This window comes from Bacillus sp. SIMBA_074 (assembly GCF_046534555.1).
Classification (GTDB): Bacteria; Bacillota; Bacilli; order Bacillales; family Bacillaceae_G; genus Bacillus_A; species Bacillus_A mycoides.
In genome coordinates, this window is record NZ_JAWRYM010000033.1 from 1 (window position 1) to 57,671 (window position 57,671).

General features: G+C 35.9%; 62 protein-coding genes, 2 tRNA genes, 1 pseudogene and 4 riboswitches (1 of these 69 running past the window's edge). Of the genes and pseudogenes, 46 read left to right on the top strand and 19 right to left on the bottom strand.

All coding sequences use genetic code 11. The annotated features are described in order from the left end of the window. Window position 1: 1 nt before the first annotated feature. The 4 genes from SB773_RS24775 (at window position 2) to SB773_RS24790 (ending at window position 2,275) form a co-directional block, all read left to right on the top strand. Window positions 2–76, top strand: a tRNA-Asn gene (locus SB773_RS24775). A 1-nt stretch (window position 77) separates the two neighbouring features. Continuing rightward, window positions 78–149, top strand: a tRNA-Glu gene (locus tag SB773_RS24780). 131 nt (window positions 150–280) lie between these two features. Continuing rightward, window positions 281–700, top strand: coding sequence for a CBS domain-containing protein (locus tag SB773_RS24785; RefSeq protein ID WP_002125317.1), 420 nt, complete (start codon window positions 281–283; stop codon window positions 698–700). Window positions 701–1,123: 423 nt separating this feature from the next. Continuing rightward, complete coding sequence (locus SB773_RS24790; protein WP_002125318.1) at window positions 1,124–2,275, top strand: DUF3965 domain-containing protein; 1,152 nt, start codon at window positions 1,124–1,126, stop codon at window positions 2,273–2,275. A 240-nt stretch (window positions 2,276–2,515) separates the two neighbouring features. On the opposite strand, the gene SB773_RS24795 is transcribed toward SB773_RS24790, so the two are convergent. Then, window positions 2,516–2,848, bottom strand: coding sequence for a hypothetical protein (locus SB773_RS24795; protein WP_002186761.1), 333 nt, complete (start codon window positions 2,846–2,848; stop codon window positions 2,516–2,518). Window positions 2,849–2,853: 5 nt separating this feature from the next. Continuing rightward, the gene (locus tag SB773_RS24800; RefSeq protein ID WP_002010641.1) at window positions 2,854–4,014 is read right to left on the bottom strand and encodes an SH3 domain-containing protein; all 1,161 of its coding nucleotides are present in this window, start codon (window positions 4,012–4,014) and stop codon (window positions 2,854–2,856) included. Window positions 4,015–4,273: 259 nt separating this feature from the next. Further along, window positions 4,274–4,386, top strand: a riboswitch (TPP riboswitch). 60 nt (window positions 4,387–4,446) lie between these two features. Then, a riboswitch (TPP riboswitch) is annotated at window positions 4,447–4,550 on the top strand. 89 nt (window positions 4,551–4,639) lie between these two features. On the opposite strand from SB773_RS24800, the gene tenA reads away from it, so the two are divergent. From tenA to kdpDN, 18 genes are all read left to right on the top strand, one after another. Beyond that, window positions 4,640–5,335, top strand: coding sequence for a thiaminase II (gene tenA / locus SB773_RS24805; protein ID WP_131247264.1), 696 nt, complete (start codon window positions 4,640–4,642; stop codon window positions 5,333–5,335). Beyond that, entirely contained in the window at window positions 5,304–6,053 is a 750-nt protein-coding gene (locus SB773_RS24810; protein ID WP_002134471.1) for an ABC transporter ATP-binding protein, read from the top strand. The genes tenA and SB773_RS24810 overlap by 32 nt, the downstream gene beginning before the upstream one ends. Then, window positions 6,053–6,805 carry an ABC transporter permease gene (locus SB773_RS24815; RefSeq protein ID WP_410592806.1) on the top strand — a complete coding sequence of 251 codons (753 nt, stop codon included), beginning with the start codon at window positions 6,053–6,055 and terminating at the stop codon, window positions 6,803–6,805. Before SB773_RS24810 ends, SB773_RS24815 begins: the two co-directional genes overlap by 1 nt. Then, a complete protein-coding gene (locus SB773_RS24820; RefSeq protein WP_060749968.1) occupies window positions 6,802–7,803 on the top strand; it encodes an ABC transporter substrate-binding protein in 1,002 nt (333 codons plus the stop codon). The genes SB773_RS24815 and SB773_RS24820 overlap by 4 nt, the downstream gene beginning before the upstream one ends. 10 nt (window positions 7,804–7,813) lie before the next feature. Further along, complete coding sequence (gene tenI / locus SB773_RS24825; RefSeq protein WP_061675217.1) at window positions 7,814–8,434, top strand: thiazole tautomerase TenI; 621 nt, start codon at window positions 7,814–7,816, stop codon at window positions 8,432–8,434. Then, complete coding sequence (thiO, locus tag SB773_RS24830; protein WP_410592747.1) at window positions 8,427–9,536, top strand: glycine oxidase ThiO; 1,110 nt, start codon at window positions 8,427–8,429, stop codon at window positions 9,534–9,536. Before tenI ends, thiO begins: the two co-directional genes overlap by 8 nt. 15 nt (window positions 9,537–9,551) lie before the next feature. Beyond that, a complete protein-coding gene (gene thiS / locus SB773_RS24835; RefSeq protein WP_002010653.1) occupies window positions 9,552–9,755 on the top strand; it encodes a sulfur carrier protein ThiS in 204 nt (67 codons plus the stop codon). 2 nt (window positions 9,756–9,757) lie between these two features. Further along, window positions 9,758–10,528, top strand: a complete 771-nt coding sequence (gene thiG, locus SB773_RS24840) for a thiazole synthase (RefSeq protein ID WP_002186754.1) — start codon at window positions 9,758–9,760, stop codon at window positions 10,526–10,528. Next, on the top strand, window positions 10,521–11,540 hold the full coding sequence (thiF, locus tag SB773_RS24845) for a thiazole biosynthesis adenylyltransferase ThiF (protein WP_410592750.1): 1,020 nt from the start codon (window positions 10,521–10,523) through the stop codon (window positions 11,538–11,540). The genes thiG and thiF overlap by 8 nt, the downstream gene beginning before the upstream one ends. Before the next feature lie 15 nt (window positions 11,541–11,555). Beyond that, window positions 11,556–12,368: a bifunctional hydroxymethylpyrimidine kinase/phosphomethylpyrimidine kinase gene (gene thiD / locus SB773_RS24850; RefSeq protein WP_060749972.1), complete on the top strand. Its 813-nt coding sequence runs from the start codon at window positions 11,556–11,558 to the stop codon at window positions 12,366–12,368. Between the two features lie 118 nt (window positions 12,369–12,486). Then, a riboswitch (cyclic di-AMP (ydaO/yuaA leader) is annotated at window positions 12,487–12,634 on the top strand. Between the two features lie 93 nt (window positions 12,635–12,727). After that, a complete protein-coding gene (locus SB773_RS24855; protein ID WP_060749973.1) occupies window positions 12,728–13,114 on the top strand; it encodes a hypothetical protein in 387 nt (128 codons plus the stop codon). 16 nt (window positions 13,115–13,130) lie between these two features. After that, window positions 13,131–13,361 carry a hypothetical protein gene (locus SB773_RS24860; protein ID WP_060749974.1) on the top strand — a complete coding sequence of 77 codons (231 nt, stop codon included), beginning with the start codon at window positions 13,131–13,133 and terminating at the stop codon, window positions 13,359–13,361. Between the two features lie 262 nt (window positions 13,362–13,623). Further along, window positions 13,624–13,769: riboswitch (cyclic di-AMP (ydaO/yuaA leader) on the top strand. A gap of 94 nt (window positions 13,770–13,863) precedes the next feature. Further along, entirely contained in the window at window positions 13,864–13,968 is a 105-nt protein-coding gene (locus tag SB773_RS24865; RefSeq protein ID WP_000887888.1) for a SipW-dependent-type signal peptide-containing protein, read from the top strand. Then, window positions 13,965–14,045: a K(+)-transporting ATPase subunit F gene (gene kdpF, locus SB773_RS24870; RefSeq protein WP_000972378.1), complete on the top strand. Its 81-nt coding sequence runs from the start codon at window positions 13,965–13,967 to the stop codon at window positions 14,043–14,045. Before SB773_RS24865 ends, kdpF begins: the two co-directional genes overlap by 4 nt. A gap of 19 nt (window positions 14,046–14,064) precedes the next feature. Continuing rightward, complete coding sequence (gene kdpA, locus SB773_RS24875; RefSeq protein WP_131247270.1) at window positions 14,065–15,732, top strand: potassium-transporting ATPase subunit KdpA; 1,668 nt, start codon at window positions 14,065–14,067, stop codon at window positions 15,730–15,732. A gap of 13 nt (window positions 15,733–15,745) precedes the next feature. After that, window positions 15,746–17,836, top strand: a complete 2,091-nt coding sequence (gene kdpB, locus SB773_RS24880; protein ID WP_283749596.1) for a potassium-transporting ATPase subunit KdpB — start codon at window positions 15,746–15,748, stop codon at window positions 17,834–17,836. 16 nt (window positions 17,837–17,852) lie between these two features. Further along, window positions 17,853–18,434: a K(+)-transporting ATPase subunit C gene (kdpC, locus tag SB773_RS24885; protein WP_410592755.1), complete on the top strand. Its 582-nt coding sequence runs from the start codon at window positions 17,853–17,855 to the stop codon at window positions 18,432–18,434. A gap of 56 nt (window positions 18,435–18,490) precedes the next feature. Continuing rightward, window positions 18,491–19,645, top strand: coding sequence for a KdpD-like non-kinase potassium sensor (kdpDN, locus tag SB773_RS24890; protein ID WP_410592757.1), 1,155 nt, complete (start codon window positions 18,491–18,493; stop codon window positions 19,643–19,645). 22 nt (window positions 19,646–19,667) lie between these two features. Here kdpDN and SB773_RS24895 read toward each other — a convergent pair whose 3' ends face one another. Further along, entirely contained in the window at window positions 19,668–20,849 is a 1,182-nt protein-coding gene (locus SB773_RS24895) for an MFS transporter (protein WP_410592759.1), read from the bottom strand. 140 nt (window positions 20,850–20,989) lie between these two features. On the opposite strand from SB773_RS24895, the gene SB773_RS24900 reads away from it, so the two are divergent. After that, window positions 20,990–21,451 carry a MarR family transcriptional regulator gene (locus tag SB773_RS24900; RefSeq protein ID WP_088033982.1) on the top strand — a complete coding sequence of 154 codons (462 nt, stop codon included), beginning with the start codon at window positions 20,990–20,992 and terminating at the stop codon, window positions 21,449–21,451. A gap of 128 nt (window positions 21,452–21,579) precedes the next feature. After that, window positions 21,580–22,434: a patatin-like phospholipase family protein gene (locus SB773_RS24905; RefSeq protein ID WP_410592762.1), complete on the top strand. Its 855-nt coding sequence runs from the start codon at window positions 21,580–21,582 to the stop codon at window positions 22,432–22,434. 72 nt (window positions 22,435–22,506) lie between these two features. Here SB773_RS24905 and SB773_RS24910 read toward each other — a convergent pair whose 3' ends face one another. Further along, window positions 22,507–23,808: an NCS2 family permease gene (locus SB773_RS24910; RefSeq protein ID WP_002029878.1), complete on the bottom strand. Its 1,302-nt coding sequence runs from the start codon at window positions 23,806–23,808 to the stop codon at window positions 22,507–22,509. 224 nt (window positions 23,809–24,032) lie between these two features. Between SB773_RS24910 and SB773_RS24915 the strand changes: the two genes are divergently transcribed. The 3 genes from SB773_RS24915 to SB773_RS24925 all read left to right on the top strand — a co-directional run bounded on the left by SB773_RS24915 (window position 24,033) and on the right by SB773_RS24925 (window position 26,297). Beyond that, entirely contained in the window at window positions 24,033–24,899 is an 867-nt protein-coding gene (locus SB773_RS24915; protein WP_060750054.1) for an SDR family oxidoreductase, read from the top strand. A gap of 221 nt (window positions 24,900–25,120) precedes the next feature. Then, window positions 25,121–25,882 carry a L,D-transpeptidase gene (locus SB773_RS24920; RefSeq protein ID WP_113768958.1) on the top strand — a complete coding sequence of 254 codons (762 nt, stop codon included), beginning with the start codon at window positions 25,121–25,123 and terminating at the stop codon, window positions 25,880–25,882. Between the two features lie 163 nt (window positions 25,883–26,045). Beyond that, window positions 26,046–26,297: a hypothetical protein gene (locus SB773_RS24925; protein WP_002029881.1), complete on the top strand. Its 252-nt coding sequence runs from the start codon at window positions 26,046–26,048 to the stop codon at window positions 26,295–26,297. Window positions 26,298–26,328: 31 nt separating this feature from the next. On the opposite strand, the gene SB773_RS24930 is transcribed toward SB773_RS24925, so the two are convergent. The 9 genes from SB773_RS24930 to SB773_RS24970 all read right to left on the bottom strand — a co-directional run bounded on the left by SB773_RS24930 (window position 26,329) and on the right by SB773_RS24970 (window position 33,130). Then, a complete protein-coding gene (locus tag SB773_RS24930) occupies window positions 26,329–26,544 on the bottom strand; it encodes a DUF1540 domain-containing protein (protein ID WP_002029883.1) in 216 nt (71 codons plus the stop codon). A 72-nt stretch (window positions 26,545–26,616) separates the two neighbouring features. Next, window positions 26,617–27,069 carry a thioredoxin family protein gene (locus SB773_RS24935; protein ID WP_410592766.1) on the bottom strand — a complete coding sequence of 151 codons (453 nt, stop codon included), beginning with the start codon at window positions 27,067–27,069 and terminating at the stop codon, window positions 26,617–26,619. Between the two features lie 12 nt (window positions 27,070–27,081). Then, the gene (locus SB773_RS24940; protein ID WP_131247288.1) at window positions 27,082–27,501 is read right to left on the bottom strand and encodes a disulfide formation protein C; all 420 of its coding nucleotides are present in this window, start codon (window positions 27,499–27,501) and stop codon (window positions 27,082–27,084) included. Between the two features lie 166 nt (window positions 27,502–27,667). Beyond that, a complete protein-coding gene (locus SB773_RS24945; protein WP_002150460.1) occupies window positions 27,668–27,919 on the bottom strand; it encodes a YhdB family protein in 252 nt (83 codons plus the stop codon). Between the two features lie 118 nt (window positions 27,920–28,037). Then, complete coding sequence (locus tag SB773_RS24950; protein ID WP_044444610.1) at window positions 28,038–28,547, bottom strand: PCYCGC motif-containing (lipo)protein; 510 nt, start codon at window positions 28,545–28,547, stop codon at window positions 28,038–28,040. A gap of 45 nt (window positions 28,548–28,592) precedes the next feature. After that, window positions 28,593–29,702 carry a GerAB/ArcD/ProY family transporter gene (locus SB773_RS24955; protein ID WP_410592769.1) on the bottom strand — a complete coding sequence of 370 codons (1,110 nt, stop codon included), beginning with the start codon at window positions 29,700–29,702 and terminating at the stop codon, window positions 28,593–28,595. Window positions 29,703–29,714: 12 nt separating this feature from the next. Continuing rightward, window positions 29,715–30,797 carry a spore germination protein GerYC gene (gerYC, locus tag SB773_RS24960; RefSeq protein WP_113768962.1) on the bottom strand — a complete coding sequence of 361 codons (1,083 nt, stop codon included), beginning with the start codon at window positions 30,795–30,797 and terminating at the stop codon, window positions 29,715–29,717. Then, the gene (locus SB773_RS24965; RefSeq protein ID WP_088033964.1) at window positions 30,794–32,299 is read right to left on the bottom strand and encodes a spore germination protein; all 1,506 of its coding nucleotides are present in this window, start codon (window positions 32,297–32,299) and stop codon (window positions 30,794–30,796) included. Before SB773_RS24965 ends, gerYC begins: the two co-directional genes overlap by 4 nt. Window positions 32,300–32,533: 234 nt before the next feature. Then, window positions 32,534–33,130 (bottom strand): hypothetical protein, encoded by a 597-nt coding sequence (locus tag SB773_RS24970; protein WP_410592772.1) that lies wholly within the window; start codon window positions 33,128–33,130, stop codon window positions 32,534–32,536. Window positions 33,131–33,361: 231 nt separating this feature from the next. On the opposite strand from SB773_RS24970, the gene SB773_RS24975 reads away from it, so the two are divergent. The 3 genes from SB773_RS24975 to SB773_RS24985 all read left to right on the top strand — a co-directional run bounded on the left by SB773_RS24975 (window position 33,362) and on the right by SB773_RS24985 (window position 36,824). Further along, window positions 33,362–33,922 (top strand): nitroreductase family protein, encoded by a 561-nt coding sequence (locus tag SB773_RS24975; RefSeq protein ID WP_002087479.1) that lies wholly within the window; start codon window positions 33,362–33,364, stop codon window positions 33,920–33,922. A gap of 117 nt (window positions 33,923–34,039) precedes the next feature. Next, window positions 34,040–35,455, top strand: a complete 1,416-nt coding sequence (gene spoVR, locus SB773_RS24980; protein ID WP_044444616.1) for a stage V sporulation protein SpoVR — start codon at window positions 34,040–34,042, stop codon at window positions 35,453–35,455. Between the two features lie 106 nt (window positions 35,456–35,561). Then, entirely contained in the window at window positions 35,562–36,824 is a 1,263-nt protein-coding gene (locus tag SB773_RS24985) for a neutral/alkaline non-lysosomal ceramidase N-terminal domain-containing protein (RefSeq protein WP_410592775.1), read from the top strand. A 128-nt stretch (window positions 36,825–36,952) separates the two neighbouring features. Here SB773_RS24985 and SB773_RS24990 read toward each other — a convergent pair whose 3' ends face one another. Further along, on the bottom strand, window positions 36,953–37,426 hold the full coding sequence (locus tag SB773_RS24990) for a MarR family winged helix-turn-helix transcriptional regulator (RefSeq protein ID WP_012260356.1): 474 nt from the start codon (window positions 37,424–37,426) through the stop codon (window positions 36,953–36,955). Between the two features lie 152 nt (window positions 37,427–37,578). On the opposite strand from SB773_RS24990, the gene SB773_RS24995 reads away from it, so the two are divergent. The 10 genes and pseudogenes from SB773_RS24995 (at window position 37,579) to SB773_RS25040 (ending at window position 45,114) form a co-directional block, all read left to right on the top strand. Beyond that, window positions 37,579–38,163, top strand: coding sequence for a DUF3238 domain-containing protein (locus SB773_RS24995; protein ID WP_410592778.1), 585 nt, complete (start codon window positions 37,579–37,581; stop codon window positions 38,161–38,163). A gap of 136 nt (window positions 38,164–38,299) precedes the next feature. Further along, window positions 38,300–38,884, top strand: a complete 585-nt coding sequence (locus SB773_RS25000; RefSeq protein WP_410592780.1) for a DUF3238 domain-containing protein — start codon at window positions 38,300–38,302, stop codon at window positions 38,882–38,884. A 267-nt stretch (window positions 38,885–39,151) separates the two neighbouring features. Next, window positions 39,152–40,816, top strand: a complete 1,665-nt coding sequence (gene cdr, locus SB773_RS25005) for a CoA-disulfide reductase (protein WP_410592782.1) — start codon at window positions 39,152–39,154, stop codon at window positions 40,814–40,816. Between the two features lie 185 nt (window positions 40,817–41,001). Continuing rightward, on the top strand, window positions 41,002–41,265 hold the full coding sequence (locus tag SB773_RS25010; protein ID WP_000456201.1) for a metal-sensitive transcriptional regulator: 264 nt from the start codon (window positions 41,002–41,004) through the stop codon (window positions 41,263–41,265). Window positions 41,266–41,353: 88 nt separating this feature from the next. Continuing rightward, window positions 41,354–41,914, top strand: coding sequence for a sulfurtransferase TusA family protein (locus tag SB773_RS25015; RefSeq protein ID WP_410592785.1), 561 nt, complete (start codon window positions 41,354–41,356; stop codon window positions 41,912–41,914). 38 nt (window positions 41,915–41,952) lie between these two features. After that, window positions 41,953–43,088: pseudogene (locus SB773_RS25020) on the top strand (MBL fold metallo-hydrolase). A gap of 21 nt (window positions 43,089–43,109) precedes the next feature. Next, on the top strand, window positions 43,110–43,340 hold the full coding sequence (locus SB773_RS25025; protein WP_060749996.1) for a sulfurtransferase TusA family protein: 231 nt from the start codon (window positions 43,110–43,112) through the stop codon (window positions 43,338–43,340). Window positions 43,341–43,378: 38 nt separating this feature from the next. Beyond that, window positions 43,379–43,738 (top strand): rhodanese-like domain-containing protein, encoded by a 360-nt coding sequence (locus tag SB773_RS25030; protein ID WP_131247307.1) that lies wholly within the window; start codon window positions 43,379–43,381, stop codon window positions 43,736–43,738. An 89-nt stretch (window positions 43,739–43,827) separates the two neighbouring features. After that, window positions 43,828–44,307, top strand: a complete 480-nt coding sequence (locus tag SB773_RS25035) for a DsrE/DsrF/DrsH-like family protein (RefSeq protein ID WP_410592788.1) — start codon at window positions 43,828–43,830, stop codon at window positions 44,305–44,307. A 33-nt stretch (window positions 44,308–44,340) separates the two neighbouring features. Further along, the gene (locus SB773_RS25040) at window positions 44,341–45,114 is read left to right on the top strand and encodes a sulfite exporter TauE/SafE family protein (protein ID WP_044444629.1); all 774 of its coding nucleotides are present in this window, start codon (window positions 44,341–44,343) and stop codon (window positions 45,112–45,114) included. 33 nt (window positions 45,115–45,147) lie between these two features. Here SB773_RS25040 and SB773_RS25045 read toward each other — a convergent pair whose 3' ends face one another. Then, entirely contained in the window at window positions 45,148–45,588 is a 441-nt protein-coding gene (locus tag SB773_RS25045) for a hypothetical protein (protein ID WP_002029912.1), read from the bottom strand. 148 nt (window positions 45,589–45,736) lie between these two features. Next, window positions 45,737–46,939, bottom strand: a complete 1,203-nt coding sequence (locus SB773_RS25050; RefSeq protein ID WP_410592791.1) for an LCP family protein — start codon at window positions 46,937–46,939, stop codon at window positions 45,737–45,739. A 314-nt stretch (window positions 46,940–47,253) separates the two neighbouring features. Between SB773_RS25050 and SB773_RS25055 the strand changes: the two genes are divergently transcribed. Continuing rightward, window positions 47,254–48,252 (top strand): YhdH/YhfP family quinone oxidoreductase, encoded by a 999-nt coding sequence (locus tag SB773_RS25055; protein ID WP_410592793.1) that lies wholly within the window; start codon window positions 47,254–47,256, stop codon window positions 48,250–48,252. A 34-nt stretch (window positions 48,253–48,286) separates the two neighbouring features. Here the strand turns inward: SB773_RS25055 and SB773_RS25060 are convergent, their stop codons facing one another. From SB773_RS25060 to SB773_RS25070, 3 genes are all read right to left on the bottom strand, one after another. Further along, window positions 48,287–49,942 carry a Na/Pi cotransporter family protein gene (locus SB773_RS25060; protein WP_410592795.1) on the bottom strand — a complete coding sequence of 552 codons (1,656 nt, stop codon included), beginning with the start codon at window positions 49,940–49,942 and terminating at the stop codon, window positions 48,287–48,289. Window positions 49,943–50,453: 511 nt separating this feature from the next. Next, the gene (locus SB773_RS25065; RefSeq protein ID WP_410592797.1) at window positions 50,454–51,443 is read right to left on the bottom strand and encodes an NAD(P)-dependent alcohol dehydrogenase; all 990 of its coding nucleotides are present in this window, start codon (window positions 51,441–51,443) and stop codon (window positions 50,454–50,456) included. Window positions 51,444–51,628: 185 nt separating this feature from the next. Beyond that, entirely contained in the window at window positions 51,629–52,831 is a 1,203-nt protein-coding gene (locus SB773_RS25070) for an MFS transporter (RefSeq protein WP_002010745.1), read from the bottom strand. 474 nt (window positions 52,832–53,305) lie between these two features. Here SB773_RS25070 and SB773_RS25075 point away from each other — a divergent pair, with 474 nt between their 5' ends. The 5 genes from SB773_RS25075 to SB773_RS25095 form a co-directional block, all read left to right on the top strand. Next, the gene (locus SB773_RS25075; RefSeq protein WP_060750004.1) at window positions 53,306–54,394 is read left to right on the top strand and encodes a DUF871 domain-containing protein; all 1,089 of its coding nucleotides are present in this window, start codon (window positions 53,306–53,308) and stop codon (window positions 54,392–54,394) included. A 78-nt stretch (window positions 54,395–54,472) separates the two neighbouring features. Beyond that, a complete protein-coding gene (locus SB773_RS25080) occupies window positions 54,473–56,413 on the top strand; it encodes a BglG family transcription antiterminator (RefSeq protein WP_410592800.1) in 1,941 nt (646 codons plus the stop codon). Between the two features lie 109 nt (window positions 56,414–56,522). Beyond that, a complete protein-coding gene (locus tag SB773_RS25085) occupies window positions 56,523–56,843 on the top strand; it encodes a PTS lactose/cellobiose transporter subunit IIA (protein ID WP_002087442.1) in 321 nt (106 codons plus the stop codon). Window position 56,844: 1 nt separating this feature from the next. After that, window positions 56,845–57,150 carry a PTS sugar transporter subunit IIB gene (locus SB773_RS25090; protein WP_002188397.1) on the top strand — a complete coding sequence of 102 codons (306 nt, stop codon included), beginning with the start codon at window positions 56,845–56,847 and terminating at the stop codon, window positions 57,148–57,150. Between the two features lie 77 nt (window positions 57,151–57,227). After that, window positions 57,228–57,671: the beginning of a PTS sugar transporter subunit IIC gene (locus SB773_RS25095; protein ID WP_001013048.1), read on the top strand. It continues 867 nt past the right edge of the window; the window shows 444 of its 1,311 coding nt (coding positions 1–444); it begins with the start codon at window positions 57,228–57,230; its stop codon lies beyond the right edge, outside the window.

A 57,671-nucleotide genomic window follows, 5' to 3' on the forward strand; every position in this document is an offset into this window, starting at 1 on the left:
TTCCGCAGTAGCTCAGTGGTAGAGCTATCGGCTGTTAACCGATCGGTCGTAGGTTCGAGTCCTACCTGCGGAGCCATGGCCCGTTGGTCAAGTGGTTAAGACACCGCCCTTTCACGGCGGTAACACGGGTTCGAATCCCGTACGGGTCATAAAAAAAGAGTCAGCATATTGCTGACTCTTTTTTATTATGTATAAGCCTCTTTTTATCACCTTATTTTCCTGAAATAAATAAAGGGATTTAGGAAAAGCTATGGTATGTAGTAAAAGGAGGAGATGAAAAATGACGCAAGTTAGAGAACTTATGAGTACTCATATCGTACATTGTACACCATTAGACAATGTATATGAGGCAGCTGTAAAAATGAAGGAAGAATCGGTTGGATTGATTCCTGTTATTGAAAATAAACAAGTTGTTGGGCTTGTTACTGATCGAGACTTAGTTGTTCGTGGGATTGCTGAAAAACATCCTGGATCTAATCAAATTACAAATGTAATGACAACAAACATTGTTTCAGTTTCTCCAGATGATTCTATTGAAAAAGCTACAGAATTAATGGCACAATATCAAATTAGACGGTTACCGGTTGTTGAGAGCGGTCAACTTGTTGGGATGCTAGCACTAGGTGATTTAGCTATAAGAAAATCAGCAGATGATCAAGCAGGGTTTGCTTTAAGTGAAATCTCAGAGCATACGGAATAAACTATTTATAAAGATCAGATACATTATTCTAGTATATACGGATTAAACTAATATGTTAGCGTGATGTATCTGAGACATTATATAATAAGTATAGCGTCAATATGTTTGACATTTTTTTAAAATTTGTCATTCCTGATTTTTAATAAGAGAAAAAATGATATACTGAGAGATATAAGTATTATGATAGATTTTGAATATAACAATATTCATTGTTAATGATGTAATAATGAATTAATATTTCCTACATAGATAAAGTGAAACTTTAATTATTGGGGGGTGTCCATCCCAAAATAATTATTAGTTGAACCAATCGGGCTTTTATGGGCAGTTTTATCTCCTACCTAACTTCCTCACATTCGCAGAATTTTGAGGTGGGAGTCTTACTGCCCGCAAATAGCGGGATAAAAAGGGAAGGGGAATTATATGAGGGCTGTACAGGGCGATCCAAATTGGAATTTGGTTACAGATACATATATAGAACCAAATGATTTCGCTGAGTTATTTTCTTTGCTTGTACCTTGTCATCCAAAAGGTGAAGGGAAAGAGCGAACTATATTAGTATGGAAAGAAAAAGAATTTTATAAAGAAGAAAATTTAGCGCCATTTATCGTATATGGCATGAATAAAGTAAAGAATTTACCGCAGTTTCATAAAGATGAAATTCCAACTCTAGTACGTATTCTTCGTTTATGTCAAGAGATTGGTTGGTATGAAGAGGCAAATGCTTTTATGATAACCCAAGGGCTAGATGAATTTGTCCGAACTTCATTGGAGTATGAAACATGGGATCTTTTGACGAAAGCAGTTGCTTTAAACTATTTAATTATTAAATATCGTATTGGTGAATTAACAGCTGAGGATGTAGAAATTTGGGATCGAGTTAAATTTAATGAGAAATGTATAACAGATTGCAAACATCTATTATCTCATAAAGAAGTATTGGAATTTACATTCTTTTATATGTGTAAGCGAGCTAAGCTACTGTCAAAAGAGCAATTAAATAGTGATATGATGAGTCTGGCAATGTATTGTAATACTTTTGTGTATGATTTATATACACATGACTTATTACGAAAGTATCGTAAGTGTACAGACTTCCTATCATATTATGGACCTAGTCAAGCGGTGTTAGCTTGTCAAAGAGCTGTACTTTCACAAATTTCCGATCGATTAGACCCTTTAAAGACAACTCATGTAGATGATTATTTATATGTGATGAAAGAAATGATGGAGCATATGACGATAGGGGTAATGGATCGGTATGGTCATTTTATTGGAAAGCTACTATCATATGTACCATTTTTCGAAATGATCCAAGTTCCACAGCATGCATATTACTGTGAAGAATTACTGTATATTTGTAAGGGAATTGAATACAAAGAAGAAATACTACGCAATTATATATTTATACAATTACATGATTGTTTACCATCATTCTTTAAACTATTTCTTAAAAATAAGCGTTATGCAACGATTCATGATATTCTTTTCTATTGGTGCGACGATGAACAAAGAATGAGCTTAGAGAAAAAATATAATCTTAGTTTCATTTATGAAAAATATGCTTGTGGATAAACCATATTTTACATATTAAAAATTAATATAAATTAAAAAGGATCTCAAGTTTATGTGAGATCCTTTTTTTTTAGTAAAGTAAGGAGAAAGTAACTAAGATAAGAAATAACATTCCATAAAGGAGAAATTGTGCAGTATAACTTCCTTGTATACCAAAAAAAGTATTCATTTTTTCATATAAATTCAATGTATATTTCATTGGATTATCTTTGAAAGATTGGTACACAGTGTCTCCTCTTTCTAAGCTTCTTGTTCATGTTTTTGGTTATTAGGAATATGAACGTATCTAGCTATGAATAATAAAACACCTATAAAGAATACAGGAAGTACGGTAGATAAATAAAAACCATTACTAATTATATTTGTTATAAGAGCACTTAAAAGAAAAATTACATTATAAATATGGGCAATTTTTTGTTTTAGCCGCATTTGTAATGCTTCCATAATGATTTCTAAAGCAACAAAAGCAATAATAATAGATAAAAATACAGTGTTCGTATTATAAATGATTAAACAACAGATTAAACCTAAAAAGGCCAGGTATTCAATAAAGAGAGGTATATTGCGTGGCATATAATTTACCTAACTAAATATGGCAGTGGGTTTACTGCATTTGTTTTTTCAAAATTCCATTCCCCATTATGTAATTCAAAATGGAGATGTTGCCCGTATGAATGACCTGTGTTTCCCATATGACCTACTAATTGTCCAGTTTGTACTTGATCACCAGCTTGTACAGTGCGATCCTTCATATGAGCATAAACTGTTGTATATAATTTCCCATTTATTTGATGGGCGATGAACACGACATTGCCGTAGCTAGCCGAATAATAAGATTTCACAACCTTACCTGCAGCAGCAGCTTGAATAGAGACATTTCCTTGTGCTGCTATATCTATACCATAATGCATTTGCTCCCAGCGCATATCAAAAGTGGAGCTGATTTTCCCTTGAGTAGGGAATTTGAAAACTGCTGGAATTGATGCAGGTGGAGCTGTTTTAGCGTGTGCTTGATTTTGATTTTGCACTACATAGTGTTTTGCTACATATCCGTATCCTGTGCCAAAACGAATTTTATACCAAGTACCTACCGTTTCTACTACTTGTACTTGTGTACCATTTTGTAATGAGCCAAGTAGAGTGCCACTTGTGCTAGCATTACTACGTACATTTAATTTTGGTGTTGCAACAGTATACGAAGGAGAACCTTGTACTGTTACACCTTTTACTAGAGGTGTGGATCCATTAGATACAAATGTTTTTTGTACGTAACCAATTTGACCGTTATGTAATATTTTGTACCAATCTCCTTGTTCACCTTGAATGGTAATGAATTGACCATTTGGTAATATATCTAGAATAGAAGACTCTGTATTAGGTTCAGAACGAACGTTTAATGCGTTTGCATTTACGATATATTGAGACTTTGGTTGAACATTTTTTTTGAATAGAATTGCATCTTTTTTCATATAGCCTGTTTTGTTGTTAACAGATACTTTATACCAATCTTGAACTGTTTCAAGAATAGTAACCGGGCTATTAAATCGAATGGTATCAATTATTGCACTGTCTGTATGGCTATTTTGATGTAGTGCAACGTTGTCAATTTTTACATATCCAGTTTTTACTGTAGATGGTTGCTTAGCAGCCGCTGTTTGTATATCGGATTCTCCCATAGAAGGAAGTAAAGAAGCAATTGCGATAGTAGTTGCTGTTAAAGCTGTGGCTTTCATATTCATGTAATAAAGACCTCCTCTAGTTGTATAGTTGTAATTTTATTATAGTATAAAGATATAATATATTGGTCGTATTCACATAAATGTAATATGAAATCAATAAAAATAATGTCAGAAGAGAGATTCGTATATAAATATTGTATATATCATTTGTGAGGTCGCATTTATATTTGTTTAACATGTTAAGAATTAATTCTCAATTAAGAAAATTAAAACAGTTGATGATGTCTTATGGCGGTGTTATACTGACAGTGATAATTTTATAGTTTGCTAGGAGGGCTGGTGTTGCCAGCTGAGAGTAGGGCCGTAAGCCTTTGATCCTTTTTATTACCTGATCTAGATTATGCTAGCGTAGGGAAGCAATTCGGACATTAACAATGAGTCCCCGTTTCTTTGCGTATAGAAACGGGGCTTTTTTATTTGAAAATTTCATATTAACACCACTAGGGGTGCTTTTCGTGCTGAGAGAGGAATAATCCTTAACCCTTACAACACCTGATCTAGATAATACTAGCGAAGGGAAGTGGAACAACGAATAAATTATAATTTTATTTGCTGTAACCACTTCTTTTATACAGAAGTGGTTTTTTTATTGAGATAAATAGATATATAGGAAGGGGAATTATTAATGAAATTTTGTGAAAGATTATTTGATACGGTGCAGCCTGTTTGGGAGAAAAGTCATAATCATCCGTTTGTAGTAGGTATGGGGGATGGTACGTTGGAAAAAGACAAATTCCAGTACTATATTATTCAAGATTATTTATATTTGTTAGATTATGCAAAGCTATATGCAATTGGGGTTGTAAAGGCAACGAATCCACAAGTTATGGCAAAATTTGCAGAGCAAATTGATGGGATTTTAAATGGTGAAATGACGATTCATAAACAGTATGCAAAAAGACTTGGCATTTCTGTACAAGAGATGGAATCTGCGAAACCATCTGCTAAAAATTTAGCCTATACAAATTACATGATGTCTGTATCTCAAAATGGCACAATTGCTGAATTAATATCAGCTTTACTTCCATGTATGTGGAGTTATTGGGAGATTGGAAAGCGTTTAAATGATATTCCTGGAGCAAGCGATCATGAGTTCTTTGGAGAGTGGATTCAAGGATATAGTTCTGAAGAATACGGTAACCTTTGTATTTGGTTAATAGATTTATTAAATGAAATGGCAGTTGGAAAGTCAGAGAAAGAGCTAGACCGATTAGAGGAGATTTTCTTATATTCCAGCCGATTTGAATATTTATTCTGGGATATGGCTTATCGTAAGGAGATGTGGGGTTTTGAGGAGCAAGAACATACTACAGTTTCATAATGTTTCCTTTCATTATGATGAGAAACCAATCATCAATGAATTAAATGCTTCTATACAAGATAAAGAGTTTGTAAGTATTATCGGACCGAGTGGATGCGGGAAAAGTACTTTATTTCGCCTTATTACAGGCTTAGAAGAGGCAAGTACTGGACAGATAGAGCTGACAGAAACAAAGAGTCATTCTGTAGGGTATATGCCCCAAAAAGATATGCTCTTGCCGTGGAGGACGATTATTGAGAATGCGGCCCTGCCGCTAGAGTGCCAAGGTGTGCAGAAGAAAGAAGCGCAAGTAAAAGCGAAAGAACTGTTACATAAATTTGGTTTACAAGGGTACGAGAAAAAATATCCGAAAGATTTATCTGGTGGTATGAGGCAACGCGTATCTTTTATCCGAACTTTATTAACAGGTGGGGAGATATTATTGTTAGATGAACCGTTTAGCGCATTGGACGCTTTAACGAAGGCATCTTTGCAAGAATGGTTGTTTGAACAATGGAAAGAGTGGGAAAAAACAATTTTATTTATCACTCATGATGTTGAAGAAGCATTGTTTCTTTCTAATCGAATTTTGGTTGTAGAAAATCAACCGATAGCAACTTTAACTGAGCGAATTGTGCCGCTTGATCGTAACCGAACAAGAAAAGATTTATATAAACCTGAAGTGTTAGCGCTTAAAGAAGAGCTCCTTAGTATGTTACAAAGGCAGGTACTCGTATGATGAATCGCTTGAAGGAGTTATTACCTGCCCTTATATTAAGTGGAATTTTACTTGCTCTGTGGGAAGTAGGAGCAAGAATTGTAGATGAGATGTACATTTTGCCATCACCTTCTGCAATTGTAATGAAGATATGGACGCTGAAAGATATATTATTTATGGTTCATTTACCTGCAACGTTGTACGTCGTTTTAATAGGCGTTGTTATTTCTATCGTACTGGGCGTAGGGCTAGCAATGTTAATGAATGCGAGTACGTGGATGGAAAGAGCATTTTATCCGTTATTAGTTGCTTCACAAACAATCCCGATCACTGCGCTTGCACCGCTCTTCGTTTTATGGTTTGGATATACCATCTGGAGTAAGGTTGTTGTTACCGTTTTAATTACGTTTTTCCCAATTGCGGTCAATACGTATGATGGACTGCGCAGTACGAAAAAAGAATGGGAGGAGCTATTAGTTACATATGGTGCAACGAAAAAAGATGTTTTTCTAAAGCTAAAGTTGCCATCTGCTCTTCCTTACTTTTTTTCAGCGTTAAAAATTGCGATACCACTTAGCGTTATTGGGGCAGCGATTGGTGAATGGCTCGGTGCACAAGCTGGGCTTGGATATTTCAGTAAAAGAATGATGACGCAGTTAGACGGAGCTGGTGTATTTGCACCAATTGTATTGTTATCATTATTAGCTATTTTCTTCGTCATACTTGTTTCGATATTAGAAAAGAAATTTATTAGTTGGAGGAAGCATTCATGAAATTATTAAAACGCATCTTTGTGTTTACATTATTAGTTGCAATGATTGCAGGATGTTCGAGTAACTCGGCATCAGATAAGAATAAATCAGAAAAAGAAATAACAGTAATGCTTGATTGGTACCCGAATGCGGTACATAGCTTTATTTATACGGCAATTGAAAAAGGATACTTTAAAGAAGAAGGAGTCAAGGTGAATATTAAATTCCCTTCTAATCCGACTGATCCATTAACGCTAGCGGCGGCAGGGAAAGTGACAGTTGGTTTGTATTATCAACCAGATGTTGTCATGGCAAAAGCAAATGAACAAATTCCAGTGAAATCAATTGGAGCTGTCGTACGTTCACCGTTAAATCATGTTGTATCACTGAAGTCAGCAGGCATTCAATCGCCAAAAGATTTAGAGGGGAAAACAGTTGGATATTCTGGAACACCTTTAAGTGAGATGTATTTAAAAACGATGGTAAAAGAAGCTGGTGGTAATCCAGATACAGTGAAAGTAGTCGATGTTGGCTTTGATTTAGTACCAGCATTAATTACGAAAAAAGTGGATGCGGTAACAGGAGCATACATTAACCATGAAGTACCTGTTATGCGTCATGAAGGTCATGAACCAGCATACTTTAATCCAGCAGATTATGGTGTACCGAACTATCATGAGCTTGTGTTTGTAACGGGTGATAAAACGTTGAAAAAAGATAAAGAAGCATTGCAAGCCTTTTTACGTGGGGCACAAAAAGGGTATGACTTTATGAAGAAAAACCCCGATGAAGCATTAAATATTTTATTAGATCATCAAGAACAAGAAAACTTCCCGCTTGTACCAGAAGTTGAAAAAGAAAGTATGAAAATTTTATTAGAGAAGATGGAAACGAAAGATGAGCCATTCTTATCGGATTCAAAAGAGTCATGGGAGAAACAAAACAAATGGTTGAAAGACAAAGGAATGGCGAAAGAAATTGTTCCAGCCGATGAATTATTTGAAAACATTTTAAAGTAGGCGAATGAATATGAAAAATGAGCTTCATGTAATCTCAAATGGTCATATGCCATTCGAAGAGTTAGTGAATGTAGCGATGCAAATTGAGAGTGAGATTGATTATTTGCATATTCGTGAGCGTGAGAAGAGTACGAAGGAATTGTATGAAGGTGTGGAAAGTCTTTTAAAAAAAGGCTTTCCGCCATCTAAGCTTGTTATAAATGATCGAATTGATATCGCCATTCTATTAAATATTCCTCGTGTTCAACTAGGATATAGAAGCGCAGATGTAAGGTTAGTGAAAGAAAAATTTTCTTATTTGCATGTCGGTTATTCAGTACATTCGCTAGATGAAGCGATAGTAGCATTTAAAAATGGAGCAGATTCACTCGTTTATGGTCATGTATTTCCGACAGATTGTAAAAAAGGTGTGCCAGCGAGAGGATTAGAAGAAATTGCTCATATGGCAAGTTGTTTATCCATACCAATAACTGCAATTGGTGGGATTACCCCTGAAAATACAGGTGATGTTCTTGCAAATGGTGTAAGTGGTATTGCTGTTATGTCCGGAATTATAAGCAGTAGTAATCCGTATAGCAAGGCGAAATCTTATAAGGAATCAATAAGAAAGTGGGCGGAAAAACATGTGTAAGAAGTATGATGTAGCGATTATTGGCGGAGGTGTGATTGGTAGTTCAGTTGCACACTTTCTAGCAGAAAGAGGGCATAAAGTAGCGATTGTAGAGAAGCAAAGAATCGCATCTGAAGCTTCGAAAGCAGCTGCTGGTTTGCTCGGTGTTCAGGCAGAATGGGATGCATATGATCCGTTGTTTGAGCTTGCTAGAGAAAGCAGTGCTATATTTCCACAACTTGCAGAAGTTTTACGTGAAAAAACAGGCATCGATATTGGCTATGAAGAAAAGGGCATTTATCGCATCGCTCAAAATGAAGATGAGAAGAAAAGAATTCTTCATATTATGGATTGGCAGCAGAAAACAGGTGAAGATTCATATTTTCTAACGGGTGATCGTTTGCGAGAAAAAGAGCCGTTTCTATCCGAATCAATTATAGGAGCAGTATATTATCCAAAAGATGGTCATGTTATTGCACCAGATCTTACGAAAGCATTCGCACATTCTGCAGCAATTTCCGGTGCTGATATATATGAACAAACAGAAGTGTTTGATATTCGTATTGAAAATAATAAAGTGACTGGAATTGTTACGAGCGAAGGTGTTATAACATGTGAAAAAGTTGTTATTGCGGGTGGTTCATGGAGTACGAAATTACTACATTATTTCCATAGTGATTGGGGCACGTATCCTGTGAAGGGTGAAGTTGTTGCAGTAAGAAGCAAGAAACCGCTCTTGAAAGCTCCTATTTTCCAAGAACGTTTTTATATTACGCCGAAACGTGGTGGCCGTTACGTAATTGGGGCAACAATGAAGCCTCATACGTTTAATAAGTCTGTACAACCAGAAAGTATTACTTCCATATTAGAGCGTGCCTACACAATATTACCTGCTTTAAAAGAAGCAGAATGGGAAAGTACGTGGGCTGGGTTAAGACCGCAGTCTAATCATGAAGCTCCTTATATGGGAGAGCATGAAGAAATAAAAGGTTTATATGCTTGTACGGGCCATTATCGAAACGGCATTTTATTAAGTCCTGTTTCTGGTCAGTATATGGCTGATTTAATAGAAGGAAAGCAGGAGAATCACTTGCTAGATTCATTGCTTTCTAAAACGGTTTAGAAAGGGGATGGAAGTTTGAATTTAAAAATTAATGGTAACCAAATTGAAGTGCCAGAGAGTATAAAAACAGTAGCTGGGCTACTTACACATTTAGAGTTAGATAACAGAATTGTTGTAGTAGAACGTAATAAAGATATTTTACAAAAAGATGATCATAACGATACATCTGTTTTTGATGGGGACCAAATTGAGATTGTAACTTTCGTAGGAGGCGGTTGATTATGTTAAACATTGGACAATTTTCATTTCATTCTAGACTTTTATTAGGAACAGGGAAATTCCCTGATTTTGATGTGCAGCAAAAGGCAATTGATGTTTCTGAGGCTGAGATTTTAACATTCGCAGTACGTCGTATGGATATATTTGATGCGAAGCAGCCTAATTTATTAGAGAAACTTGATGTAAAAAAATATACGTTACTACCGAATACAGCAGGAGCAAAAAATGCTGAAGAAGCTGTTCGTATTGCAAAATTAGCAAAAGCTTCTGGACTTTGTGACATGATAAAAGTAGAAGTTATTGGTGATGATAGAACGTTATTACCTGATCCAGTAGAAACGTTAAAGGCATCTGAAATGTTACTAGAAGAAGGATTTATCGTTCTTCCTTACACATCTGATGATGTTGTATTAGCACGCAAACTACAAGAACTTGGTGTGCATGCGATTATGCCAGGAGCATCACCAATTGGATCAGGACTTGGTATTGTAAATCCATTAAATTTAAGCTTCATTATTGAACAAGCGACAGTACCAGTTATCGTTGACGCAGGTATTGGTAGCCCAGCTGATGCGGCATTTGCGATGGAATTAGGAGCGGATGGTGTGTTATTGAATACTGCAGTATCTGGAGCGAACGATCCTATTAAAATGGCATACGCAATGAAATTAGGTATTGAGGCAGGACGATTAGGGTTTGAAGCAGGTCGTATTGCACGTAAACGTTGTGCAACAGCAAGTAGTCCTTTAGAAGGAATGAGCGTAGTTGAATAATCGATATTCTCGCCAAGAGCTATTTTCTCCAATTGGGGAAGAAGGGCAACAAAAGATAAGAACAAAGCATGTACTTATTATCGGTGCAGGCGCATTAGGTAGTGCAAACGCAGAGATGTTTGTAAGAGCAGGCGTTGGTCAAGTAACAATTGTTGACCGTGATTATGTCGATTGGAGTAATTTACAAAGACAACAATTGTATGCAGAGAGTGATGTAGAGAATAATCTTCCGAAGGCTGTAGCGGCAAAAAAACGTCTAGAAGAGGTTAATAGTGAAGTAAGAGTAGAAGCTCTCGTTCAGGATGTAACGGCTGAAGAGTTAGAAGAACTCGTTACAAATGTTGATGTAATCATCGATGCGACTGACAATTTCGAAACACGTTTCATTGTGAATGATGTATCGCAAAAATATTCTATTCCATGGGTTTACGGGGCATGTGTAGGAAGTTACGGGCTTTTTTATACTATTCTTCCAGGAAAAACGCCATGTTTATCTTGTTTATTACAATCGATTCCGCTTGGCGGAGCGACATGTGATACAGCGGGTATTATATCACCTGCTGTATCTCTTGTCGTTTCTCATCAAGTAACGGAAGCTCTTAAACTGTTAGTGGAAGATTACGAATCACTTCGAGAGGGACTTGTATCATTTGATGTATGGAAAAATGAGTATTCATGTATGAATGTGCAAAAGCTTCGTAAACATAATTGTCTATCGTGTGGTGAACGGGCAGTATATCCGTATTTAAATAAGGAAAACACTTCAAAAACAGCAGTGTTATGTGGGAGAAATACAGTTCAAATTAGACCACCTCATAAAGAGGAAATGGATTTTGAACAATATAAAAAATTGCTGAATGATCGTGTGACTGATTTAAATATAAATCCGTATTTATTATCCTTTTCTGTTGGAGAAAAGAGATTAGTTGCCTTCAAAGATGGTCGTGTACTTGTGCATGGAACGAAAGATATAGGTGAAGCGAAAACAATTTATCATCGCTATTTTGGATAGAAAAGGATGAGTGGGATGAAAGTGAATAAAGCTTTAACGATTGCAGGATCTGATAGCGGAGGCGGCGCTGGAATTCAAGCAGATTTAAAAACTTTCCAAGAGCTTGGTGTGTATGGAATGACGGCTATTACAGCAATTACTGCTCAAAATACGCTTGGCGTTCAAGGGGTATATCCTATTTCTTTAGAAGGGATTACGGAGCAGCTGAATTCAATTGGTACGGATTTAACGCCAGATGCTGTAAAACTGGGAATGTTATTTAGTAGTGAAATTATTCAAATTGTGGCAGAGCATATTAAGAAATTTGGCTGGAATAATATTGTGCTAGATCCTGTTATGATTGCAAAAGGCGGGGCATCATTATTACAACAAGAAGCAGTACAAGCATTAAAAGAATATTTATTGCCAGTAGCAACTGTTGTAACACCGAATGTTCCTGAAGCAGAAGTGTTAACTGGAATGGAGATTCATAATGTAGAAGATAGTAAGGAAGCTGCAAAAGTATTGCATGAATTAGGAGCTAAATATGTGCTTATGAAGGGCGGACATGCAGAATATCAAGGTAATGAAGTAATTGATTTACTCTTTGATGGTGAGCAGTTTATTGAATTTAGAAGTGAACGAATTCCTTCGAAGCAAACGCACGGAAGTGGGTGTACATTTGCTTCAGCGGTTACAGCAGGACTTGCGAAAGGCTACTTGATGGAAGAGGCAGTTCAAGAAGCAAAACGATTTATTAGTATAGCAATTAAAGAGCCATTGAATATTGGAAGTGGTCATGGGCCGACGAATCATTTTGCATATAAATTGAATAAGACGCATGTATAAAGATACGAGAAGCCAGTTTGTTAACTGGCTTTTTTTGTGTTTACTTTTTCCAAATTCAGGAGTAATATATCAGCCAGAATCTGTTTTTCATTCCGTATTATATGGGGGAAATAGATTATTTTGTAATACGCTGAATTCAAATTTATGGAGCGGAGGAACCAATTTGTGCGTCGTCACTAGGGGTGAATCTTTCAATGTTGAAAGTAGGGCTACTCTCAAAGCCCGAATCCGACAGCTAACTTCGTAAGCGTCTTGAGAGAGGGCGGTGCCATGATGGATATATCACTTCGTCGGTCTGATTAGTATAGGAGAATATCAATCTATGTTTGAGTTCTTTTATGCTAAGGAGGATGAGGTACATGGAATTAACGCTTATTTGCGTTGGAGAAGAAAATAAGGTAAAGAGTTTAAGAGAGCTAGCAGCATTTCAGCATGAGTTAATTATTTTTACAGCAAATGAAGAGATAGCAGATCAAGTTAGAAATTGTGGATTTGATTGGACTTATAGCTGTACTAAGGAGCAGGATTTTACTAGTATTTGCGAGCATATTAAGAAGGTGATTTTACTAGGAGATGAGCTTCCGATAGTTAGTTTCTTCACAGAACGCATTCGTTTTTCTTTTCAAGCGCCTATTACTGTTGTTACAAGGAATAAACGATATCCGGCCAGGCTCTATGAAACAATTGGAGCTAAATTTGTAGTGTTTACGAACTGTGATAATATTTCTTTTTTATTTTTTGAATAAGGTGGGGGAAATGAAGATGAAAGTGTTGTTACTAGGAGATATAGCGAATCGTTGGGCGATATCGGTAGAGAGAGTTGACGAATTGGTAGTGCTCGATCCTCTTTTTCCAGGGCCATATATTATATTACCATCAAAAGATGTTTTGTATTTAGAGACGGATATTACCGAATATGAGCAGTTACATGCAGAATTATCACAAGTCTATATTCGAGGGAGAAATTTGCGTGCTTTTTTGCGTGGAGAATAAAGGTTGAATGAAAAAAGAGCGAATGCTGAGTGCAACAAGCTATGCACTTCATGTAATTCGCTCTTTTTATTTCATATTTAAAGGATCATTTTTATGAAAAAGAAAGAAAAGACAAGAAAACAGATGAAAAAATATTAATAACATTCAATGTAAACGCTTAAATGACGGAATGTTTTCGTATTTCAAGAAATTCTCCTCTTTACAAGTTAAATATAGAGGAGTATATTTACTCTCATAAATCATTCATGAAATTTCCAAAAAAAACCTAAAATCGCTGAGTTCCAGAAATGGAGCGGGGGAACCAATTTTGTGCATTGTCACTTGGGGTGAATCTTTCAATTTTGAAAGTAGGGCTACTCTTTAGGCCCGAATCCGACAGCTAACCTCGTAAGCGTTTAGAGAGGAGGTTTACTTTGTGTTGTTCGTTTCGAACACTAAGTAGAGCTTAGTGTTCTTTTTTCGATAACTATATGGTAAATTTTAACAAAAGTGAGGGGTAGTTATGTTAGATGTTGTAATGATCGGTATTTTTGTTGGGTTAGTCGCATCGATGGCAAGTCTTGCAAGTTGGTCAGATAAAGTTGTGAAAGAAGGGAAGCAATCATGATGATTGCCTTATCGGTTATTGTTGCAGCGATTACGGTGTACTTAGTGTACGCATTATTAAATCCAGAAAAGTTTTAATTAGGGGGAATCATTCATTATGATTTGGGTTGCAGTCGTTATTACAATGCTTTTGTTTATTCTAGTAGCAAAGCCAACGGGGATTTATTTAGAAAAAGCTTTTCAAGGTAGCAAAACGCTAGATAAAGTATTCGGGCCTTTTGAAAAACTTATTTTTAAAATTACGGGTGTAAAAGAATACAATCAAACGTGGAAACAGTACGCATTATCACTCGTTTTACTCAACGGATTTATGATTGTTGTTGTATATTTCATTTTCAGATTACAAGGTGTGCTGCCGCTAAATCCAGCGCATATCGAGGGAATGGAGCCTACGCTTGCTTTTAATACAGCAATTAGTTTTATGGCTGATACAAATTTACAGCATTATAGCGGTGAAAATGGTTTGTCTTATTTATCACAATTAATCGGGATTACATTTTTAATGTTTGCAGCACCAGCAACGACGTTAGCGCTCGTTATGGCATTTATAAGAGGGCTCGCTGGAAAAGAACTTGGTAACTTTTTCGTTGATTTTACGAGAGCTTTAACGAGAGTATTTCTTCCTATTGCGTTTGTTGCAGCGCTAATCTTTGTCGCACTTGGTGTACCACAAACGTTAGACGGGGCAGTTACAGCACAAACAATTGATGGGGCAAAACAAAGTATTTTACGTGGTCCAGTTGCATCATTCGTTTCCATTAAAGAACTTGGAAATAACGGCGGTGGATTTTTCGGGGCAAACTCTACACATCCTTTTGAAAATCCAGGGCAAATGAGTAATATTTTGCAAATGATGCTTATGATGTTATTGCCAACAGCACTTCCATTTACGTACGGACGAATGGTAGGAAATAAAAAACAAGGTCGTATCCTTTTCGTGTCACTATTCATGGTGTTTTTACTAGGATTTATAACGATTACGACATCTGAATTACATGGAAATTCAGTGTTAAATGTAATGGGTATCGAACATGTACAAGGAAGTACAGAAGGAAAAGAAGTCCGATTTGGAACAGTATTTTCTTCCCTTTATGCGACAGTAACGACAGCTGCGGAAACAGGGGCCGTTAATACGATGCATGATACGTTAACACCAATTGGTGGTCTAGTTCCACTCGTAAATATGATGTTAAATACAGTATACGGCGGTGTTGGAGCAGGCTTTGTGAACATTATTATGTATGCAATTATTGCAGTCTTTATATCTGGTTTAATGGTTGGACGGACACCGGAGTTTTTAGGTAAGAAAATTGAAGGTAAGGAAATGAAATTGATTGCGGTAACGATTTTATTTCATCCATTGCTTATTTTAGGGTTTTCAGCATTAGCTCTTTCAACAAGCTTAGGAACGGATGCAATTTCTCATTCAGGTTTCCACGGTTTAACGCAAGTTGTATATGAGTATACATCATCAGCTGCGAATAACGGATCTGGATTTGAAGGTTTAGCAGACAATACACCGTTTTGGAATATTACGACTGGTTTAGTTATGTTTTTAGGACGCTATTTCAGTTTAATTACGATGCTAGCTGTTGCAGCTTCACTGAAAGAGAAGACGGTAGTACCAGAAACAGTCGGGACATTCCGTACGGATAATGGTTTATTTGGAGGGATCTTTATCGGAACAATTGTAATTGTTGGTGCGTTAACATTCTTCCCGATGTTAGTACTTGGCCCAATTGCAGAATTTCTTACATTGAAGTAATGGAGGGTAAATGATGAGACCGGTAGTAGTAAAAGAAAAAAGAGTACATGAATCACAAATACATGCTGTAGAAGATGAGGTTAGACAAGCAAAAACGATGGATCGTGATATCGTGACACATGCGATGAAACAATCCTTTGCGAAATTGAATCCGAAAGTAATGATAAAGAATCCGATTATGTTCGTTGTGGAAATTGGATTTATCATTACGTTAATTTTATCCTTTCTTCCAAGTAGTTCTAGTAGTGTACCAGGGTGGTTTAATATAACAGTTTCTCTCATTCTATTATTTACAGTTTTATTTGCTAACTTTGCAGAAGCTTTAGCTGAAGGGCGTGGTAAAGCGCAAGCTGATTCTTTAAAACAATCGAAGAAAGATGTATTTGCAAATGTTGTAAAAGAAAATGGAGATATTGTTCAAGTTTCAGCAACTGATCTGAGAAAAGGTGACGTTGTTATTGTAAAACAAGGAGAAATGATTCCAAATGATGGTGAAGTAATTAAAGGTTTAGCGTCTGTCGATGAATCTGCAATTACAGGGGAATCAGCTCCTGTTATAAAAGAAGCAGGTGGTGATTTTTGTTCAGTAACAGGCGGTACGATGGTCGTAAGTGATGAGATTACGATTGTAATTACGAGTAACCCTGGCGAATCATTTATTGATAAAATGATTTCTTTAGTAGAAGGAGCTGCGCGTCAAAAAACGCCGAATGAAATTGCCTTAAATACAGTATTAACGAGTTTAACTCTAATTTTCTTAATCGTCGTTGTGACGTTGCCGATTTTTACAAACTATTTAGGGTTTCAAATTGATACAGCTGTACTTGTAGCATTGTTAGTTTGTTTAATTCCAACGACAATTGGTGGGTTATTATCAGCGATTGGTATTGCTGGGATGGACCGCGTAACAAAGTTTAATGTATTAGCGATGTCAGGGAAAGCAGTAGAAGCTGCGGGCGATATTAATACGATTATTTTAGATAAAACAGGTACGATTACTTTCGGGAACCGGATGGCACATACACTGCTACCAGTAGGAAATGAAACGATTGAGCAAGTAGGAAAATGGGCTGCGATTAGCTCAGTTTTAGATGAAACACCAGAAGGTCGATCTGTTATAGAATATGTACAAACGAAATCTATATCATATAATAGAGAAATTGCAGAACAAGGTGAATTTGTTCCATTTAAAGCAGAAACAAGAATGAGCGGTGTTGATTTACAGGATGGAACGAAAGTGAGAAAAGGTGCTGTTGGTGCCGTGATTGAATGGGTTCAATCGCAAGGCGGGATGATTCCAAAAGATGTGAATCAAAAAGCAGATTTAATTTCAAAAGAAGGCGGAACACCACTTGTAGTTGCAGTAGATAATCGTATTTACGGTTTAATATATTTAAAGGATACAGTGAAACCTGGTATGCGTGAACGTTTTGAACAATTGCGCCAAATGGGGATTAAAACGGTTATGTGTACAGGTGATAATCCGTTAACAGCAGCAACAATTGCAAAGGAAGCAGGAGTAGATGAATTCGTTGCTGAGTGTAAACCAGAAGATAAAATTGCGGTTATTAAAGCAGAGCAAGACAAAGGGAAACTTGTAGCGATGACAGGTGATGGTACAAATGATGCCCCGGCATTAGCGCAGGCGGATGTTGGATTAGCGATGAATAGTGGTACGACAGCTGCGAAAGAAGCAGCAAATATGATCGATTTAGATTCGAATCCAACTAAAATTATTGAGGTTGTAGGAATTGGTAAGCAATTGTTAATGACGCGTGGTGCGTTAACAACGTTTAGTATTGCAAACGATATAGCAAAATACTTTGCAATCATTCCAGCGATGTTTACATTAGCAATTCCGCAAATGGAAGCATTGAACATTATGAAATTAACATCGCCACTTTCAGCGATTTTATCAGCATTAATATTTAATGCGGTTATTATTCCACTACTAATTCCGTTAGCGATGAAAGGTATTGCATATAAACCGATGAGTTCTAATGCATTGCTTAGCCGAAACTTACTCATTTATGGGCTTGGTGGAGTTATCGTTCCATTCATTGGAATTAAAGTAATTGATATAATTGTCGGCTTGTTCATATAAGGAAGAGGGGAAAAAGATGGCGAAAAAACAAAGTATACTTTCACCAATTATTCGTATTACTTTTACATTTCTAGTTTTGTGCGGCCTCGTATACCCGCTTATTGTAACTGGTATTGCGCAAGCGGTAATGAAGGATAATGCGGATGGAAGTCTTATATATAATGATAAAGATGAAGTAGTTGGTTCAAAATTAATCGGTCAAAATTTCACAGATCCACGTTATTTTCATGGGCGTGTTTCTAGTATTGAATATAAGGCAGAAGCATCTGGTTCAAATAACTATGCACCGTCTAATCCAGATTTAGAGAAACGAGTAGAGAAAAGTATTGAAGAGTGGAAGAAACAAAACCGGGCCGTTCCAGTTACAGAAGTGCCGATTGATTTAGTGACAAATTCAGGTTCAGGGCTTGATCCTGATATTAGTCCGAAGGCGGCTTCCGTACAGGTAGATCGCATCTCGAAATTAACGAATATTCCGAAAGAAAAGCTAGATCAATTGATTAAGGATCAAACAGAAGGAGCTGCACTCGGTTTATTTGGAGAGGATCGTGTAAACGTCTTAAAGCTAAATTTAGAATTGCAGAAATTAATGAAATAGTAACAGTGCTACCTCAATCTAACGGATTGAGGTAGCGTTGTTTCGAAAGAAAGGTTGTGAGTGTTTTGTATGCGGATGACTATAAACCGACGTTTCAAAGGCGAACGCCAGAAGAGTATTTAGAATATATTCGGCAGCAAAATCGCGGAAAGTTAAAGCTATACGTAGGGGCTGCACCAGGAGTAGGGAAAAGTTATAAAATGCTCTATGATGCTAGAGAAATGAAAAAGGATGGTATTGATATTGTAATTGGTTTAATTGAAACACATGGTAGGGAAGAGACAGAAGAAGCGATTGCTGATTTAGAAAAAGTCCCTTTAAAAGAAATAGATTATAAAGGAAAGGGATTTTATGAGCTTGATGTGGAAGGAATTATAAAGCGGGCACCACAAATTGTTGTTGTGGATGAACTTGCGCATAGTAATATTCCCGGGTCGAAAAATAAGAAACGTTACATGGATGTGCAGGAATTGTTAGATGCCGGTATATCTGTATTATCAGCATTTAATATTCAACATTTAGAAAGTGTTCATGATATTGTAGCTCAAATTACGAATGTCAAAGTACGAGAGCGTATTCCAGACTTTATTTTACAAAAAGCAAATGAAATTCAGCTCGTTGATGCAACGCCGGAAGTATTAAGGAAGAGATTAATAGACGGGAAGATATATAAGGAAGAAAAAATAGAGCAAAGCTTACAAAATTTCTTTACACTTAATAATTTAGGGGCACTAAGAGAATTATCACTTCGTGAAGTGGCAGATGATATGGACGAGAAAATTAGTCAAACCGTTATAGAACCGATTGGTGTAAAAGAAAAAATTCTCGTTTGTGTACAATACAGTTCAACAGCAGAGAAATTAATAAGACGTGGATGGCGCATGGCGGATCGGTTAAACGCTGAATTGTATGTATTAAATGTTGAAAGAGAAAATATAGAGTCCCTTTCAGCAGGGAAAAAGCAAACGATTGAAGAGTGGAAGTTGCTAACGAATCAATTTGATGCGAGTTTTGTTTTAGAAGAGGCAAAAGGAAGAAAGCCAGCGGATGTTATTATTGAAGTCGCGAAAAGACTACAAGTAACACAAATTTTACTTGGGCAATCGGCAAGAACACGTTGGGAAGAAATACGAAAAGGTTCAATTGTAAATGAAATTATGAGGCAAACGAATTATATTGATATTCATATCGTTGCAGATCAAAGAGTTTAGAATAGAGACCATCTATAGGTCTCTATTTTGCTTTTTGTACAGCCTGAAAACGTAGCATATTCATTGCGCATAAAATGATAAATAGAAATGTAATTGCACCTAGGAAGAAAATCCAAAAGTAATTTTGATTAAATACAAGAAATCCACCTACAAGTGGCCCTGTGCCCATACCGAGATAGCGGATGAAGTTGTACATACCGATAGCAGTTGCGCGTTCTTGTACGAATTCCTCCGTTAATAAAGTAGTGTGAGTTGGCATAGAAAGTCCCATACTAAAACCGTATAAAGATGTAACGATAATGATGAATGAGATATTGATGCCATATGTGAAAGAGAATAAAGTGACACATATAATATTGAAGAAACTAGTGATGAATAAAGCTTGCTTTGTTGTGAGGCGTTTTTGCAAAAGCTTGTAGCAATAACTTCCTAACATAATAGAAAGGGACATCGGTACAAATATAAGACCAATTTTACTTGCAGTTAAGTGAAATGAATTTGTTAAAATGCTTGGTAAAAAAACGAGGAAGCAAAAGTAAATACAAAATTGAATGAAGCCAATAAGAGTAATAGAAAATCCAGTTTTATTTTTTAAGATAAACCAGTAACTCTTTTTTGCTTGCGGTTGCTTAATTACAGTTGGTTTTGTTTCTGGAAGTAGTGAAATGTTTATAATTAATAAGAGAATGCCAAGTGTAGATAAAAACAAAAATACGGATAAATGGCCATTTATACTGCCGAGATAACCACCTATAAGAGGGCCAATTGCAGGTGCGAGAGCAAGTAACATTTGATACAGGCTCATCGCTTCTCCGCGCTCTTTTCCTTCAAATAAATCACCGATAATCGTTGCTGCAACTACAGGGATAGCTGCTATTCCTATAGCTTGAACAGCCCTAAAAAATAGAAATAAATAAACGTTCGCCGAAAAAGCACATCCGATTGAACCAATTGTACTAATGATTAAACTAGGGATAAGGACAGATTTTCTCCCTTTTGTATCAATTAAAGGTCCGTATATGAGCTGCATAATTGCAAGAACGAATGTGAATAATGAAACTGTTAAATTTACTAGATAAAGAGAAGTGTGAAAAGAAGCTTGAATCATAGGCAAGATAGGTGTGTAAATATTTTGAGCGAAGGAACCGAGTAAGGCACTCATACAGACAACGTATAAAATGAAATGTAGTTTGGATTTTTTCATTATGTTAACCTCCTTGTAATTTAGTTTCCTCGGAAACTAAATTTGTTTTAACATATTTTTCTCACTTGTAAATATGAAAAAATGATTTTAAAATGGTATATAGTTAAATTGTTTCTTTGGAAACTTAGGGGGCGAACGGATTGGAACGTACAACGAAACAAATGGAAATACTTTCGGACATTCGTACACTTTTGCATAAAAAAGAAGAACATTTGAAAGGGCAAAATGAGAAGTTTCTTCGTGAGACAGGTATAAGTGGTATGTCTTTATCTGAACTACATGTGATCGAGTGTATCGGAAAAAATGCTCTGATGAATGTAACCGCTATTACGACAGAAATGGGAATGACAAAGGGTGCAATCTCTAAAATTTGTACAAAGTTGTTTCAAAAGCAATTCGTTGAGAAGATGCAAATGTTAGATAATCAAAAAGAAATTTTCTTTCGCTTAACGGAAAGCGGAAATGAAATATATAAAGCTCATGATAAATTGCATAAACAAGCTGAAGAAAAGTGGCTGCTACTGTTAGATGGATATACGGAAGAAGAGCAAGATTTTATTCAAAGGTTTATAAAGGATGTCTCCAAACATTTGGAAATATAATTGGAAGAAAAAACTCCTTTATTTCAAGCCTTTTGAATATAATTTCTAAAAAAACTCATATATAATAGAGGAAGATACTTAACATAGTGAATAATTAAAGAGTCAATATATAAAGAGGAGAGAATAACATGCTTGAAAATACCGGATTAGTATTAGAAGGCGGCGGTATGCGTGGTGTATATACGGGCGGGATATTAGAATATTTTATGGAACAAGATTTATATTTTCCATATGTAATTGGTGTATCAGCTGGTGCTTGTCATGCAGCGTCGTATCTTTCCAGACAAAGAAATAGAAATAAAACAGTAAATATTGATTATGCATCACACCCACAATATTTATCGTATAAAAATTTATGGAGAAAACGCCAATTGTTTGATATGGAGTTCATTTTTCATGAAATTCCAGAAAAACATGTCCCGTTTGACTTTGAAACATATTTTAATAGTCCAGGGCGTTTCCTTGTAGGCACAACAGATTGTGAAACAGGACAGTCTGTTTATTTTGAAAAAGAAGGAACGAATGATGATGCACTAAATTTATTACAAGCATCTAGTTCATTACCTTTCATTGCACCTGTAGTAAATTACCGTGGTAAGCAGTTATTAGATGGAGGAATTTCTGATCCGATTCCAGTTCGTAAAGCGCAAGAAGATGGATTTAAAAAATCAGTCGTTATTTTAACGAGAAATCATGGTTATGCTAAGAAAAAATCAAAGTTTGGATGGGTGGCAGCGAAAGCTTATAAAAAATATCCGAAACTTGTTAATACGATGTTGAATCGTTATGAAGTATATAATGAAACACTTCACTACATTGAAAAAGAAGAGCAAGCTGGGAACTTATTTGTTATTCGTCCAGAAGTACAGCTTCAAGTAGATCGTATGGAAAAAGATACGGCAAAACTACAAAATCTATATGAGCAAGGCTATGAAGATGCAAAGAGACAATTTGCAGATTTACAGGCGTTTTTGCAAAAATAATAATTAGGCTGTGGAGAAGGAGTTCTCTGCAGCCTTTTTTATTTATGAAAAAATCCCTCTTTATGAGGGATTTTAATGTGGTAAGAAAACTAATTGATAAGCGAACAAGATCCCGAATAAATACACAAGTGGGTGAACAGCACGGAATTGTCCTTTTGCCACTTTCATAAGTGGGTATGAAATAAATCCAAGTGCAATACCTGTTGAGATACTTGATGTAAGTGGCATGCTTAAGATTACTAAAAATGCTGGGAATGCTTCATCGAATGTATCCCAATCGATGTGGCGAACTGAGCCCATCATAAGACTACCAACGATAATTAATGATGGTGCTGTAATAGCTGAAACGCCAGAAACAGCGCTCACTAACGGTCCGAAGAATGCTGCTAATGCAAATAGAACAGCTACTGTAACAGTTGTTAAACCAGTACGACCACCAGCTGCAACACCAGCAGATGATTCAATGTAAGCTGTTGATGGTGTTGTTCCGAACATAGCTCCAATTGTTGCTGAGAATGAGTCAGATAGAAGAGCTCGTCCTGCTTTTGGAAGCTTTCCATCTTTCATAAATCCACCTTGTTGTGCAACGCCAAGTAGTGTACCTGTTGTATCAAATAGTGTAACAAGGAAGAATGAGAACACAACGCCGTATAATCCGTAGTTAATTACATCAGATACAGCAGTAATTGGATTTGAAACGATAATTCCTTCTGGTAATCCAGGCATTGATGTAACGCCGCTTGAGAATGTTAATTGACCTGTGAAGTAAGCGATAATACCAGTTAATAACATTCCGATAAATAGTGCCCCGTTTATATTTAAAGACATAAGGATAATTGTAATTCCAAGGCCAGCTAATGCTAGTAGAACTGGAGCAGAGTGAAGATCGCCAAGCCCAACTAAGTTTGCATCATTTTTTGTAACAATTCCCGTTAAGCGCAAACCGATAAAAGCAATAAAAAGACCGATACCAGCAGTAAGTGCATGTTTTAAGTTTTCAGGAATTACTTCCATTAATTTTGTACGGAAAGATGTGAATGATAACAAAATTAAAATCATACCTGCTACGAATACAGCAGAGAATGCAATCGCGAAAGTCATGCCTTCATGAGCTTTTACAACAGAATAAGAGAAGTAAGCATTTAATCCCATACCCGGTGCAATTGCGATTGGTAAGTTTGTAAAGATTGCCATAAATAATGTTCCGACAACAGCAGCGATAATTGTAGCTGTAAATGCTTGTTCAAATGGAACGCCTGCATCCCCAAGGATGACAGGGTTTACGACAATGATATATGCCATTGTTAAAAAGGTAATAATACCTGCCATAATTTCAGTTTTAATAGAAGTTTTATGTTTTGAAAGGTTAAACATATAAACATCCTTTCTTTTTACGAATAATTTCCACAACAGTTATATATAATATTCGTTTTTTATCTATTTTGCAATAGTTTTGCATAAAAACTTTAGAACAACTCATATTTTATGTCTTAAATTCGAATGTTAACCGTAAAATTGCGTGTGAATTGCGGTTTTTTAATGTGTAAGTAGTTTTTATTATTGTGCACATTATAAGGGGAAAGGAGTTGAAGGAAGTTATGCCACAGCAAAAAAACTTTTTAACGATGCCAGCGCAGCATCAAGATAAACAGCCTGGTATTGAATCGTTAATGAATCCTCTTCCAAAGTTTGAAGATCCTAATTATAAAGGAAGCGAAAAGTTAAAAGGAAAGAGTGTATTAATTACAGGGGGAGATAGTGGGATTGGGAGAGCTGTTTCCATCGCTTTTGCAAAAGAGGGAGCAAATATTGCGATTGCTTATTTAGATGAGGACGAAGATGCGAATGAGACGAAACAACTTGTTGAGAAAGAAGGCGTGAATTGTGTATTGCTGCCGGGGGATTTAAGTAATGAGCAACATTGTAAAGATATTGTGGAAGAGACCGCCCGGCAGCTGGGGAGTTTAAATGTTCTTGTGAATAACGTCGCACAGCAATATCCGCAGCAAGGGCTAGAGTATATTACAGCGGAACAGTTAGAAAAAACGTTCCGTATTAATATTTTTTCTTATTTTCATGTTACAAAAGCAGCCCTCTCTCATTTAAAGCAAGGGGATGTAATTATAAACACGGCATCTATCGTTGCGTATGAAGGAAATGAAACGTTGATTGATTATTCTGCAACGAAAGGAGCGATTGTCGCTTTTACAAGATCGCTATCTCAGTCGTTAGTACAAAAGGGAATTCGTGTAAATGGTGTTGCACCAGGCCCAATTTGGACACCGCTTATTCCATCCAGTTTTGATGAGAAAAAAGTATCACAGTTTGGGAGTAATGTTCCTATGCAAAGGCCTGGTCAGCCGTATGAATTAGCGCCTGCATATGTATATTTAGCGTCTAGTGATTCGGCATATGTAACGGGACAGATGATGCATGTAAATGGTGGAGTAATTGTGAATGGATAGTTTTCATTTATAAGAGCAAAGTAAAGTTAATTGTATTTATCACGCTATTTGCGGGCAGTAAGACTCCTACCTAACAATTCGGTGAATACAAGGAAGTTAGGTGGGAGATAAATGTCCGTAAATGCTCGATTGGTGAAGGCTAATCCTCAATGGGGATGGACAAAATCCCCCAACGAGTAAAGTTTCACTTTATTATGATGTTAGTGCTAGGGAGGATTTAGATGAAGAAAGTATGGTTTATCGCAATCCTATTTTTCTGCCTGCCAACTAGCGTTTTTGCTAATACAGATCATTTAATATTAGTTAACCTTACGACGAATCAGCTGTCTTTTTTTGAAGATGGAAACTATACTAAGACATTTCCGATAACGACAGGAAAAGACAGGACCCCGACGCCTGAGGGTAATTTTTGTATTATAACTAAATATAAAAATAAAGAATACCATCGTAAAAAAATAGCTGGGGGTGCTCCGAATAACCCTCTCGGTACGAGGTGGTTAGGTCTAGATAAAAAGGAATATGCAATTCATGGAACAAATCGGGAATGGACGATTGGAAGCAGGGAGTCGAATGGTTGTATTCGCATGCACGATCGGGACATACAATGGTTATACGACCGGGTACAATTACAGACGAAAGTAATTATTTCTCGTTTTCATACGAGTCCCGAATATGAAGCGTATAAGCTTGGTTATCGGGTTGTGAGTTGGAATGGTCGTAAAGTAGAAGAAGAACAAATTGGAATGCTTACGTTAGTAGATCGTGTAAATATATATTGGCAAGAACCAAATGGACAATTGACGAAAGTAAAAACGGTATTGCCAAATGAAAAATATACAGTGTATTCAAAACGAAAAGATGGAACCTATTATATAGGAAACAATTTGTATATTGTAGATGTAACGGGAGAAAAAATTCGTTATGAGCAATTACCTTATTCGATTTTAAGTAACATATATAAAAGGAAATATAATGTTCCATAATAGCTACCGTGTATAGGCGGTAGCTTATTTGTGATGAAGTTTAGTTGGTTTTAATGATTTCATACCAATCGCGCGCCTGTAAATAGTGAGATAAAAAAATTGAAACAGCAACTATTATGTTTTGCTGAATATAATACAGTACAGACTGGGGGGCGGTCACATTATGAAAAGTGAATTTGCATTTAAAATTTTCTTAATCACGACTTGTTTATTTATCGTGTATTTATATGCGTTACTCGTCTTCTCCTTTTATGTTCCATATATTGATTTAATATTGTTCGTTGGATTTATTTGGGCATTTGTTAAAGCCAGGGAAGGGGAGAAGAGTGTATATCGGCGCATTACTTTATGCGGGACGGTCCTTCTCGTTATTTTGTACTTTTTTATGATGCATGATGTTTGGAGAGGAATGTAAAAAAGCATACGACAATCGTATGCTTTTACGTTTAATATTTCGGTTTAAATGTATGACAACACGTTTCTACACTCGTTGTTACAGAACTTTCAAGCGTCTCGTTTGTTAAAGTAGCGTTTGTATATGAACTGTTTTCAATTTGACCTGCCTCTTGTGCATCAGGTTGAACAACGATTGCACTTGCTTGACAAAGGTTACCTTGTCCCCAAAATGAGCAATTGGAAACAGAGCATTTCACTTCTGGCATAAAACCCCCTCCTCATACATTAGTGTGGGATTTTACGCCCATTTCATGTATAGAAGGAGTTTCCTTTTCTTATTATTTTTTCGTTTGCTCAAGCCACTCTTTTAATTTGTCTTCCGGTTGTTCGCCGCTAATACGGCTCACTTCTTTACCATCTTTAAAATGAATGATTGTTGGAGTTCCTTTAATTTTATATTCATCCCAAGGAGCATCTAATTTTTCAATATCCATAACCTTCATATCGACATTCAAGTCTTTAGCCATTGGTACTACGATAGGAGATAATTTTTGGCAATGAACGCAAGATGTTTGATAAAAGTATACTGTTTGTTCTTTTTTCTCTTTTAAATTCTTTTGGAGATCTGAAAGAGAAATTTTATTTGTGTAGTAGTCAGGACCATCTGGTTGACTAGTAGTATTATCAATTTTTTGGCTCGTTGAAGCACTTTTTTCTTCCATTTGTGTTACAGCGAAAATTGCTGCAAACAAAGCGATAATAATACCACCAAATATAAGCATTTTTTTCATTCTTTCATCTCCTTATTTGTTTTTAATTACAATAAAGCTGCAAATAGCGATTGTGATAAAGCCGATAAGAGCTAAAAACGGGATTGTCACAAAGCCGAACCAGTTTATGTATTCTCCCGTACAAGGTACGCGTCCGCAAGCTGCTCCTGCAGCTGATAGTGCTGAAACTTTTTGAATTGTATAATGATATAAAGAAATACAAGCACCAATACTTGCAATTGGTAAGGAATAACTTGCAATACGATAATCTTTTTTTACTACAGCAATGCCGAGCCATAAAACGAATGGATACATAAAGATACGTTGATACCAGCAAAGGACACAAGGCTCAAATTTCATGATTTCGGAAAAGTATAGGCTACCTAGCGTAGCAATAAAAGAAGCTCCCCATGCAGTAAATAAAGCATACTCTTGCTTTTTTTCTCGTCCCATATTTTATACCTCACTTATAATAGTTACATACTAAATTATAGTATGAAGTAGTACAGAAAAGAAAGAGAAAATATGTTTATCAATAAAAGTTTTGTAAAAGAAAACTTTTATTGATATAAAAATGTTCAAAAAAGCGCCATTCTCTAAGAGAGAATAGCGCTATATTTTACATTTGAATTTGCTCTACTACTTCTTCTACATGTGACTTCTGGGATGCATGGTCAATATATTGAAATAGGAGCTGCAATTGCTTGTCAACTTCTGGCAATTCTTTACTGTATTGATAAGCGTGTAAAAAGTGTTCAATACGCTTAGAAAATAGTTGATCATTCGTTTGAACCATTAAAACGAGTAGTTTATCCCAATTACAGCAATACGTGTAATAGAGAGCTTTGTCATAGTCGTTATATGTTTGCACTGTGTACCCTCCTTACCGAAGAGTTATATATAGTGTGTGACAAGCGAGGAGAAATACACTTGAAAGAATTTGTTAAGAAAAAAAGTGAATGAAAAAAAACGAGGAGTCTCCTCGTTTTTTAAGCTTTTGGCATTGGCGTAGGTGTTGGTTTCCCATATCCTTCTTTGTATTTATTATCAATATAATTACGAATTTCAAGCGTTGATTTTCCTTTTTGTTTCATCGAAGCAGATTCAACTGCGATTTCTAAGCAATTGACGCAAGTTGTTGCGTGGGAATCCCAAACAACTTCACCATTCTTTTTAATTTCACGAATAAAGCAGTTTTTATTGTTTTTATGTCCTACACTCTCACCGCAACCGCAGTAACATGGAATCCAATCTAATAGCTCTGCATTTTGTCCAGCGACAGTGTAGATATCTTTCATTTGCGGATCAAGCTTGTCTAGGAAGGTAGGGAGTGTGTCGACTCCTTTTGTCTTTTCTTGAATATCAGCTTGCTGAGTGTGCGTGGCATGATCATGTTCTTCTTTTGATTCAGAAGATTTTTTTTCATTTGTACCAGTACTCCCGCATCCAGCAAGGATTAAGCTTAGTACTACAAGTAAAGAAAATACATACTTTTTCATTCGCTTGTCCCCTTTACAAATGTATTAACCAAATTGTATCAAATATCATGGTGTGTCGGGTGAAGATTTTTTCGACTGATTTTTGAAGCGCCATCGTAGTGAATGGAATAGAAATAAAATTGGTACATAAACGTAGACAATATACAGACCAGCTTGAGATAGTATTGTATTTAATGTATTGATACTCTCGCGGTTTGTGAAAAATAAGGATGAAATAAATATAGTTGCGATAAAAAATGGCAGTGCAATGTTAAATGGTATGCGAAAAGATTTCTTAGTAATGCAACAAGAAGACCAAATCGTTAAGCAAAGGTTAGGTAAAATAATAAGGAACCATACGAAAATAATTATGTATTCAAATCGCTGAATAAAAGGGATTTTAATAATTTTTAACATTGTTAATGTAGGCCAAATAGTATGATGTAGTTGTCCTTGGCTATAGTACATAAGGGACACGATCGCTAATATTACGTATAGAATGGTTGTAAAAACAATACCACTATGTGCCCATTTATTTAACGATTTTCCTTTTTTAATAAATGGATAAAAAATAAGGATTGCTTCAAATCCAAGAAATTCTAATGCAGATGCTTTAGCTGAATATAGAATGTCTAAAGGTGAATGAGTAAAAATCGGGAAAATGTTACGGACATGTGCATGTTTCATCGGGAAAACTAAGAAAAATAGTACGAAAATCGGTATTACGACGCCCCAAAAACATATTCCTGTTACAGAGCGAAAGCCGCCTCTAATTACGTAGTAAGTCACAAGTAAAAATAGTAAAGTTAATTTCCACGGTTTAATTGTAGGAAAGACCCAAACTTGAATGACTTCAATATATGTACGAAGAACAGTAAGGCAAAATAATAGAAGGTATGCGGCAAAGCACACGGAAAAAAAGGTTCCAATCCACTTTCCGAAACATGTCTTATGAATATTTATTAAATCATTATCTTTTTCTAACATTTTAAGCATGCAAAAGAGCACGATATGAGTTGCAATACCTGCAACAATAAGGGAAATCCAAGCATCATAGCCAGCATATTGCGCAATAATTCGTTGATATCCTAACACACCTACTCCGATTTGAAGGGAGTGTAATAGAAGAAATGCGAAATAAGGGGAAACAGTATTTGTTTTATTTTGTTCAGCCATTATAGCACCTCACTATTCTCCGATACCAGATTGAACGACATTAATTTGCACATTAACGGCAACCTCTACGCTAGGATACATTTCTTGAATTTGTTTTATACTCCATTTTCTTGAGTGGCTACGAATTTCTTCACGTATCCCGATTGGATCGATTTCTTTTTCTTGAAATTGTTTTATTAATTCATTTAAATGTTTTTCAAGTGTGTTCTCCACATGTTTTTTTACATAAGTTATGTTTTTATTTTTTGATAAATCAAGCCAGTCGGGAGCGTTTTTTATGAGTCCATTTAATTTTAAGTGGATGTTAACTTTCGGAATGTCACCGTTTTGGGAAAGGGAACAAAAACTTTTTCCAGATAAGTTTTGAGTTGCGATTAATCCTTTATGTTTACCTTGACGTATCGGAACTTCGTAACGTCCATTGTTAGTTGGATTAATGAGTAATTTAAATAAAAAAGATCCTGTTTTATCTGTATACATAGCTACTTTATCCTTTTTTAAAAAAGCGAGTCCTTTAATGGAAGCAGACTTGTCTTCTGCAACTTGAATGTAAGGAAGAAATGGATCGGAACCTGATGAATAAAAGTTATATAAGAAAATATTTAAAGCTGTCCGAGGGATTGTCTCGGTTTCTATATTTTGCTCCAGTAAATCAGACAGATATAGCGATCCATTTGTTTTGACATGTTTAAGTAGTTTTTCTGTTGAACCATCTACAAGTGCTAGCTGCACATCTCGGCCAATGTTAGGATCACGTTGCAAGTTGTTAATAACATCCCCAATTCCACGTTCGCCAAATGATTTTCCAAATAGGACAACACGCATTTGACCTACAGCGATAGTATGTGGCGATTTGGCGTTTAGGAGTGAAGAGATTGTTTCAATGGTACCAGCGGTAGTTGACTGAGTTTCTGGTTTGGATTGCACTCCTTTTGTGTAATCCGGATATAAAATCGTCCCACGGAATTTTTTATCTTTCGTTATATCGAATCCACCCACATGAATAATTCGCTGCGTATCAACTATATTCGTTTGTGTACAGCCGGATTGGAAAATTAAAATGATAATGGAAAAGCATAGTAAAATATTTTTCATTTTTTCTCACCATCGCGTTTTTCTTTCGCTTTGTTTGGATCATAGCGCCATTTCTTTTTTGGTCTCAGAAAAGAGGCGCGCCCTGCAGTTTGACTAAATGGTAAGCGCAGGAGACCTTCTGCTGTCCCTAAACCGCGAAATGGATATAAAGGTAATAAATAAGGTGATCCAAGTGATTTTAAGCGAATTAAATGAGCTAATATGAATACGAATCCTACAATGAGACCTAAGCCCCCAAATGCACCAGCTAAAAGAATAAGTGGAAATCGTAGTATCCGGATAGTAGAAGACATTTTTACAGTTGGTGTTGTAAAAGAAGCGAGTGCTGATAAAGCAACCGCAATTAATAAAATGGTACTCGTTAAAGCAGCCTGAACAGATGCTTGGCCAATTACAATCCCGCCAACGATGCCGATTGTTTGTCCAACTTTTGTAGGTAATCGTGCTCCAGCTTCACGGAGCAATTCGATTGTGATTTCTAAAAAAAGTGCTTCTAAAATGGGCGGAAAGGGTACATTGGCTCTTGAAAAAATAATCGGACCTAGTAAATCCGCAGGAATCATTTGATAGTGATACGTTAATACAGCTGTATAAATAGCTGATGAAAATAGCGAGAATGCTGCTCCGAAAAAGCGAACCATTCGAAGAAATGAGCCTGCTATCCAGGGTAAATAATAATCTTCTGGAGAGACGAAGAAATCGAGTAATGTCGCCGGTCCAGCTAATGCGTATGGTGAACCATCTGTTAAAATGACAACACCACCATTAATGAGTGCATAAACAGAACGATCTAAGCGCTCTGTAGGTAGTAAAACAGGGAAGGGAGAGTTACTATTATCGCTAATAAATTGTTCGATCATAGTCGCATCGAAAGGAACATCAAAGTCAATGCCTTGTAGGCGCTGCATTGCAGTATTGACGTGCTGATCATTTGTAATGCCTTCGATGTAAGCAACTACGACCTTTGTTTTTGATATAGAACCAACTATAACTTCTTTGAAAACTAATTGTTCTGTTACGATATTTCGCCGAAGTAAGTGTATATTTGTATCGATATTCTCAACGAAGCCGACTTTTGGACCGATGACACTATATTCATTCTCTGTATCGTTATATAACCGTGTACCTAAAACCGAACTTTCAGCACGAATAAGTGCATATTCTGCTGAGTGAGAATCATTTTTTAGCTGAATAAGTACATACCCACTTAATAATTTTTCACGAATATCATCAATAGAAGGGTTGGTGATGATGTCCTCGAGTGTTACGATATTTGCTATATCACTTATATTTTCAATGTGATCTAATTCTCTTTTTATAGGTGTTAAAATGAATCGATTAATGAGGAGTGATTCGGCTGTAGATTTATAATAAAACAAACACAATGTTCCATCGTCTACTACGTTATAAGACACGAAATCACTGGATTCTTTCATAGTGTGGATAAACTCCGGAATAGAACAGAGTGCTTTTTTCTTCTTTTTAGATGATACACGGAACATTTCCTCACCCCTTACACGCATCATTTACTTGTGTTAGTTTTTGGGAAAGACGGGAATTTATACTTGAAAATTGAAAGTTCATAAAGTGAAGGCTAATAATCGGGATTTTACGGGCAGCACGACTCCCACCTAACTTCTTTGCTCCAGTCGAATTTTGAGGTGGGAGTTTTACTACCCAGAAATAGCGGGATAAAGAAAAGGAAGAGTATTGAATATCTCTTCCTTTTTGACAGGCTAATTTGTTTTCTTTTCTTTAATAGACTTCACTAATTTAATCATTTCTGCCCGTATATCTTCTTTTTTAACATTTAATTTTTCCGCAATTTGTTTAATATCCATCCCATCTTTTTTCATTTTTAGTACATCTTCAAGAGGGGTATTACTTTTTTGAGAGATGATTGTTAACACGGTAAGTTGGCGTAAGCCGATGTTATATTCTTTCATTTTTTGTTTCAGTCCATCTGGTGTGGACTTTTGCATATTTGCTAATTTTTGCAGTAGTGCTTTTTTCGTTTCTTTATTCATATGATGCTTTTTCAATTTACTTGGGTCTACACCGAAATGCTCGGCTGTTTTCTCCCAAGATTTATTTTGCTTATAGTAAGCTAAAACGTCCTTAATTTCTTTTTTACTTATTCTTGCAATGTGGGCAGCTTTCCAAATTTCATGTTTATTATAGCCGAGTTTTTCGAGCGACTGCATTTCTTCTTCTGAAATAGGCTTATGATGGTGCATTGTTACTTCTTTTGGCGTGGCAGCGGAAGCAGGAAAGACAGATATCCCGCACAATAATGCTGCCATAGTCATACTTACTGCGATTTTCTTGTACATATAAACTCCTCCTAGATGGGTAATGTGGAAAACTTACACATATCATTTCCATAAAATGTGAAAAACTTGTGAACAAGTTAAGTTTTTTTATTCACAGTATGAAAAGGCGTTTTTATAAGTTTTCCAACATAAAACATTGATTAATAGTGAAAAACTAGGTTATAATCGAAATTGAAAATCAATATCAATAAAAAACTTATACATATAGATAAAAATAAGGGAGAGAAAAATATGACTACATATACTTCCATCGCAAACGTTATTAAAGAAAGACGTTCTGTTCGTACATTTACAGATAAAGCAGTAGAAAAAGAGCTATTAATTGAACTATTAAACGACGCAACATGGGCACCGAATCATAAACACCGTGAACCATGGAATTGTAAATTATACATTGGAGAAGGCCGTCAGAAATTAGTGGACGCAGTACTAAACTCTTTCACAGAAGAAGAAAGAGCGAAACGCGGCAAGATTTTATCTGATCGTTTCTTAAGCACACCTGCACAAATCGTTGTTTACATTAATGAAGATCCGCGTCAAATTCAACGTGACGAAGATTACGCTGCAACATGTGCATTTATGCAAAACTTCCAATTACTTGCTTGGGAACGCGGCTTAGGATGCGTTTGGAAATCAGGTGGATTAAACTACAATCCACTATTTATAGAAGGAATCGGTTTAACAAGAGGTCAACGCATCATTGGAATTCTTCATATCGGCTATTTCGATAAAGCACCAGAAGGAAAAGCTCGTACACCGATTACGGAGAAGATGGAGATCATTGAAGGTTAATTAGAAAGAGGCATTCTCGTTTTTTAAGAGGGTGTCTTTTTATTATGCAATCAATCCTCATGAAAGCTTGTTCCTCATCATACACTTTCTTAAGGGAAAGTGTAAGGAGGGAAAATAATGAGAGCAAGTGATGATAAAGCACTACAATATGCGATTGCTGAAATTACGGAAATTGCGACTGGATTTGGTCTTGATTTTTATCCGATGCGCTATGAAGTATGTCCAGCGGAAATTATCTATACATTTGGTGCATATGGGATGCCGACGAGGTTTTCGCATTGGAGTTTTGGAAAGCAATTTTTCAGAATGAAATTACAATACGATTTAGGACTTAGTAAAATTTATGAACTCGTTATTAACTCTGATCCATGTTACGCCTTTTTATTAGATACGAATTCTTTAATTCAAAATAAATTAATCGTGGCGCACGTTTTAGCACATTGTGATTTCTTCAAAAATAATATTCGTTTTTCTAATACGAAACGCGATATGGTGGAGAGTATGGCAGCGACAGCAGATCGTGTGAAGGCGTATGAACATAAGTATGGAAGAGAAGAGGTAGAAACATTTTTAGATGCCGTACTTGCCATTCAAGAACATATTGATCCATCGCTTATGCGTCCGAAACTTGCATGGAGTATTGAAGATTTAGAAGAGGATGTAGAAAAGAAAAAGATATCACAGTACGATGATTTATGGAATTTAGATGATCGAAACAAAAAGAGAGAACGACCTAATATGCATAAAAAGAAGAAAATCCCACCGCAGCCAGAAAAAGATTTACTCCTCTTTATTGAAGAATATAGCCGTGAGCTAGAAGAGTGGCAGCGCGACATATTAACGATGATGCGTGAAGAAATGTTATACTTCTGGCCACAGCTTGAAACGAAGATTATGAATGAAGGTTGGGCTTCCTTCTGGCATCAACGCATACTTCGTGAAATGGACTTAACATCTGGTGAAGCAATTGAATTTGCGAAATTAAATGCAGGTGTCGTACAGCCATCAAAAACAAGTATTAATCCATACTACCTCGGTATTAAAATGTTCGAAGATATTGAAGAGCGCTATAACAACCCGACAGAAGAAATGAAACGACGCGGTGTGAAACCTGGTTCTGGTCGTGACAAAATCTTTGAAGTACGGGAAATTGAATGGGATGTATCGTTCCTAAGAAACTATTTAAATAAAAAACTTGTAATGAGAGAAGATATGTACTTATTCCAGCGCCAAGGAAAAGAATATAAAGTAATTGATAAAGAATGGGAGCATGTACGCGATCAACTCGTAAATATGCGCACAAATGGAGGTTTCCCGTACTTAGTAGTAGAAGATGGAGACTACTTAAAGAATGGGGAATTGTACATTAAACATAGCTATGAAGGAATTGAGTTAGATTTAAAATACTTAGAAAAAGTATTACCGTATCTTCATCAGCTATGGGGAAGAACAGTGCATATGGAATCGATTGTGGAGAGTAAGGGCGTTGTGTTTTCTTATGATGGGAAGATGGTGCATCGGAAGTATGTGTGATGAAAAGAACGGACATAGAATTTCTTGTCCGTTCTTTTTATTTTGAAAATGGTAAATATGCTATTCTTGAAGAGAGGGAGTTACATAGAGAAATGGAGCGATTCAAATGAGCAAAGTAGGGGTGTGCAAGGTGGATATTACGCCGCCTATAGGTATTGATTTTATCGGATATCATAGAGATACAGGGATTAATAATATTGAAGATCACATTTATGGGACAATTTTTGTATTTGAAAAAGATGAAATGAAAACTGTGTTTATAAGTATTGATAATATCGGAATGTTAGTAGAAGATACGACGATGATTCGTGAACGAGTAGCTAGTGAGCTGAATGAGCCGTTGCAGCAAATAACTGTCGTTTATACACATACTCATTCTGGTCCGGAAACAGTCGGTGATCATCCTTTAATAAAGTCGTATAAAACGATTTTACTAAATAATGTAGTGCAGGGTGCTATTACTGCGAATAATAATATGCGGTCATGTGAAGTTGGGTGGGATGTTACGACAGGTGATATTGGAGTAAACCGAAGAGAGAGGACACCTGATGGAAAAGCAAAGATGGGCATAAATATAGAGGGTATTGTAGATAAAAGAATTGGTGTTTTAGCAATGAGAAATGCTGAGTCAAAGGAGTTAGCTGGGGTCATTGTATTTTGTACTGCTCATCCGAATGTTTTAAAAGGGGATAGCGATGTATTATCAGCAGATTATCCTGGAATGACGCGAGAGATTCTGGAGAAAATAGTAAACTGTCCTGTTATTATTGTTCAAGGTGCTGCTGGAAACGTGAATGCGAAGTATCGTGGTTCACAGGAAGCATTAAAACAAATGGCTTACGCACTCAGTGGACATGTGTTAACGATATTACCAACAGTTACATATAGACCAATTGTAAATCTAAGAACTATTTCGACGATGATGCAAATGAAGTTAAAGGATATTCCAGAAATTGAAGAGATAAAAAGAATGGCCCAATTAGCTGAGAAGCAGTGGGGTGTGAATACTGACGAATGGCTTGCTATTGTTTTAGATAAGCATAGGAAAAACATTAGGCACTTAAGTATCGATTTAGAAATTCAATTGTTTCAAATTAATGATGGTATATTCTCTGGAATACCGATGGAACCTTTTTCAGAAACTGCTTTAGAAATGAAAGAGAGTGTTCAAAATGAACTAGCTTTCTTTGGTGGCTATACGAATGGATATATTGGTTACTTACCGACAAAAGAGGAGTATGCATATGGTGGATATGAAGTGGAATTAAATCCTGTTGTGTATGGGCCAGTTACAAACTTGTTGATGCCGCCAGAGGAGAATACGGCAGAGCTGATCGTGCAGAGAGTTACGGAATTATATAATGTATAAAATATGGGTATCCCATATATTTAAAACAAAATTTAAAGGAATCAATGATTTTAATAAAGCTGTAAAAAACGAATCCATTTTGAAAAAGAATAATCAAAATGGATTCGTTTTTTATATGGAGTTTTTGTTTACCAAACAGGTCGTATGCTCGATGATAATTTTCCTGTATTTTCTTTAGTAACGAATGTTGTTAAATCCTCTTTAAGCATTTGCATTCGTTCTGCACCTATGTTTGCAATCCATCGTTGTTCTATTTCAGCTACTATTTCTTCTTTTGCTTTCATTACTGCTAAACCACGCTCGGTTAAAACAATAATTTTACCTCTTTTATCAGTAGGATGCGTTTGGCGCGTGACATAACCACTGTTCTCAAGAGAATCTACCATTTTACTTATGGCTTGTTTTGAAACCCCTAAAGATTCAGCTAGTTCTATACCGGTTGCCCCATTAGGAAGGATGCGTTTGAACATAAAACCATGCGCTGGCCTAATATCTTCAAATCCTAATTCACTTAATTTGTCATGTAGTTCAGTAATTAATGTGCTGAAAGATAGTGATAAAAGTGATGTAAGATCTAGTTCGTTAAGTGTTTGATGAGTCATGTATATAACCTCCTTACTTATAGTCAATTAAATTGACTATAAGTAGAATCTATTGTACTATACAGGATATAGTCAATCAAATTGACTATATAATAGTAATAGAACAAATAATGATTTATCTAAATAATATCAATGAATTATGGAGGTTTCACATGGTTAATATCGTTAAAATTAGAGGGAGTGTATTTGCATCGTATGCTTTGCTGAAACCTATTCAGGATCCTGCGACGGGAAGAGTGTTTGAATATGCCGGAGATGCACGTGAATTTACACCATACTCTGTGAGCACAAAGCGTTCAAGATTAGAACAAGAAGTGGTTGTTGATTTTTATAAAAGAGAAATTTTTACATATGCAGATGCTTGTATCGTTACTGTGAAAATTACAAATCCAGATGGCTCAATTGAGTATCAAAAAGGAGAAACAAGTACAGAAAACATTGCATGTACAAATATTGTATGGAGTGAAGATGAAGTTTCATTTGAAATGAGAGCAAGTGCAAGTAATCCGTTAAACGGGGCAGCACCTGCAGCTGATTATTTTTTGACTATACGAGTTAATGAAAGTGGTACTGTGCATGTTGAAGGTTTACATGATGGTTTTCCTTGCTATGAATTTTATAAACAAATCGACTTTGGTTCATTTGAATTAATATATACACATGATTTCAGGAAAACGGATGATACCCCAGCAGCACTAGCTGGAGAAATGGAATATAGCTTTAAAACGAAAATCTAGATATAAATATAGCGCTATTTTTTAGAAGGAAGTAGCAAACGTAAAAGAGAAAGCTATTGGTTCTAGGATTGAAATTGTGGTCTATTTTATTCAATAGTATGCAGTATATAAAATTAGAATTACAGGGGTGTTTCTTATGAAGAATATCGTTAAAATTAGAGCCAGTGTATTTATTCCAATGTCTTGGACAGAACCACAGAAGGATGTACAAACCGGAAAAGTAATCCAATTCGAAGGTGATTCACGTGAATTTACACCACATGCGGTAAATACTATGCGCTCTAGAGTTGAGCAAGAGGTAGTAGTGGACTTTTATAAAGAAGAAGTGTTTTCATATGCAAACACAGGTATTACGACAGAGAAGGTTACAAATCCAGATGGTTCTGTGAATAAAAGAACAGGAAAAGCGAGTACTGAAAATATTGTGTGTACTGATATTGTATGGAATTCTGAGGGTGTGCAATTCAAAATGAGTGCAAGTGCAAGTAATCCGTTAAATGTATATGCACCTCCTGTGGACTATTTATTAACTGTATGTGTGAAAAAGGATGGGAGTATTGATATTCAAGGAGAGCATGATGGATTCCCTTGTTATGAATTTTATAAACAAGTAGATTTCGGTTCATTTGAACAAATTTATACACATGATTTTAGAGAAACTGGTGATACAGCTGCAGCGTTAGGTGGAGATATGGATTATAGTTTTACAAAGAGATTATAGGAAGTATGACAAATTACTTCATTCGTAAATGAATTCAGCCGTCAAAAATAAGTATTACTCTATACTACGCCGCCTTTAGGCATGGATTTAATCATACAGAAAGGAACCTGGAGATATCTAGGTTCTTTTTTGTTTCGAATTTGTGAACAAAAGATATATATATTGAAAATGATTTTTGTATATTTTATTATATACCCATACGGGTATGAGTTTTTTGTGTGTAATACATGGAGAAATTAAATAATAAACAACATGGAGGTTTAAAATATGTCTAGAAAAATTGTTGTAGTAGGTGGAGTTGCTGGTGGAGCATCAGTAGCTACAAGGCTTCGTCGCTTAAGTGAAGAAGATGAAATTATTATGGTTGAACGCGGTGAATATATTTCATTTGCAAACTGTGGATTACCATACTATATTGGCGGTGTAATTACAGAAAGACAAAAACTATTAGTGCAGACAGTTGAAAAGATGTCAAAGCGCTTTAATTTAGATATACGTGTATTGAGTGAAGTAGTAAAAATTAATAAAGAAGAGAAAACAATTATTATAAAGAATGTAACTACAAATGAAACATATAACGAGGAATATGATGTTTTAATTCTTTCACCAGGGGCGAAACCAATTGTTCCACCTATTCCGGGTATTGAAGAAGCGAAGGCGTTGTTTACGTTACGAAATGTACCTGATACAGATCGTATTAAAGCGTACATTGATGAGAAGAAACCACATCATGCGACGGTTATTGGTGGTGGATTTATTGGAGTAGAAATGGTTGAAAACTTAAGAGAACGAGGAATTGATGTTACTCTCGTAGAGATGGCCAATCAAGTGATGCCACCGATTGATTATGAAATGGCGGCATATGTATACGAGCATATGAAAAAGCACAATGTTGAGCTTATTTTTGAAGACGGTGTAGATGCATTAGAGGAGAATGGGAGTATTGTACGTCTAAAGAGTGGGTCAATTATAAAGACAGATATGCTTATTTTAGCAATTGGTGTACAACCAGAGAGTAGTTTAGCGAAGGATGCAGGATTAGAGCTAGGAGTTAGAGGAACGATAAAAGTAAATGAGAAATTTCAAACATCGGACCAACATATATATGCAATTGGTGATGCGATTGAGGTGAAAGGTTTTGTTACAGAAACAGAAACAATGATTCCTTTAGCGTGGCCGGCTAATCGTCAAGGCCGCATGTTAGCAGATATTATTCATGGTCATACGGATTCTTTATATAAAGGTACGATGGGAACTTCAGTGGCTAAAGTTTTTGATTTAACAGTTGCTTCGACTGGAGTAAATGAAAAAATATTAAAACGATTAAATATACCCTATGAGGTAGTACATGTACAGGCCAATTCTCATGCTGGATACTATCCAAATGCTACGCCAGTACTAATAAAATTAATTTTTAATAAAGAGAGTGGGAAAATTTATGGGGCACAGGCTTTAGGACGTGACGGGGTAGATAAGCGTATCGATGTTATTGCAACGGCAATGAAGGCGAATTTAACTGTAATTGATTTACCGGATTTAGAATTATCATATGCACCACCGTATTCTTCCGCAAAAGATCCAGTAAACATGGTAGGGTATGCGGCAAGTAATATAGTAGATGGTTTTGTTGATACAGTACAATGGCATGAAATTGATCGTATTGTTGAAAATGATGGATATCTGATTGATGTTCGAGATCCTAATGAATTAAAGCAAGGAATGATCAAAGGTTCTATTAATATTCCATTAGATGAATTACGTGATCGCTTGGATGAAGTGCCATTAGATAAAGAAATATATATTACTTGTCAGCTTGGTATGAGGGGATATGTTGCAGCACGTATGTTAATGGAAAAAGGATATAGGGTAAAAAATGTAGATGGTGGCTTTAAATTATACGGAACAGTATTACCAGACCGGATTGTATATTGATATTTGTTCATCTTTCACTTCAAAATTTGGTGGAGGATGAAACCCCATGGATTAAGGTTTCACTTTTTGTTTTGCGAACATGTAAGATGAAAAATAAAAATAGGGGTTTACAAAATACCCTGCAGGGTATAATATATTGTCATAAGTTATAAATGGTGACATAATGGTAATGAGGTGATTATAGAATGGAATACAATCAAGATATGAAAAATAGATTGAAACGTATTGAAGGTCAAGTTCGTGGTGTGCTTCGCATGATGGAAGAGGGAAAAGATTGCCGAGATGTTATTACACAGTTAACTGCATCCCGTTCTGCACTTGATCGTACAATTGGACTCGTTGTTGGAACAAATTTAGAGCAATGTTTGCGCGAGCAGTTTGAGACAGGTAATGGCTCAAATGAAGAGTTAATTAAAGAAGCTGTTCAATTACTTGTAAAAAGCAGATAATCTGTCAAACGTATGTGTTGACAGATTTTCAAAAACATTTTATTATACCCCTACAGGTATACGTATAATAACTAGGGAGGAAATGACGATGAGTATAAAAGTGGATACGAGTTTAGATTGTAAAGGATTGGCTTGTCCGATGCCGATTGTGAAGACAAAAAAGGCGATGGAAGGGTTAGCATCAGGGAAAGTTATTGAAATAGAGGCGACGGATAAAGGTTCTACGCTAGATATTCAAAGTTGGTCAAGTAAAGTAGGTCATCAATATATTGGAACGAAACAAGAGGGAGATATATTAAAGCATTATGTACGAAAATCCCATGAACATGAAGTAAATGAAGTTGTAAAGTATCCTCATACAATTACGAATGAGGAATTGCAAGATATATTGTTAAGTAGTGAAGAGTGCACTGTGCTAGATGTTCGCGAAGCAGCGGAATTTGCCTTTGGTCATATTCCATCCGCAATTTCGGTGCCGTTAGGTGAATTAGATAGTGCTTTGTTAGACAGTGCGAAACCAATTTATGTTGTTTGCCGAACGGGTAATCGTAGTGATATAGCGTGTCAAATGTTGAAAGAAAAAGGTTTTTCAAATGTGAAAAATGTCATTCCTGGTATGTTAGAGTGGCAAGGAAATGTGGAGAAATAAAATTTTTTAAATATAAATATACCTCAGGGGGTAATTGAATGAGTGTTAAACCGTTACAAGCAAAAGATGTCGCAGAGAAAGTTTTATTCGGAGAATTGTTTATTTTAGATGTTCGTAATGAAAGGGACTATGAAGATTGGAAAATTGAAGGAAAACAAGTTTCTTCTATAAATAAACCGTATTTTGACTTATTAGATGGTGTAGATCATGTCGTAGATGAATTGCCGAGGGAGAAAGAAATTTTAGTCGTATGTGCGAAAGAAGGTTCTTCGCAGTTTGTTGCAGAGCAATTGTTACATGCTGGTTTCAATAATGTTTATTATTTAGCTGGCGGTATGAAAGCTTGGAGTGAGTATGTGAAGCCGGTAAAGGTAGGGGATATACAGGGCGGGGAAGTATATATCAATTTAATCGTCTTGGAAAAGGATGCTTATCTTATATGGTAGTTTCAAAGGGTGAAGCAGCAGTCATTGATGCGGTGAGAACGATTGAAGTATACGAAGATTTTGCAAAAGAGCACGGAGCTACTATTACTAATGTAATAGATACACATCTACATGCAGATCATATTTCTGGTGGGCGTAAGTTAGCTGAAAAAGTAGGCGGTACGTATTGGTTACCTCCAAAAGATGCGGAGGAAGTCGTTTTTTCTTACGAACCGCTTATAGAAAGTACTGTTATTACGGTGGGGGGTACCCTAATTCATATTGATGCGCTATACTCACCAGGGCATACGATTGGAAGTACATCATTTATTATTGATGAGACGTATTTATTATCAGGGGACATATTATTTGTAGATTCAATTGGCCGCCCGGATCTTGCTGGGAAGGCGGAAGACTGGGTAGGGGATTTGCGAAATACTTTATATAAACGTTATAAGGAATTATCTCAAGATTTAATTGTTTTACCGGCTCATTATTCAAAAATAAGTGAAATGGATGAGAAAGGTATTGTGCGTGCGAACCTACAAAATCTATTCAAGGAGAATGTAGGATTAAATATTGCCGATGAGGTAGAGTTTCGTAAAACTGTGACAGAGAACTTACCGCCTCAGCCGAATGCTTATGAAGAAATTCGTCAAACGAATATGGGTAAGATTTATCCGAATGTGGAAGAAGAGCGTGAAATGGAGATTGGTCCAAATCGCTGTGCAGTTCATGATTCATTATAAAATAACAAACTGGAGGAATAGATGATGAATGTAAACCAAGTATTAGATGCGAAAGGTTTAGCATGTCCAATGCCGATTGTAAGAACGAAGAGAGCGATGGATGCTTTACAAACTGGAGAAGTGTTAGAAGTACATGTAACGGATAAAGGATCAGTAAAAGATATTCCAGCATGGTCAAAAACAGGCGGTCATGAAATAGTAAAGCATAATATAGAAGACGATGTGCTGAAGTTTTGGATTAAGAAGGCGTAGTGAAGAACTAGTTTTGTAAAGGCGGAGAGGTTGTTTATATGAATACAATATTAAGTACGCTTTTCATTGTAATTGCTGTATGGTTTGTTATTTCACGTTTTTTACCGGTGAAAGGTGTTCAAAATATAAATGGAAAAGAATTAAAGAGTATAGTGGGAAAACAGGGAAAGCAGTTTATCGATGTTCGTACAGTAGGTGAATATAGAGGAAATCATATGAAGGGATTTCAGAATATCCCGCTAAATGAGTTAGCTAGTAGAGCAAATCAATTAGATAAAAATAAGGAAATAATCGTTATTTGTCAGAGCGGGATGAGAAGTAAGCACGCAGCAAAAGTATTAAAGAAATTAGGATTTCAGCGCATTATAAACGTTTCAGGCGGTATGAACGTTTTGTAAGGAGAAAGTAGTATCAGGTGTAGCTAGATAATTTGAGTCTTTTTACAATTTTTAAAATACCCCTATAGGTAATTAGGAGGGAGAACAACATGGAACAACAGAAGAAAACGACGATTGTTTTATTTAGTGGAGATTATGATAAGGCGATGGCAGCTTATATTATTGCAAATGGTGCAGCGGCGTACGATCATGAGGTGACTATTTTTCATACTTTCTGGGGTTTAAATGCTCTTAGGAAAGATGAGCATGTGAAAGTAAAGAAAACATTTATAGAGAAAGTGTTTGGAAAAATGATGCCGCGCGGCGCTGATAAGATGGGATTATCAAAAATGAATTTTGCCGGTATGGGAGCAAAGATGATTAAAGGTATTATGAAAAAACATAATGCGATGCCTTTACCAGATTTAATCGATTTGGCGAAAGAACAGGGAATTAAACTTGTAGCTTGTCAAATGACAGTAGATTTATTAGGGTTAAAAGAGGAAGAGATTATGGATGGGGTAGAGTTTGCAGGAGTAGGAGCTTATTTAGCAGATGCTTCGGATGGGAATGTAAACTTATTCATTTAATTCACCTTCTTTTTAGAAGGGAGGGGATGTAAGATGAGCTTAGTCGTATTACTTTTTATAATTGGGTTTATAGGATCGTTTATATCAGGAATGGTTGGAATTGGTGGTGCAATTATTAATTATCCGATGATCTTATACATTCCGGTATTGCTAGGATTTGCTGGATATACATCACATGAAGTGAGCGGTATTACAGCGATTCAAGTATTCTTTGCAACTTTTGCAGGCGCGTGGGCGTATAGGAAAAGTAACGATATGGATAAAACTTTAGTTGTGTATATGGGAGCTAGTATATTGATAGGAAGCTTTGTAGGTAGCTTTAGTGCGAATCTATTAAATGAGCATGCTGTAAACGTTGTTTACACATTACTAGCTACTATTGCGTCTATTATGATGTTTATACCGAAGCGAAGCAATCGTAAGGGGACAGAAGGAATTACGTACAATAAGTGGCTCGCTAGTTTGCTAGCTTTTATTGTAGGAAGTGTTTCCGGCATTATTGGGGCTGGTGGTGCATTTCTTTTAGTACCGATTATGCTAGTTGTTTTAAAACTACCGATACGTACAACAATAGCAACATCTATCGCTATTACTTTTATTTCCTCGATAGGAATTACTACTGGGAAAGTGATTACTGGACAAATAGTTGTTATTCCGGCTCTTATCGTTGCGATAGCAAGTTTATTTGCCGCTCCTCTTGGAGTGAGAGTAGGGAAGAGAGTGAATCAAAAAGTTTTGCAATACGTATTGTCTACTTTAATTGTAGGAACTGCGATAAAGATGTGGGTTGATATGATATCGAAATAAAAAGATGGTGCTCTTGTAGCACCATCTTTTTATTTACGCCCAAATAACTTTCATTAAGTTCTTATATTCATCGTTTGCCAGTTTATATAGCATTCTCGTATGTTCAAAGACAAGTGCGGGATTAAAGTTTGGTTCTGAGAATGCAAGAGATGTTGAAATATCAATTGCATTTTGTTTGTTTAGCGTGAATTTTGCAAATCGATAAGATGTGTTTAATTCATTGATGACATGTAAAATATCATTTGTTGATGTTGAATCAGGTACAAGAGCAACATTGAAGCAGTATATATCCACAGCAGGATGTTCGCTTTGGAAAGCAGCGATAAGTTGAATTTTTGCGCCAGCTTCTGTTTCTAATCCTACTGAAAAATGTACCGAACCATCATTTTCATCTATATTTTCTTCCATGTATATATCGTTTGATTTTAAGTACTCTTTAAAATCTGAAATGTTATGTTTTACTGCAGCTTTCATATGCGTGGGCCCCCTGATAATTGGAATAGATTACTATTATTTATTATAATTTAAAAATATTAAAAAAGATAGTTGGAAAGTTCTGATTTTTTGTTTTAAAAGCATTAAAAAGAAGCAGTGCTCTACCTCCATAGAGCACTGCTTCACTTTATTCATTGTCATTAGACGATGTTTCTGTATCTTCACTGTTATTCTTATTTTGAGTTTCATCGTTACTTGATTCGCGTTTACTCGTATTTTCAGACGTAGATTCTTTTGTTTTCTCTGAGCTTGTTTTTTTCGAATCAGAATCAGATTTTGTATAGGCAGGTAGTCCAAGGTGACTACGAAGTTCGTTTGTAACATTAGCTAATTCTTTTTTATCTGGATTGTAGTAGTAAGTTCGACCACCACCAGCTGACTTACTACATGTATCATCACCTTTTGCCATGTAACAATCTTCACCTTGAAGTTGTAATTTCTCAATTTCCGAATCCGATCCATATTTATAGAATGAAAGCATGTCATCGAATGTTAAGTTTGTAACGAATTGTCCGTTAATATCATCAATTATGTTACCAACTTTTGTTACGGATCCAACGCTTGTTAGTTTCTTTAAAATGGCTTCAATAACGAGTTGCTGACGTTGACCACGCATCGCATCACTATCAACGTGTCGTGTTCTAGCAAGAGCAAGAGCTTCTTCACTATTTAACTTTTGAACACCTTTTTTTAAGTGAATTGCTTCGGCGTTATCATTACTATCTTGTTCAGTAAACTCAACTGGTACGTCAACTTCAATGCCGCCTAAATCATCAACGATTTTCATGAATGATTTAAAGTTGAATTTTACAAAGTAATCGACGGGAACATTCATTAATTTTTCAACTGCATCAATACTAGCTTGTGGTCCACCATCTTTTCCGTTTTTAGTAGAACCAAATGCATGAGCGTGTGTAATTTTATCTTTTTTCTTTTCTACTGGAATATAAGTATATGTGTCTCGTGGAATACTTAATAGTTTTACAGTTTTGCTATCTTTATTAAACGTTGCAAGTAATAGTGCATCCGTTCTTATAGCTTCACCATATTCTTTTCCGCGGACATCGCTTTCATCAACGCCCATTATTAAGACAGAGACGTTATTTGTAATAGGTTTTACAGCTTTAGCACGTAAATCAGACTTATCACCGCGTGCTAAATCGTGAGCGGCGTTTCGAACAGCAGAAGATGCTTTATTTACTAAAAACCATGTATAACCGCCACCTATTATTAAAACTAATAGAATAACGCTTATAATAATTTTTGTTTTTTTCTTACCTTTTTTCGGTTTATTGCGTGTATTTTCTTGCAAAGATGGGTTTTGCTCCATTTCTTGTACTCCTTCATTTGAATTGAAATACGACACTCATATCCACTTATTATAATGAAATTTAGCGAAAAAAAACATTACAAATCATTTACATTTCGTAAAAATTCAATTTATTTATAAAAAGTCAGATTTTCTATATTTTATTTTTAAGATGTAGAACAAGTATAATGTGTTTTAGTAGAAATGAAAATATGTAATGTGAGAAAGTGATAGAGAAGTAAGATTTGTTGAAATATAGCCAAGAAGATGTGATTAGCTGTATATGTACTTCTTATATAATAAAGAAAGATTTTACGGATGAAGGAGAGAGCATAATGAATCATACATCATTCCGAGCAATTGTCGTGAACGAAAAAGAAAATAATCAATTTGAAAGAAAGCTTGTTGAGAGAGAAGTCAATAGTTTACCTGAAGGAGACGTATTAATACGTGTTTATTATTCTTCATTAAATTATAAAGATGCCCTTTCAGCTACTGGTAATAAAGGTGTAACGAGAACATATCCTCATACACCAGGCATCGATGCAGCGGGAGAGGTTGTTAGTAGTGGGAATACCGCCTTTCAGGAAGGCGATCAAGTTATTGTAACTGGATATGATTTAGGTATGAATACTTCTGGTGGTTTCGGAGAATATATTCGCGTGCCATCATCTTGGGTTGTTCCTTTACCGAAAGAAATTTCTTTGAAGGAAAGTATGATGTACGGGACAGCCGGTTTTACAGCTGCCTTATCGGTATATAAGCTCATTAGAGCGGGAATTACGCCTAGTATGGGAGATGTTTTAGTAACAGGTGCTACGGGCGGAGTAGGCAGTGTAGCAGTTAGCATTTTAGCGAAGCTAGGATATGACGTAGTAGGATCAACTGGGAAAATGGAAGAGGAACAGATGCTGCTACGTTTAGGTGCAAAAAAGATGATTCATCGCGCGGAGTTGAGTGATGAATCAGGAAGACCGATGCTTAAAGGAATATACACTGGGGTTGTCGATACCGTAGGCGGAAGCATGTTAGAAAGTTCTTTAAAGGTAGTTAAGTATGGAGGCTGTGTAACAACGTGTGGTAACGTAGCAGGGCATGAATTAAATACAACTGTATACCCATTCATATTACGAGGGATTAGCCTTTTAGGAATAGATTCAGTTCAATGTCCAGTAGATGTGAGAAGAGACGTGTGGGCATTGCTAGCAGGTGAGTGGAAAAATTCAGAGCTATTATCTTATACAGAAGAATGTACATTAAAAGAATTAGATGAGAAGTTTACACTTATACTGCAAGGAAAGTTAAAAGGAAGAACGGTTGTAAAGATGAAATGAAAAAAGAGACGCTTACATTAGCGTCTCTTTCCTATTATAATGATTGTTTTAAATTTACTTTTCCTTGTTCACCTAAAACACCATCAGCGATATTTACAGCGTGATCACCGATACGCTCTAAGTTACTTACCATATCAACGTAGATGATGCTTGCATCACCTGAACAGCTACGTTCGTTCAGACGTAATACGTGACGTTTACGTAGAACACGTTCCATTTGGTCAATTTTACGTTCTTTTGCAATAACAGTTTGAGCTAGTTCAGTGTCAAAGTTTGTTAAAGCATTGATTGCATCTTGTAATGTTGAAATTGTTAATTCAAGCATTTCATTTAATTCAGCTAGTGCTTCATCTGATAGTGAAACGCGGTTTGAAATTTGGAAATCTACAAGTTCTACAAGGTTTTCTACATGATCACCGACACGTTCAATATCTCCAACAACACCTGCTAAAACTGAATGTTTCTCAGAGTCTGTAGGTGAAAGTGGTTTTTCTGATAGTAAAACTAAATACTCGATAATTTTTTTATCTAAATTGTTAATAGCTGCTTCTAATTGAGTAGCCATGTCAGCGTGTTTTTTATCTTGTGTATTTAAAAATTGGTTTGCTTCTTTTAATCCATGTAATGAAAACTCAGCCATACGAATGATTTCTTTTTGAGCTTCTGTTAAAGCGATAGCTGGAGATTGTTCAATAAAGATTGGATTTAAATGTTGCGGTTTAAAATCAATAGCGGAATCTTCACCGCGAATGATTTTTGTTACAATCCATGCTAACACTGCAATGAATGGGAATTGAATAACTGCATTCGTTACGTTAAATGTTCCGTGAGCAAATGCGATTGTCATTTCTGGATTTAAGTTTAATGATGTTTGGAAATGTTGAATTAAACTTGTAAATGGTACTAATAAAATTGTAAAGATGATTGCACCGACGATATTAAAGATAACGTGAACTAATGCTGCACGTCTTGCTGCAATAGAAGTACCGATTGCTGCTAATACGGCTGTAATTGTTGTACCGATGTTATCACCGAATAATACAGGAAGAGCAGCTTGTAAATCAATTGCACCCTGGCCGAATAATTCTTGTAAAATACCGATTGTCGCACTTGAACTTTGTACAACTAAAGTGAAGACTGTACCAACAACGATTCCTAGAATTGGGTTATCACTCATGCTAACCGTTAATTCTTGGAATGATTCTAATGAACGAAGTGGCTTCATACCCGCACTCATTAATTCTAAACCGAAGAATAACATACCAAAACCGAATATAACTTGACCTAAAGAATGTACTTTTTTATTTTTAAAGAAGAATAGTAAGATAGCTCCGAGCGCCATAATTGGGAGAGCGTATTCTCCGATTTTAATTCCGATAATAAATGCAGTGACTGTCGTTCCGATGTTCGCGCCCATAATAACACCAATTGCTTGTCTTAATGTCATAAATCCGGCACTTACAAGTCCGACTGTTAAAGCGGTTGTTCCTGAACTTGATTGAATTAATACTGTAACTAACATACCTGCAAGTACACCCATAAGAGGGTTTGTTGTAAAACGATCTAGAATATCGCGAAGACGATCTCCAGCTGCTTGTTGCAGTCCATCGCCCATGTATTTAATCCCGAATAAGAAAATACCTAATCCACCAATGAACTGGAAGATCATATCTTGAATATTGTATTCCACGCATTCCACTCCTTAAATTTCATGTACGATGTAATTATTAACTAAACCTTGAGGAACTGTAAACGGTTTATCAGTAAAATTTACACTAAATTTACAAAGGGATAAAAAGTTTACAAATTTTTAAAGAAACACCTGGATTTAATTGGTTTTTTAGATGATATATCTGATCGGTTTGTAAAGAAGTCACATTCATCACACTATTTGCGGATAGTAAAAATAGGAGAGGTAAACTATCCAAATTGGATGCGCTAAGTAAAGTGTCACCTTATTTATAATAATGGTTCTTTGCATATTTTTTGATTAAAGTTAGAAAAATATGTAGGGAAACGGGGGAGGTTTGAAATGGATTTATTTAATGAAAGTGAAAAACGATTAAATTATTTTAAACTGTTTTCTTTTGAGATGCTCGCAACAATAAAAAAGAGCAATTCGCATATGAATTTGCTCTGCCTTTTTATGTTAAAAACTTTCGGTGCTTTGCATTTTAACAATTATGCAAAGTGTTTTTTCTTTATTTAGAATCGTCATTATGCTCCATAGTGATGACGACATTTCCCTTCTTATGTCCCTTTTCAACATATATGTGAGCTTCAATAATTTCCTCAAAAGTGTATTGCCTATCAATGACCACTTTTATTTTACCGTTCTCAACAAGTTCTTTAAGGAAATTTAATGCTTCGGAAGTTTCAGGTGCGTTTTGACTTAATATGAGTTTCACGCGACTTGTCAATTTAGTCCAGAGCATTTGAGCACTTGGTAACGGTTCAACGATATTTATATAGGTACCATCTTCCTTTAACATTTTAATACACTCTGAAAAGGAGCTCCTGTTTACCGCTTCAAAGATAACATCATAAGTTTCGTCTGTAGTAGAAAAATTTTTTGTGGTGTAATCAATTACTTCGTCAGCTCCTAGAGATTTGACCAATTCTAAATTGGAGCTACTGCACACACCTGTAACTGTTGCGCCGAAATATTTGGAAAGTTGTACTGCATAACTTCCGACACTTCCAGAAGCTCCGTAAATAAGAATGTTTTGACCGCTTCGAACGTTAGCTTTCCTAAGGAAAAACAAAGCTGTACGTGCTCCAATTGGGATGGCTGCGGCTTCTTCATAGGATATATTGGAGGGCTTCATGCACACTGCTCCATCTTCAGGTAGACAAATATACTCAGCATAAGAACCAAAATTTACTTGGGTAGCTGCACACACTTGGTCTCCTTTTTTAAATCGTGTGACGTCTTTTCCTACCGATTCAACTTCACCAGCCAATTCCATTCCTAGTATTTGTTTTTTCGGTTGCTTAAAGCCAAGTGCGATTCGAGCGGGTAGCCAAACAGAAGAGGGAACCGTAAAACTTCGTGAGCGAATATCTCCTGCTGTTACGGTTGTCGCTTTTATTTTCACTAGTATTTCATTGTCCTTAGGAGCAGGTTTTTCTATCTCTTTCAGTTGAAGAACGTCGGGGAGACCGTATTTTGTGTACACTATTGCTTTCATTAATATTTCCTCCAATTCGTTCTATATATATTAATATCATACGAACAACATGAATAAATAGAACAGCGGTTCACTCTTCAATACAATGCAAAAAGCAGTGTGATTTTTTTAGGAATCCACTGCTTTTTACAAATGTGTATGCATGATTTTTTGGTCCAAGTACTTCGAAAAAGAACCAATTAGCATTACCCAACGGCTTTTTCTTTTGTTTTATCCCCCTGTTTTTGCTTCCGTAAGCTTGTGATGTAAATGAAAAGAAAAGCGATAAGTAATAGAGAGGAATATCGATATACAGTTGCATAGTTGGTAAAGTGTGCAATGAATCCAAAAATAATCGCTCCAGCACCAATTCCAAGATCAAATGCTGAGAAGAATGTTGCTGTTGCTACTCCTCTCCGGTGCGGTGCTACTCGGTCAATCATCCATGCTTGTAGTGCCGGTTGAATTGCTCCGAAACCACTGCCGTAGCACGCTGCGGCAATAATTAAACTCGGAATTGTAGTTGTATACGATAGCAAGATAATACCTGTAAACGTAATAATAACTCCTGGAATGATGACGAATGTATGGCCTTTCGTATCATATAATCTTCCAGAAAACGGACGAGTTACAGCGATTGCAAGTGCGTTAAATAAAAAGAAGAGACTGATATCAGCAATCCCGACTTCTGTAGCAAATAATGTGATAAAGCTCCCAATTCCCCCGTACATTAATGTAATACATAATATTAATAGTGAAGGAAGTAAAGCTTTACGCTCAATAAACCCATCGAGAAAGGTACCAGATGTTTGCTGTGGTGGTTGCGGCGATTTTTTGATTTGAAGTAGTTTCGTTAATATTAATGAAACTATTGTGCATGAAAGTGCACATAAAAAAAGAATCGTGAAGTTATATGCTTGCATAAGCCAAAGTCCAATAAGCGGACCGAGCGCCATGGCAATAGTTCCAGAAAGACCGAAATACCCCATGCCTTCTCCGCGGCGAGCTTGCGGAATTAAATCTGAAACGACAGTTCCGTATGTAGTCGTTGTAATACCAAAACCAGCTCCGTGTAAAATTCGAACGGCAAGCAATAGGAAAACGGTTGAAGCGAAAAGATAACTGCCCATAGCGAGTAAACAAATAGCGGTACCGATCATTAAAATGATTTTTTTGTTGAATTTCTGCAAGGCATTTCCAGTTAGCGGCCTAATAAAAAGTGCTGCAACGGTAAACATGCCGACAACGAATCCGATATTTGAACTTGTGCCCCCAATTTCTTTCACATAAACAGGTAAAGTTGGAATTAACATTTGAAATCCTAAAAACATACATAAGTTTGCTAGAATTAGCGCAATAAACTCTTTCGTCCATAACGGTTCTCGTTTTACGAGTATTGCCTCTCCCATATATTCATCCCCTATATAAAAGTTTTCCCGCTATTTGCGGGCAGTAAAACTCCCACCTCAAAATCCGGCTGGAGCAAAGAAGTTAGGTGGGAGATCAGCTGCCCGTAAACGCCCGATTGGTGAAGGCTAATAATCAGTGGGGGATGAACAAAACCCCACACTGATTAAAGTTTCACTTTATCTCTGTTCTTTCGAGTATATGTATTGGTCAACGTAACAGTCAAGGAAGGTGCCTTGAAAACGTATAACAATTTTTAAGGCAAAAAACTGACAAATTTGTGGGAAGACTACACAACTTTGAAAAAAAGATGTAAAGTATAGATGTATAGACTAGTAGTTGTTATGAATGATAGAAATTATTTTTTCTTTAAAGAAAGCGGATTCAAATGGTAGTGGACGAGAAGGGGATACATACTTTTTCACTACATATATTTGAAAAGGTTTACAATATGATGAAGAAAGAGGCGTGTACATATGAGACGATTAGGTATTTCTATTTATCCAGAGCATTCGACAGTAGAGGAAGATAAAGAGTATGTAACATTAGCAAGTAAATACGGATTTACACGTGTGTTCACATGTTTACTATCTGTGGATGGCGAAAAAGAGAAAATTGTAGAAGAGTTTAAAGAAATAATTTCTCATGCGAATGCATTAGGGTTCCAAGTATTGGTTGATATTAGTCCGTCTGTTTTTGAGCAACTAGGTATTTCTTATAATGATTTATCGTTTTTCCATGAACTAGGTGCTTACGGTATTCGTTTAGATGTTGGTTTCTCAGGATTAGAAGAATCGATTATGACGTACAATCCATACGGTTTAAAAATTGAGATTAATATGAGTAACGGTACGAAGTATGTAGATAACATTATGAGTCATAGACCAAATCGTGAAAATTTAATTGGCTGTCATAATTTCTATCCGCATCGTTATTCAGGATTATCATACGATCATTTCATTAAATGCTCGAAACAATTTAAAGATTACGGTATGAGAACAGCTGCTTTTATTTCATCATTCGATGCAACATATGGACCTTGGCCAGTAACAGAAGGGTTATGTACGCTCGAGCAGCATCGCGAATTACCGATGACAACACAGGCGAAGCATTTGTTTGCAACAGAATTAATTGATGATGTTATTATTGCGAATGCTTATGCTTCAGAAGAAGAATTACAAGCACTAGGTGCGTTAAATAAAGAGAAACAAACATTTGATATAGAACTATACGATACAACAACAGATTTAGAAAGAATTATCGTATTAGAAGAACCTCATTTTTATCGCGGGGATGTATCTGAATATATGATTCGTTCTACACAAAGTCGTGTGAAATATAAAAAAGAAGAGTTTAAACCGCATAATACGCGTGAAATTAAGCGTGGCGATCTTTTAATTGATAATGAGCAATATGGCCAATATAAAGGTGAATTGCAAATTGCTTTAAAAGATATGGTGAATACAGGAAAAACAAATGTAGTTGGCCGAATTATAGAGGAAGAAATCTTCTTATTAGATTATTTACAAGCTTGGGATAAGTTTGGATTTACGCTAAAGAAATAATGAACGCGGGATAAAAGGGAAAAAACTACTGATTTCAGTGGCTTTTTCCCTTTTATATAAAGAGCGAGAGGAAGAGCTATGACAAAAGTGCATCAGCGATTAATTTCCATTTTAGAGGAGTTTTTAGAAGAGAAATCGATGCTAAATCGAGCTTTTTTAGCGAGCCGTTTACACGTATCAACGAAGACGATTCAAAAGGATATAAAATTATTAAATGATATATTGGAAGAACACGGAGCGAAAATTGAATCACAAAGAGGGAATGGGTACGAACTAGAAATTATACAAACTAAGAAGTTTGAAGATTTTTGCGTAAATGTATTTCAAAAACAGACAGAAAAGATTCCAACTTCTTATGAAGAAAGAGTAGCCTATATTTTACACCGTATTTTAACGACAGATGGGTATGTGAAGCTTTCACAGCTAGCGGAAGAGATTTATGTGAGTAAATCTACTGTAAACTTAATTATGAAAGATGTTACGGATATTTGTAGTCGCTATGAGTTACAAATTGAAAAAAGACCATATTATGGTATACGTATTGTAGGAGAAGAATTTAATATTCGTTCTTGTTTATCACAATATGGTTTGCCACGTTATGACCATACTCCGTTTCATGAGAGCTATGAGCAGACGGACACATATTTATCGTTACCCCATATTTCTCTCATCCGCTCAGTTATACTAAAGTATATCGAGGGAGGAACGATATATTTATCAGATATAGAAATTGATAATTTATCAATTCATATTGCGATTGCTTTAAAGAGATGCAGGGATGATCATTACATTCAAGCACTACATGTAGAGGAATCTGAACTTATAATAAAGAAAGAATATAAAATTGCGAAACAGATTTTAGGGAATTTAGGGGAAGAGCTAAAACTTCAATTTCCAGAAGAAGAAATTTTATATGTGACGATGCATTTATTAAGTACTGCTGTTACAGCGAGAGATCGCTATGAAAATGTGGAAGAGCTATTAGGGAAAGACGTATATGCATTCATGCAGCATATTCTTTTCAAAGTAGCGGAAGAACGGAATCTTACTTTTTATTATGATGAAGAATTATTATTTGGTTTTGGTGTTCATTTAAAAACGTTATTAAATCGTTTGAAATATAAGTTAAATACGCGAAATCCTCTTTTGGCAGAAGTGAAAAAAAATTATCCATATGCTTTTGAAATTGCAGTTCTCGTTGGAGATATAATTGGTGAATATACGGGTGAATCCATTCCAGAGAGTGAGATTGGTTATATTGCCATTCACTTTGGTGGGGCGATGAGCCGCTTGCAGGAAAATAATCAAAAGAAAAGATGTTTATTAGTTTGTGCAACTGGTCAAGGGAGTGCACAACTACTGAAATATAAAATTCTATCACATTTCCGAGATAAACTAGAGATTGTAGGTATTACAGGGTACTATCAATTGAAAGTGGAAGATCTTTATAAAGATAAAATAGATTGTATTATTAGTACGATTCATATACCGAGTGGTTTGCATGTTCCGGTTATAAAGGTAAACTCAATATTTGATGATAAAGAGATTAAATCAATTGGTAAGCAGTTATTTACACATGTGAATGATAGTATCCAGCAATATATTAAGGAAGATTTGATCTTCTTAAATCGTAGTGCTTCTACGAAAGAGGAGGTTATTCAGTTTTTATGTGAGAAAGCTGCTGAGAAAAACTATGTACCCGCAAACTTTTATGCTTCTGTTATGGAGAGAGAGAACACATCTCCTACAGCGGTTGGAAACTTAGTGGCAATTCCGCATCCGATGCAATTATTAAGCGATACGACATTTTTGATGTTTTGTACACTCGATAAGGCGATTGACTGGGGAGATAAAAAAGTACAAGTTATTATTATATTTAGTGTGAAGCGCAATAATAATGAAGGTTTACAAAAGCTTTATGATTTTTTATATGATATTATGTCTAGTCAAACTATAATAGAAAAATTGCATCAGGCTCAAGCTGTTGATGATTTTCAAGAAATCTTACTATCATTATGAAAAAGTATATTAAAACTTCCGTTACACAACGGAAGTTTTTTATGTTTAATTGTATGCGTTTTCATAATAAGATAAAAATATAGAAAAACATAACTTGGAGGAATTTTAAATGACTGATATGCAAACTCCATTTGCGTTAATTTTACATGGTGGCAACGCGAGAAGCGCGGCACTTGAAGCAATCGCTTTTGCAAGACAAGGAGATTTTGAGAATGCGAGTGAAAAGATGACACTTGCTAGTGAGGAAATATCATCCGCTCATCGTATTCAAACGGATTTAATTCAAGAAGAAGCAAGAGGAAATCATGCAGAAATAAGTTTACTGTTAGTGCATGCACAAGATCATTTAATGAATGCCATTACAGTGAAAGAACTTGCTGAAGAATTTATTACTCTTCATAAACGAGTGGAAGAGAAAGTGACAGTGTAATATGTACATTTTATTATGTTGCGCGGCAGGTATGTCAACGAGTATGGTTGTAAGAAAAATGCAAGAAGAGGCAAAGAAACAAGGGAAGGATTATAAAATTAAAGCAGTCGATTCAGAACTTGTGAAACTGGAAATGAAAAATGCTGATGTTGTTTTAATTGGACCACAGGTCAAGTATTTGTTTCCAGCGGTAGAGTTTCTTGCGAAATCATACGATATACCAGTTGCAATTATAGAACAACGAGATTATGGCATGTGTGATGGTTTGAAAGTACTTAAGCAAGCAGAACAATTAATTTTAGCGTAATTATATTTTTTTAAATATAAACATTATAATGTTATAACTTTTAAGTTTCGCCACATTGAACATAGGGAGGGTTATCGATGAATGGTTTTATGAGTTTTATGGAACAGAAGATTATGCCGACAACGCAAAAGATTGCGGGGCAACGACATTTATTAGCAATTCGGAACGGAGTTATTTCTACGTTACCGTTAACGATTGTCGGATCATTTTTCGTTATCTTTTTAAATTTACCAATTGATGCATATATGGAGTGGATTGCACCGTTTCGCCATATTTTAGATATTCCATTCCGATTTACAGTAGGATTAATGGCATTATATGCAGCGTTTGGGGTAGGGGCTTCACTCGCGAACTTTTATCAGCTCAATCAATTAAGTGCAGGATTATTATCTGTACTCGCCTTTTTACTAGCATCAGTTGAACCAATTCAAATAACAAAAGCTGTACCAGGTGTTATTGATGCAGGTAGATATATTTCAGTAGGAACATTAAGTGCAACTTCTTTATTCGGAGCAATTGTT

Bases quoted from the DNA above. Each gene is read 5' to 3' on its own strand.
- SB773_RS24965 (WP_088033964.1), bottom strand. From the start codon at position 32,299: ATGTTCCGTGTATCATCTAAAAAGAAGAAAAAAGCACTCTGTTCTATT.
- SB773_RS24895 (WP_410592759.1), bottom strand. From the start codon at position 20,849: ATGAAAAAATCCAAACTACATTTCATTTTATACGTTGTCTGTATGAGT.
- thiG (WP_002186754.1), top strand. From the start codon at position 9,758: ATGTTAAACATTGGACAATTTTCATTTCATTCTAGACTTTTATTAGGA.
- spoVR (WP_044444616.1), top strand. From the start codon at position 34,040: ATGAGAGCAAGTGATGATAAAGCACTACAATATGCGATTGCTGAAATT.
- SB773_RS24820 (WP_060749968.1), top strand. From the start codon at position 6,802: ATGAAATTATTAAAACGCATCTTTGTGTTTACATTATTAGTTGCAATG.
- tenI (WP_061675217.1), top strand. From the start codon at position 7,814: ATGAAAAATGAGCTTCATGTAATCTCAAATGGTCATATGCCATTCGAA.
- SB773_RS24785 (WP_002125317.1), top strand. From the start codon at position 281: ATGACGCAAGTTAGAGAACTTATGAGTACTCATATCGTACATTGTACA.
- SB773_RS25045 (WP_002029912.1), bottom strand. From the start codon at position 45,588: ATGAAAGCTGCAGTAAAACATAACATTTCAGATTTTAAAGAGTACTTA.
- SB773_RS24955 (WP_410592769.1), bottom strand. From the start codon at position 29,702: ATGGCTGAACAAAATAAAACAAATACTGTTTCCCCTTATTTCGCATTT.
- SB773_RS24925 (WP_002029881.1), top strand. From the start codon at position 26,046: ATGAAAAGTGAATTTGCATTTAAAATTTTCTTAATCACGACTTGTTTA.
- SB773_RS25000 (WP_410592780.1), top strand. From the start codon at position 38,300: ATGAAGAATATCGTTAAAATTAGAGCCAGTGTATTTATTCCAATGTCT.
- kdpF (WP_000972378.1), top strand. From the start codon at position 13,965: ATGATGATTGCCTTATCGGTTATTGTTGCAGCGATTACGGTGTACTTA.
- SB773_RS24990 (WP_012260356.1), bottom strand. From the start codon at position 37,426: ATGACTCATCAAACACTTAACGAACTAGATCTTACATCACTTTTATCA.
- SB773_RS24860 (WP_060749974.1), top strand. From the start codon at position 13,131: ATGAAAGTGTTGTTACTAGGAGATATAGCGAATCGTTGGGCGATATCG.
- SB773_RS24790 (WP_002125318.1), top strand. From the start codon at position 1,124: ATGAGGGCTGTACAGGGCGATCCAAATTGGAATTTGGTTACAGATACA.
- SB773_RS24975 (WP_002087479.1), top strand. From the start codon at position 33,362: ATGACTACATATACTTCCATCGCAAACGTTATTAAAGAAAGACGTTCT.
- SB773_RS25015 (WP_410592785.1), top strand. From the start codon at position 41,354: ATGAGTATAAAAGTGGATACGAGTTTAGATTGTAAAGGATTGGCTTGT.
- SB773_RS24950 (WP_044444610.1), bottom strand. From the start codon at position 28,547: ATGAAAAAGTATGTATTTTCTTTACTTGTAGTACTAAGCTTAATCCTT.
- SB773_RS25050 (WP_410592791.1), bottom strand. From the start codon at position 46,939: ATGGAGCAAAACCCATCTTTGCAAGAAAATACACGCAATAAACCGAAA.
- SB773_RS24935 (WP_410592766.1), bottom strand. From the start codon at position 27,069: ATGAAAAAAATGCTTATATTTGGTGGTATTATTATCGCTTTGTTTGCA.
- thiD (WP_060749972.1), top strand. From the start codon at position 11,556: ATGAAAGTGAATAAAGCTTTAACGATTGCAGGATCTGATAGCGGAGGC.
- SB773_RS25085 (WP_002087442.1), top strand. From the start codon at position 56,523: ATGACTGATATGCAAACTCCATTTGCGTTAATTTTACATGGTGGCAAC.
- SB773_RS24985 (WP_410592775.1), top strand. From the start codon at position 35,562: ATGAGCAAAGTAGGGGTGTGCAAGGTGGATATTACGCCGCCTATAGGT.
- SB773_RS24800 (WP_002010641.1), bottom strand. From the start codon at position 4,014: ATGAATATGAAAGCCACAGCTTTAACAGCAACTACTATCGCAATTGCT.
- cdr (WP_410592782.1), top strand. From the start codon at position 39,152: ATGTCTAGAAAAATTGTTGTAGTAGGTGGAGTTGCTGGTGGAGCATCA.
- kdpC (WP_410592755.1), top strand. From the start codon at position 17,853: ATGGCGAAAAAACAAAGTATACTTTCACCAATTATTCGTATTACTTTT.
- SB773_RS25080 (WP_410592800.1), top strand. From the start codon at position 54,473: ATGACAAAAGTGCATCAGCGATTAATTTCCATTTTAGAGGAGTTTTTA.
- SB773_RS25025 (WP_060749996.1), top strand. From the start codon at position 43,110: ATGATGAATGTAAACCAAGTATTAGATGCGAAAGGTTTAGCATGTCCA.
- kdpB (WP_283749596.1), top strand. From the start codon at position 15,746: ATGAGACCGGTAGTAGTAAAAGAAAAAAGAGTACATGAATCACAAATA.
- SB773_RS25065 (WP_410592797.1), bottom strand. From the start codon at position 51,443: ATGAAAGCAATAGTGTACACAAAATACGGTCTCCCCGACGTTCTTCAA.
- SB773_RS24855 (WP_060749973.1), top strand. From the start codon at position 12,728: ATGGAATTAACGCTTATTTGCGTTGGAGAAGAAAATAAGGTAAAGAGT.
- SB773_RS25030 (WP_131247307.1), top strand. From the start codon at position 43,379: ATGAATACAATATTAAGTACGCTTTTCATTGTAATTGCTGTATGGTTT.
- SB773_RS24905 (WP_410592762.1), top strand. From the start codon at position 21,580: ATGCTTGAAAATACCGGATTAGTATTAGAAGGCGGCGGTATGCGTGGT.
- SB773_RS24995 (WP_410592778.1), top strand. From the start codon at position 37,579: ATGGTTAATATCGTTAAAATTAGAGGGAGTGTATTTGCATCGTATGCT.
- tenA (WP_131247264.1), top strand. From the start codon at position 4,640: ATGAAATTTTGTGAAAGATTATTTGATACGGTGCAGCCTGTTTGGGAG.
- SB773_RS24910 (WP_002029878.1), bottom strand. From the start codon at position 23,808: ATGTTTAACCTTTCAAAACATAAAACTTCTATTAAAACTGAAATTATG.
- SB773_RS24915 (WP_060750054.1), top strand. From the start codon at position 24,033: ATGCCACAGCAAAAAAACTTTTTAACGATGCCAGCGCAGCATCAAGAT.
- SB773_RS25010 (WP_000456201.1), top strand. From the start codon at position 41,002: ATGGAATACAATCAAGATATGAAAAATAGATTGAAACGTATTGAAGGT.
- SB773_RS25040 (WP_044444629.1), top strand. From the start codon at position 44,341: ATGAGCTTAGTCGTATTACTTTTTATAATTGGGTTTATAGGATCGTTT.
- SB773_RS24940 (WP_131247288.1), bottom strand. From the start codon at position 27,501: ATGGGACGAGAAAAAAAGCAAGAGTATGCTTTATTTACTGCATGGGGA.
- SB773_RS25075 (WP_060750004.1), top strand. From the start codon at position 53,306: ATGAGACGATTAGGTATTTCTATTTATCCAGAGCATTCGACAGTAGAG.
- SB773_RS24920 (WP_113768958.1), top strand. From the start codon at position 25,121: ATGAAGAAAGTATGGTTTATCGCAATCCTATTTTTCTGCCTGCCAACT.
- SB773_RS24795 (WP_002186761.1), bottom strand. From the start codon at position 2,848: ATGCCACGCAATATACCTCTCTTTATTGAATACCTGGCCTTTTTAGGT.
- SB773_RS25055 (WP_410592793.1), top strand. From the start codon at position 47,254: ATGAATCATACATCATTCCGAGCAATTGTCGTGAACGAAAAAGAAAAT.
- SB773_RS24930 (WP_002029883.1), bottom strand. From the start codon at position 26,544: ATGCCAGAAGTGAAATGCTCTGTTTCCAATTGCTCATTTTGGGGACAA.
- SB773_RS24970 (WP_410592772.1), bottom strand. From the start codon at position 33,130: ATGTACAAGAAAATCGCAGTAAGTATGACTATGGCAGCATTATTGTGC.
- SB773_RS25090 (WP_002188397.1), top strand. From the start codon at position 56,845: ATGTACATTTTATTATGTTGCGCGGCAGGTATGTCAACGAGTATGGTT.
- kdpA (WP_131247270.1), top strand. From the start codon at position 14,065: ATGATTTGGGTTGCAGTCGTTATTACAATGCTTTTGTTTATTCTAGTA.
- SB773_RS24815 (WP_410592806.1), top strand. From the start codon at position 6,053: ATGAATCGCTTGAAGGAGTTATTACCTGCCCTTATATTAAGTGGAATT.
- SB773_RS24865 (WP_000887888.1), top strand. From the start codon at position 13,864: ATGTTAGATGTTGTAATGATCGGTATTTTTGTTGGGTTAGTCGCATCG.
- SB773_RS25070 (WP_002010745.1), bottom strand. From the start codon at position 52,831: ATGGGAGAGGCAATACTCGTAAAACGAGAACCGTTATGGACGAAAGAG.
- gerYC (WP_113768962.1), bottom strand. From the start codon at position 30,797: ATGAAAAATATTTTACTATGCTTTTCCATTATCATTTTAATTTTCCAA.
- SB773_RS25035 (WP_410592788.1), top strand. From the start codon at position 43,828: ATGGAACAACAGAAGAAAACGACGATTGTTTTATTTAGTGGAGATTAT.
- thiO (WP_410592747.1), top strand. From the start codon at position 8,427: ATGTGTAAGAAGTATGATGTAGCGATTATTGGCGGAGGTGTGATTGGT.